This is a genomic window from Acinetobacter sp. CY79 (assembly GCF_059515845.1).
In genome coordinates this window covers 1-57,671 of the sequence record NZ_JCAKMY010000004.1, presented here as the reverse complement: position 1 = coordinate 57,671, position 57,671 = coordinate 1, and the positions used below count along the sequence as shown (strand labels likewise).

Sequence of the window (57,671 nt, the reverse complement as noted above, 5' to 3'; positions counted from 1 at the left end):
TAGGCACATTTATGCCTTATTGGAGTCTTTATCTCCAAGATCAAGGTTTTAGTTATTCTGAAATAGGAATATTAAGTTCAATCGCCGTATTAACTCGATTTGTTGCACCCTTTATATGGGGCTGGATCGCAGATAAGACGGGTAAGCGCATGCTACTTGTACGTATCGGGACATGGATGGAGGCTTCAGTTTGGTTCGCTATTTTTGTGATACCTAATGATTTTCAGTCTATCGCTTTATTGATGTTGATTTTTAGTTTTTTTCAGAATGCAATCTTGGCTCAATTTGAGGGTGTGACGCTATTTTGGCTAGGAGATCAGCGCGAAGCCCTATACGGTAAAGTGCGTAAATGGGGATCCATTGGTTTTATTGCAGGTGTATTTTCGATAGGGGCACTTCTTGACATTATTCATATTTCATTCTTACCTATTTTGTTGTTGAGTATCGCATTTTTAACTTTCATTTGGTCGTTCAGTATTAAAGAGCCATGTAATGCTCCTCAGGCACAAAAGAATTTGGAGTCAATATTTTCAGTCCTCAAACAACCAATTGTTTATTCGTTATTCTTAATTGAATTCATCATGCTTTTTGCTCAAGCTCCGTTTTATAGTTTTTATAGTAATTATTTACAGATGGCGGGTTTCAGCACGACAATGATTGGCTTTTTATGGGCAAGTGGTGTGATTGCAGAAATTATTATGTTTGCCTATGCCAATACATTGTTGATGAGGTACAGCTGGCGTACTTTAATCATGACGTGTTTAGTGATGACTGGACTGCGATTCATTTTTGTTGGATTATTCGCGAGTTCATTTTGGATGCAATTGTTTTCTCAAAGCCTGCATGCATTTAGTTTTGGCTTATTTCATTTGATCGCGATGCGTATTATTTTTAATCACTTTAGTATTGGACAGCAAGGTAGAGCACAAGCGTTGTACAGCACCATGTGGGGGCTTGGGGTCGCGAGTGGAAGCATCTTAGCTGGCTATTATTGGGATAGGTTTACACCTGAATTGGTATTTATCATTGCGGGGAGCTCAACCTTTTTTGGATTCCTGTTTGTAAAGGGAATTCCTTCAACAAAACAATAGTCGTAATTTGATGCTAAATTTTGATGTTCAATATAAGGAACTCATCTTTAATTAAACATAGTCCAATTTATTTTTTAAATCAGGCTCAATACATAAACGATTTCTACCTTTTTGTTTTGCTTCATAAAGTGCATGATCTGCACGATTAATTAATTGCTGGAAAGGGACACAGAAAGGCAAACTTTGATGACTTAAACCAATGCTGACACTGACATTCAGCTTTGTGCCATCATTTAAAAGAATCGGTGTTTGAGCAACCACATCACAGATTCTTCGTGCGATTTCAATACTGTGTTGCAAGCTGACATCTTTAAGTAAGATTGCAAATTCCTCGCCACCAATACGACCAAATAAATCAGAAGATCGGATTTGAGATCGAACCATACGAGTGAAATCTTGTAAAACTTTATCACCCGCAGCATGTCCGTAGTTATCATTAATTTTTTTGAAATAATCTAAATCAAGCAAAAGAATTGAAACTGTTTTTGCTGTATTTTTTGAAACTTGATGTTGAACTGTACGCTCACTTTCTTCATAAAAGTAACGACGATTCATCGCTGTCGTGAGTCCATCATGATTGGCAAGATAAAGAATCTGATGGTAGAGTTTTTGACGATTTAAACTGATAATTGCCAATGTTAAGGGGCCTAGTGCCAACATAAACAAGCCAATACGCACCGATAATGTTGTCGCAATATAAGCATCTGGTGACTCGGCTAAATAATAAACGCTGATACTGTTATACATAAACATAGCGACAAAACAATTGATGATCGCTACAAAAAATAAATTGTAGGTTAATGCTGCCCAAATCAAAGCGCCGATTGGGAACATAATTGCGCCTGGACCGATAAAAAAGTGTGTCAACGTCACAGACATGATGACCGCGAGAAGGGGAAAGCTATTTTGAAGATTAAGGCTCTGATTTTTTTTGTCAACCAAATAACCTTGAATATCCTGCTTACGTGGAATTGCTAAAATAATAGGAAGGAACGCGACAAAATTTAAAATTTCACCTGTCCACCACATGCCAAAGTCGATCCAAATACGATCCATCGCCATAAATGTATTTGGAATATGTGGAATGGTGAGTACGGCAAAAATTGAGCTAATTAAACAGCCACCAAATGAGCTAATAAGGAATAAAAACAAGAAGGTTAAACCCTTATTGTATTCTTTGTAATTTAATTTGAATAAGCGAATAAATAGTAGGGTAACTAATGGATTGATTAAATTTGCGATGGTTAAAAATAGCGTTAATATAAAATAATTGCCTGTTAATAAATCGGCGAGCATAAATCCAGAAAATGCACCAAACCAACCACCCATATTATTTAGATGAGGAAATCTTAACAATATTCCCAATAAAATGGCATTTGCTGGCCAAAAAATGGAAAGAAATGCGAGAGGGCGTCCAAAAATTCCTGCAAGACAGCACAGCATGACAATTGTGCCTATAATTAAAAAGGCTTTAGTGTTTTGCTGTACGAATTGATGTGAGGAATCAGTAAATATGGTCAATGCATTTACCTGTTATTTTTCTATCGAGATTGATCATAAGAAATGGTTAGATCATAGCTGTAGCATAGCTTGATAATTTTTATAATCAATAGTTTAGCTAATGCAGTAAGTATATTATTTTATCAGCTTTGTGTCATGTCTCATCCTTTCAATCTAAAAGTTGAATGGCGTCAAAGCAAATTCTTCACGTTGAACTATTAGCCGGTTATTCAGTAGAGAGTATTTATGTATGAACCGTAGTAAAGCGCAATGAATTTTTGTTTATATCGCGTTAAATGCTTAATAAAAATATAGTTAATTATGTTACTTTTAACAAAAGAATTTTTTAACAGATGTCGTATGAAAAAGTCAGGTATTCTGATTACATTATTTTTAGGTTTTGTCGCTGTTACACATGCAGATTTACCTGTTCCAACACCGCAAAAAAATGTTGAAGCTCAAAAGGAAAATTTAATTGGCGTATATACACGTCCTGAAATCTTAGGATTATGGGGAATGAATATTCCTCAGAATAAGAAGTGCGTTGAATATTATAACTTTAGGAAAGGGAATGAAGTTGTAGTTAATAGCGCTCAAGAGTGGTCGATCGGTCAGTTCGATTATCAACCTTCTCCAGATAATACGCTCACTAAACTTCCAACGTTATTGATCCAAGTGAATTATGAAAATAATGCGATAGATTGTTCTGGGAATAGAGTGGATCAGGCTGGTGAGCTGTCACAGTACTTTGTTAAATGGAATACGCCTAATCAGATTGATTTTTGTGCAACAGAACAAGGTAAGGATTGTTTTGCGACATTAAAGCGAGTTTTGCCTTAAGATTGACTTGGACCATAGTGTGTAAAAATATTTTTTCAAAGTTTTAAATAAAAAAAGCCTCTAATTTATAGAGGCTTTTTTATAGATTATGTAATGAGTCTAAGCTTCATCTTGTCCTTGAAGTTTCTTCAGTAGATGATTTTCAAGATAGTGAATATCCATTGCTTGTTTAGCAAAGTTTTTATCTTCAAGAATTAAATCTTTATGAAGCGGAATATTGGTTTTAATTCCGGTCAAAATGATTTCATCTAATGCTTGCTTCATTCGCGCTAACGCTGTTTCACGATCTTTGCCATGTGAGATGAGCTTGGCAATCATGGAATCGTAATACGGAGGAATGCTATAACCTGGGTAAATATGAGAATCTAAACGAATACCCGCACCACCTGGTGTATAAAACTGTTCAATTTTACCCGGTGATGGTAGGAATGTAGTTGGATCTTCAGCATTGATACGGCACTCAATCGCATGACCTTGAATTCGAATATCTTCCTGTTGAAGATTTAAGCCTAGTCCACCTGCAACACGAAGCTGTTGTTCAATAATATCAACACCAGTGACCATTTCAGTGACAGGATGTTCTACTTGAACACGTGTATTCATCTCAATAAAGAAAAATTCACCATCTTCAAATAAGAACTCAAATGTTCCCGCCCCACGGTATTGCATCAATTCACAAGCTTTAACACAGGCTTGTAAAATTTCAGCACGTGCATCTTCAGGTAGGTTAGGTGCTGGAGCTTCTTCCAATACTTTTTGATGACGGCGTTGAAGTGAACAATCACGGTCATATAAATGTATCGCATGTCCATTACCATCACCGATGACTTGTACTTCTACATGGCGTGGCTTTTGTAAAAAGCGTTCCATATAAACTGTGTCATCGCCAAACCACATTTCAGCATCACGCTGTGCAGCTTGAACCGATTCGAGTAGCGTATCTACGCGTTCAACAATACGCATACCACGACCACCACCACCAGCAGCAGCCTTAACGATCAGTGGAAAACCAATTTCTTTCGCTTCAGCCAATGCATTATTTGGTGTGACCGCATGAGCAGATCCAGGTACAGTTGGTACACCTGCTTTACGCATAGCGTTAATCGCTGAAACTTTATTACCCATGAGGCGAATATGTTCAGGACGTGGCCCGATAAAAATGAAACCTGAATTTTCTACAATTTCTGCAAATTCAGCATTTTCGGACAGAAAGCCATAACCTGGATGGATTGCATCAGCGCCTGTAATTTCTGCAGCAGTAATAATCGCAGGAATATTGAGGTAACTTTCGCTACTTGCGCCAGGGCCAATACACACAGCTTCATCTACGAAACGTAAATGCATCAAATCTTTGTCAGCATCTGAATAGATACCAACGGTTTTAATACCGAGGGTTTTACAAGCGCGAGTGATGCGCAGGGCAATCTCACCGCGGTTTGCAATTAATACTTTTTGCAACATGTCGTCCCCCAAGTATTACGCGCGGTAGCGGAATAGCGGTTGACCGAATTGGATTACATCACCATTTTTCACTAAAATTTCTTCAACCACACCGCTTTGAGTTGCCTCAATTGGGTTCATGATTTTCATTGCTTCAATGATACCCAGCGTTTCACCCGCTGAAATCGTTTGACCAACATTTACAAATGGTGCTTCGCCTGGGCTTGGCGCTGCATAGAACACACCCACCATTGGAGAGGTTTCAACAGCACCGCGAGAAGCAGCTTTAATCACTGGAGCTTCAGGTGCAGCAGCTTGAAGAGGAGCTACGCCAGCTGCAGCAATTGGATTACGACGGGCTAAAGCAATAGATTGATCACCTTCTTTAACTTCGATTGACTGTAAATCAGATTCAATCATTAAGTCGATGAGCTTTTTGATTTTGCGAATATCCATGGATTCGTATTCCTAAGATTTTGTAGAAGTTGAAGATTGAATTTTTTGAGTGGCATGACTCAGCGCAAAAGAATAGCCTTGTGCACCTAAGCCGCAGATTACGCCAACCGCTTTATCTGATAAATATGAGTGATGTCTAAATGCTTCACGTGCATGCACATTGGACAGGTGTACTTCTATAAAAGGAATAGCAACACCTAAAAGTGCATCTCGAACCGCCACAGAGGTATGTGTCAATGCAGCAGGATTGATAATGATGAACTGAACGCCGTCGGTCTGTGCCTGATGGATACGATCTACAATTGCACCTTCCCAATTGCTTTGGAAAGTTTCAAGCTGAATTGATAGTTCTTGCGCTTGTACGCTTAACTGTTGATTGATATCTTCAAGAGTCAAATAGCCATAAACTTCTGGCTCACGCTTTCCTAGCAAGTTTAAATTCGGTCCATGTATGACCAAAATGGTCGAGCTCATGAAGACTGCTCCAAAATGTATGTTATGCAAATATTTTGCAAGATGCTTGCAAAGTTTGCCTATTATGGCATGTTTTTTCGCTTAAATTTGCTAAATCATTCAAAGCAGGCAAAAAGACATATCAATTTTTCGTAGGGTATTTTGCAAACTTTGTAAGGATTGCTCAATGCTAAAATATGACATTTTTATTATTTTTTCGTATGAGTGCTAGGTCAGCGAGACTGACAAAATCTATTGTTTCTATCCTTTTATTTATAGCTGATTACTCAAAATTTTTATTTGATTCATATTTATATGAGTATGGAGAAGCAAGGTGAGGGGAAGCTCTATCCGTATTTCCCAATAGAGTCACTATCAATTGCACATAAAAGATGAATTAGGATGAAAACTTTAATTCAGACTTGTAAATACCTAGAGAATGTATTTAGGTAGAAACAGAACAGCATTGGACGTGATTAATACTGGTTAATGAAAGCTGTATTGTTAGGAATTAAAATTATTTAAATAAATATAAATCAATAGCTTGAGTTGCTTATATTTTATTTATTTATTTTTAAGATTAGATCTAAAGCTTGAAATTTAAAGTTACTCTGATCGTATAAAAGATAAGGATTAAAAAATCATCTTGATTCAAATTTATTATGTTTAAGGCTCTACTGGGTTTGAAAGGTTTGCTTTAGATTTCATCAATGAAATTAATCTTAGTATGCAAGCCGATTAAAAATATTAAGGCTTACTAGTAGAATCATTTAACGAATCTATTCGACTGGCTGATTCTTTCATATTTCTGTATAGAAATTGCAAATATAGGAAATATTCATTGAAAAGGTAATTGGCAAAAATGCAGTTTATATTTGATTTGGAGTTGCTCAGACAACGAAATTTCTAGATTTAAAAGGAGATTCTCGCTTTTAGTTTGTTTTGATCTTGGAAAAGTAAATCTTACTCATCCTAAGAATTCAACAATCGTCTTTGATTCAGTTGTACGCTATCCGGCAACAGCATAGAATGAGCAGAAATTTATGATGAAAACGGGATCATCTATGTTGCAAGATTTTATTGAAGAGCAGAAATTGGTTTGTGAAGAATTTGATTCTGCATATATTAAAGTCAAAGAAGATGATGTCGTGGCGGTCGCCAAACATACATTGGACAAAGAGCCGATAGTTGGTTTACGTAAAAAGCCTGAAACGGATGAAAATGTATGTTGGTTTATATATGGTGGAGAGTTAGAAGAGGGTGAAGACTTCTTTGAAACCATGACTGTCAAAGCTTTAGAAGAAATACTGCCTGAAGCTATTCCATATTTGGCCTTAGAGACAGGTTTCCGTTTCATGATCGATCGTGATGATTATGAAGATGTATGGAAAGCAGAACCTGATTTGTCTTAATTTCCAATGAAATATTATGATCTAAAAAAATTGTGCAATATTGTAGATATTCTTCGATATTGCCTAACGGTCAGTGGATTGTCTTTAGCAACCACTTTGTACGCCGTTGAGTATTCTTCTGAAAAATATTCCTTAGTGGAATATACTCGGCACATTGATCAGCAGATCGCAATTGTGAATCAGACCAAGTTAGTATTGGATGATCCTGAAGCAAAGCCCTCTGTACTAGATCAAAAGAATGCTTTATGCCAAAGAATCGAAGCATATAAGAACATCCAAGAACTGAGTCAAAAGCATTTGGATTATGAAAATGCTTTTGGCTTGAAAATGGTTGCAGAGCTATTTCTTGATCAGCAGCAACAAAGCTTTGCACGAGCTGGTATGAATGAAACCGCATTTTGTGGCAATACTAAAAAATGATTTGTCTGAAATTGACATAAAAATGGCTGAAATTGATAAATCTAATGTATCTATACTGCTTGGATTAAAGTGAAGCACATCTATTTATTTCCCTGATCCGATGTGCTTCATTTTAATTTTCTCTCTTTATTTCTTATTATTCTCGTTTTCATCTTTATGTCTTATTTGCCTTGCCTATAGGCAATTCGCAGGCTTTGGCACACCCGCTAATCGACTTAAATGACGCGCGACTAAGCCTGTATTAAACTTTTCTTGTAACACAGCATTATTAATTTCAGGACTCAGCACTTTCATTAAAAATTTAATCAGTGGGCGGGTTGCTGGCGAATGTCCAAATTGTGCATAAAACTGGCGAACAGCTTCGAGTACTTCAAAATGCCATTCGGTCAATTCTAAATCTAAAGTTTGAGCTAAAGTCTGAGCGACCTCATGGTTCCAAATCGTGTAATCAATCAAATGACCATCTTGATCTAAGGCTAAATTGATATTTTCACTCATTTAAAGCATCCATAATGATAAAAGCTAAATCAAATTATTTTAAGGTGACACATCGCTTAAAATTTAAAACTAAATCAGAAAACTGATCATAATCAATGATTTTAATAACAGATGAATCTAGGTTTGGAAGATTTTCAGCGTCATTTTCAAGGACATACAGATTTGAATACAATTCAATATCTTTAGATTGACTCAAAAATACGGCATCACCCATCAATACAATAGAATCATCGCTTTGAATCATTTGATTGAGTTTATTCAAAACTGTTTGAGTATTGGCATAATTGGCTTGAATTAAATACAGCGTGTGATTAGACATATCCATTACCAATATAAAACGTGATCAAAAGACTGAATGAATTGAGCATCAAGTTGGATGAACGCTATGTCTTGTTCAGAATGGACAACAAAAGCATCATCCTGATTTTTATGCTCGATTAAAATAGGCGTTAAATCATAAAACTCAAAGCTATCCACCATATTTGATGCGAGTTTAAAGGCATGTTTAAACTGATCAAAACTCAGATCAGATTTGAGTAAACTGAGCGCGCCATCTTGTAACAATACTTTAACTTCACAACCGAAAGTCGCTAAAACCATGGTCGCTGATAAGCTTTCATGTATTTGTAATGTATTAAGATTTGATTGAGTTAATATAACCAATACAGTTTTCAAACAATTTACCTTTCAATTGCAACAGTCAAATAAAAATAACAACTTAGAATTGGATTAAGCGTTCAGTAGATTGAACGGCATCTGCCAGTTCACCTAATCCGACCAGCTCAAATTGCGACGCGAGATTATGGGTAGAAATTTGATGGCGTTGTGCATTTTCTTCGTCTGTAATGCCTCGTGCTAATGCAGCGCTGACACATACAGGTAGTTTAATATCTAATTTTTGCCATTCCTTCATCAAATTACGTTGATCATCAGGAACCCATTGTAAGTTATTCGCAACAGCAACGCCGTCTTGATAGAAGAACACTCGAAAGGGTTGATGTTTGGATTTTAAGGCTTGTGCAAGTCCCAAAGCATGCCATGCATGAATTGAACTCGGCGCAGAGGTAATTAGCAATAATGTACTCATTGGAACTTCACATTGAGGAATGTACACAAATGAAATGCAACATTCTGACTTCATAACAAAAGGGTAGTATACAATGATTTTAGTGACTGGTGGTTTAGGCTTTATAGGCTCTCATGTCGTTTTAAGCTTGTTGGCTCAAGGTCAAGAGGTTGTCATTGTTGATAATTTAGCCAACTCAAGTTTACAAGTATTAGAAAGACTCGAATATATTTCAGGAATGTATGTACCTTTTGTTAAATTAGATGTTCGTAACACACCTGCGTTAAATAAAGTATTTGAACAATATTCAATTGATGCAGTCATTCATACTGCGGCCTTTAAATCTATAGAAGAATCTCGTCTCAAGCCGCTTGAATATTATAATGACAATATCAGTTGCATCATGAGCTTATTAAGATCGATGCAAAGAACAGGTGTACGAAATTTGGTGCATTTGTCGAGTCTTGCCGTGTATGGTCAATCCAGTTTAGAACTCAATGAAACGACACCATTTAATTTTAATAATTCAAATCCCTATATTAAGTCTCAACAAATGATTGAGGAAATTATTCGGGATACAGTGAAAACTGACAACGAGTGGAAGGTCGCTATTCTTCGTATAGGAAATGTCGTAGGTGCATTTGAACAATCGATATTGGGTGAATACGTGCAACCTTTACCTAAAAATATTGTTTCATTAGCTTTACAAGTGGCGACTTTACAAAGAGATTATATCGAGCTTCAACAAAGTGCTCTGACTCATGATCAAACTGCAGAGCGAAGTTTTGTACATGTACTGGATGTCTGTGATGCGATATTTGCGAGTTTATTTTGGTTTAATCATCAACAAAATGTCTGTGAATCTTTCGATATCGGTGCACATCACCTATCAATACAACAGATTTTGGCGGAAATTGAAAAAGTAACAGGACAGCAGATCAAAACCATCGAGGCGCGTTATTCATTTGATGAACTCGATCAGATTGGCTCGAATAGTACCAAAGCGATGCAAGTTTTAGGTTGGAAAGCCAAAAGATCCGTAGAGCAAATGATTCAAGATCAGTGGAGATTCTACCAAAGTATTTTAAATCCGAGTTTATAAAGAATTGATGGTGCTTGTGCTTCGACAGACGAATGATCGATTTAATGCACAGATATTAAAATACTGATCACGTACAGATCATTAAACATTCATAGCGAATCTCGATATAAAATAAGAATAGTAAATGAGAATTATTTGCAATAATGTAAATTAGGACTATGATCAAGACAAGACTCGAAACAATATCGTTTAAAGCGAAAATTAAGCTCAAATTGAAAAACGAGTTAATAAACCATTAAAAGACACGTTAATTGATAACAGAAATAGAGGTGAATCATGCAAACACGTATTGAACATGACACGATGGGCGAAGTAGAAGTACCAAGTGAAGCGATGTGGGGTGCTCAGACTCAGCGTAGTTTGCAAAACTTTAAAATTGGTGGTGAGCGTCTACCTCGTGCAATGATTCGAGGTATGGGCTTAGTCAAAAAAGCGGCTGCAATCACCAATGCAGAATTGAATCAGATTCCTCAAGAGCTCTCGCATTATATTGTTGGGGCTGCAGAAGAAGTCATTGATGGGAAATGGGACAGCCAATTTCCATTGGTGGTTTGGCAGACAGGTTCAGGTACGCAAAGTAATATGAACTGTAATGAAGTGATCGCCAATGTTGCCAATCAAAAGTTAGGGAATCCTTTAGGCGCGCAAAAGCCTGTTCATCCCAACGATCATGTCAATCGAGCACAATCAACCAATGATTCGTTTCCAACTGCGATTCATGTGGCATCGAGTCTATTGATCAATGAATTATTGATTCCTGCCGTTAAAGCTTTACGTGAAACACTGAATCAAAAATCTGAAGCATTTTCAGGGATTGTAAAGATTGGTCGTACACATCTTCAAGATGCAACGCCGTTAACATTAGGGCAAGAGTTTAGCGCTTATGTATCGCAGTTGGATCATGGTTTAAAACGTTTAAATCAAGCCTTAGAGGGATTATATGAATTACCCCTCGGTGGAACGGCTGTGGGTACAGGTTTAAATGCACATCCTGATTATGCTATAAAAGCTGCTGAACAATTGGCGACATTAACTGGATTACCTTTTGTGACTGCGCCGAATAAGTTCGAGGCACTGGCAGGGCGCGATGCTGCTGTATTTGCTTCAGGGGCATTAAAAACTTTGGCTGTAAGCTTAAATAAAATTGCCAATGATGTACGTTGGTTAGCCAGTGGTCCGCGCTGTGGTTTAGGTGAGTTACGTATTCCTGAAAATGAACCTGGTTCTAGTATTATGCCGGGCAAAGTAAATCCGACGCAGAGTGAAGCAATGACCATGGTCGTGGCTCAAGTATTGGGTAATGACACGACCATTAACGTTGCCGGGGCATCAGGAAACTTTGAGTTAAACGTGTTCATGCCAGTGATTGCATATAACTTAATTCAATCGATTCAGCTCTTGGGCGATGCTTGTAATAGTTTTAATGAGCATTGCGCCGTGGGGATTGAACCAAACCTAGAGAAAATAGATCACTTCTTAAATGATTCTCTTATGTTAGTGACTGCGCTGAATCCCGTGATTGGTTATGAAAATGCCGCTAAAGTGGCTAAGACGGCTTATAAGGAAGGCAAGACTTTAAAACAAGTCGCTGTAGAGCTTGGTTTAGTAACACCTGAACAGTTTGATGAAGTTGTTGTTCCTGCAAATATGGTTTCACCTAATGCAAAATAAGATCAGTTTCAGAATAGATTTAATTTGAATCAAAATGCAATAAACCCTCTATTTGGAGGGTTTATTATTTAGAAACAATAAATTTTTTGCAAAATTGCTTTCTGCCAGATTCACTGTCGATGAGTTTGTAGATAAAGCGATCATAAATATTTCGATGTTTAAGATCGTTAAAATTCTGTTTGAAATCAGCTTCTAGAACAATTCGCTTGAAATACAAATTTCGTTTAACTTCAAAATCATTTAATTCATTTTTCATCTCAGCCTCTATAGGGGTTGTGTAAATGATCTCTAAGAACCCAAACCTCATTGTTTAAAATAATCTTATTCCCTTCATGGAGAGTTAAAATTTCACCATAGAATCCTGTCATGTGGGTAAAAATACCTTTTTCATTATAGTTCGCCCAAGCGCATCTGCACTCACTATGATTCGATTCTTTAAAGAACGTTAAGAGGATCTGAGGGTATTGTGAATTCATATAATTATTGAATTTTGTGAAAAAACTCATAATCATTTTCTACAAAATATACATCACCTGTGGATGCAAGTTTCCATTGTAATGTGCCTCTGATTCGAGTGAGTTCTTGATTTAGATTATTAAATAACTTAATCATTAAATTACTGTCATTAAATTGTCCAGAATACTGGATGATGGGAAGTGTATGAAAATCCTCATACATTTTATGAACGATTACTTTTTTAGTTTTCATATTGATTCCTAACCATTTAAGAGGCCTTCACCTCTTAAATGGATTGAGTAAAAATCTAGAGAAAATTATTATTTTTTCACTGGATTTTCAGTATGTTCTTTAGGGTTGTTTATATTAGATCTATCCTCAGCATTTTTTTGCTGTTCCTGATTCTTTTGCTGCTGAGCCTTGTCGTCATTAGGAGTAGATTGTTGCTGCTGCTGGCTATTAGAATCATTTTGATTGTTGATATTTGACATGATCATTTATCCTTGGGTTGCCGATAATATTAACGGCGAATTCAGCATGTACCTTAAATTGATTAATAGATATCTGTAATATGTATCAAGGTTTATGATTAAAGAAATATTGATTATGAGTTACTGATATTAATAAAATTAAATTAAAAATTTATGATAGTAAATAATTTTATTTATCTGCACCCAATATTTTCATATCGTTTGTTAAAACATACAATAAACATTACGATGATCTAAAAATTATTGAATCTTCTCAATATTATAGCTGGATTTAAATTTTAAGCTACATTTCTTTCAGGCCTAAATCGAGTGCTTCTTCTATTGTTTTGTCTAACCGGACAGCGATACTTTTAACTTTGGATTTGAGCACTGACCATGCTTTTTCAATTGGATTTAAGTCTGGACTGTAAGCAGGCAAGTACATGATTCTACAGTTAAAGTCTGCGGCTAGTTTTTTGATATCTCCGTTCTTATGAATCGAAGCATTATCTAGAATCAGCAAATGCCTTTTGCTCTTATCCTGATTATTTTTAGTCAAGTTTTCAAGTAGATATCTCAGCCATCCTGTGAACATCGCTCGATCGCATGTACCTTGAAAAACCAAAGGGCAAAGGAACTGATACGCTGAATTAGACCTCACGGCACTAATGATACTTAATCTTTTTCCATGACCACCTGATTTCACTGCAAGACAACGACTGCCTAGTCTAGACCAACCATATTGAGCTGTATCTATAGTATTTATTCCAGATTCATCAATATAGATCATCTGATCTTCCCCAAACTCTTCTTTCCATTGCGGAAGAAACCACTTAAATACCGCCCTTGTTATTTTGTCTGCTTGCTTGTAGAGAAAACTCTTTTTTTACGTGTGCAACCAAGCCTATGAATGGCTTTTAATAGGGTTGAGTAAAGGATTGGATAACCAAATTTTTGTTCAAATAAAGGAATAAGATCTTTCACTTGAGAAAATTCAGTCGTTTCAACAAAGTGTTTGAAAGCATCCATATCCTTGATTTTAGTGGGTCGGCCTGCATTGATTTTAGGCTGTTTCAATTCTCCAGTGGAGTTTTGAAGAAGAATCCAATCATCCAAAGTAGTCCTAGATATTTTAAAAGTTTTACATGTATATGATTTGTGATTGTTTTCTTTATAAAACTGCATGACTTTTTCACGTAAATCTACTGAATATATTTTAGGCATAATCTTGATCAAATGAATTTTTAACCATTGTATCCTAAAATAAGATTGCAGCTATATCTTTAAATATTACCACTTAAGTTTGAGTATCTATATGCGAGAAATAATCATAAGATGATTTATCAGTATTTAGATAAGTATTTGCCATTTTTCTTTAAATATTTTACAGAACTGAACCTTCAAAACGTGATTAGCATTGATTAAAGTGTCATAATTGCAAAAATCTAAAACTTTTATAAATGTTGTTTTGCATGATTTTTGCAAGTCAATTTTTATTATTGTAATTCAATTGTTTATGTTCGGGAATTTTCAATGTTCTATATTTATTTAACAGATGTTCAGAAAAATGTTCAATTTAAAGATTACCCTGGTGAACATCCTGTTAAATTTATTCTCAATTTCAAAAAAATATTTCCAAGCGTCATGGAATTGTTGCTTCCCGTGTTGCCTTCAGATGAAAACTTAGAAGAAATGACATGGGAATCTACCGCGCAAGATTTTGAAATGTTTAAACTGCTGTTAAGTGGTTGGGGAGTGATTGAATTACGTTTAAACGTCATTGCCCAATACAAAACTCGAAGCTTTGCCGACCAATTGGTGAAACAAGCACAGCAAAAACGTAAAACCTATTCGAAAGATCAGCCTAAACTCAGTATGGTTGAACTAGACTACTTATTCGTTCATGAAGTACATGCATTGATTGATGCTGAATTGGTCGATCTAGGCGAGAAGTTCTATTTACCAACGTTACGTGATTTCTGGACAAACCACATGAAAGCCAATGTACTCGAAGCGAAGTTCTAATTCGCCTTTCCGTAATAAAGTTCAGTAATACAAACCATCCTCCAAATCATTAGGGGATTTTTTATTGAGTTTTTTGCTGGCTTCTTCTGAACAACGGATCAAAGCAAGTGAGATTGAAAAACGAACATTTAGGTCATGGTTATTTCGTAGATCGAGATTAAAGCCAATTGGGGATAGAGCATGCTTGATATTTCAAAATAGAATAATGTCCTTCGTTTGATATTCAATCACTTTAAATACTTATTAAGTAAATCTAATTAATAAAAAGCAAAGTATCAAAATTCCCCGGGGATATATCCAAGGATTTAGCCAAATTTTGAATCATTTTTTAGATTTAATTCATAAACGCCGTGCCATTTATGCAATCGGCAAAGATGTAAAGCACATAGTACTTAACTGATTTGATTCAAAATGCAATAAAGCAGAGCCTGTCATCTTTTAACTGACAGTCATCAGGTGCGGTGATTTTGTTTAATCAGAAACGTGAAAAGTTTTGGGGGCTTTGTGAATGAGAAATGAAAGTCTTATGCAAAGGATGAAGCAGCAGTGAAAATCTCAGCAAAATGGATAGCTTGGCTGCGGGCTTCAGCTACAGTTTTATTTTTTGAAGTACTGGATAGAGTTGCTGAACTTGGACAGAAGTTTCCACCTTATGCTGAAAACTTCCTGATCTGGGCTGAACATTCTATAGCTTAGGGTATCAGTTTGCTGTTTGGAGGATATTACATAGATGGTATTGGGGCTTCATTACAATATTACAATATTACAATATTACAATCCAATCGTAGATACAGAAGTTCACCAAGAGTGGAATACCTGATAAAGATCAATATCAGACTTATATGTAGTTAAGATTTTAACAGGAGTGCTGAACACACCTTTTCCCTGATAGAAGGTGTGTTTACTGCAAATTAAGCTCTAGTTTCAACTTTGTTGGCCATACGACCGTGGAGTACGTAATAAATCAATAAACACACACATGCAGCAACTGCACTATATAAATAGAGTGACGTATAAGAAATATAATCTAAAGCGATGCCGATGAAATAAGGACCAAAGCCAAGTCCTGCATCAAGGAAAATAAAATAGGTTGATGTAGCAAAGCCCATGCGTTCTAAGGTTGCGCTTTTTACAGCAAGTGTTTGGCAGACCGATTGGATATTGCCATAGCCTAAACCCAATAATCCCGCACTGAATAAAAGCATCCATGAAGTATTGGCTTGGCTTAAAAGAAATAAACCAAACGCCATAATGATAAATGCAGGATACATGATGATGTTTTCACCTTTACGGTCTAATAAAGGACCTGTAAATGGACGTGAAAACAAGATTGCGATGGCGTACATGAGAAAGAAAACAGTAGTAGCTTCAACTAAGTTAATTTCTTTGGCGTAGAAATTAATAAAAGATAAAACACCTGAATAACAGATTGAAGCGATTAAGATCACAATAGAGATAGGAACGGCTTTGGGCTCAATAAAATTTGAAATCCAGGAAGGTTTAGCCTTTGGTACATCTTGTTCAAATGCTAATGTCGAGGTAGATGCCTTCGAAACGATATTTTTCGGCATGTTGATCATGAGTCCAATACATACACAACTCAGCGCAATAACACTGGAAACAATAAAGATTACATCATAATCAAATCGAAGCATCATCCAAATGGCAAGGAAAGGTCCAATCGCCGTACCTAATGTACTACTTAAACTGTAATAACCAATGCCTTCGCCTCGACGTTGCGCAGGAATGATTTGAGCAATTGCGGTTCCTAAGACCGTTGAAGCCACACCCATCATGAAACCATGCATAAAGCGTACAATGAGCAATATGCCGATATCCAAATGGATAAAGTAAAAAGCAGAGAAAATCAGAAAACCGACTAAACCGACAATCAACGTGATTTTTTGACCAAATTTCTCTAAAAATTTACCCACTAAAAACCGACCAACAAGCGTACCAATGATAAATAATCCTGAGATTAAACCTGCTTGAGCGGTCGTTGCACCCAGTTCAGCTACAGAAAATCCAACAATTACGATCACTAAAAGATAAAAAGTCAGCACCAGTTGAAAATTGATCGAGCTAATCAGAATGAAGTTACGCGTCCATAGCGCAGAGAAATGATCTTGCTTCGCACTCATTTGTCTGCTCCACGCTTATTACTTTCCAACTTGTGCAATATTTTTTCTAAAGTTTCAAAAGTCTTTTGCAACTCCTCTGTTTCAAAATTAGTCAAAAATTCTTGTTCCACAACATCGATCATTGTTGAGCAGAGGCTATAAACGCGATATCCATGAGCCGTTAAAACTAACTTTTTTTCACGTTTATCAGAAGATACAAGTTGTTGAATGATATTCAGTTGAAGTAAAACCTGAATTCTTTTTGCAATAGACGGTTTTGAAACTTTAAGTATTTTTGAAATATCAATGGAAGTCATACATTCATTTTCGTGAATGAGGTAGATGACTTGCCAAAGCGAATAATTTAATTGGTCAGCTTCTAAAACCTCATTGATCATTTCACTCATCAGTCGTGCACTACGCAATAACACCGTCCTGATTTTAGGAGAGTTTTGAGAATGATTAGGAGAGAGAATCATAGTAGTTAACCAGGGTAACTAAATTAATGGCAATTTACGCCGTTCGAGGCGAAGAATCAAGTGGTTAATCATTCACCATAAAAAAAGACCAATATAAAATTGACCTTTAATCCTAAAAAATTTTGTTGTACTGCGTTATTTTTTATTTTTTCGATAATCACTAGGGCGAATAGGACGAGTGGTGCGCCAGAGGCCTTTTTTATTTTTACGCGCATTGGCTTGTAAAGCAAGCATATGTTTGCGTTGTTTTGGGTCCTTAATATATTCCTCATACACCCATGCAGCACCACGCTTGACCATTTCTTCATTCATATTTTTGCGGTAACGATGAATCACACCGACACATCGACCATAACGGTCAATATCGGTAATGGTGACACGTACAATTTTTTTATAAACCATTTTTTTGATGAGCCGATGGGATTCTGCACCATAAGTTTGAGAGGACTCCGGGGCATCGACATAGGCAAATCTTAACTTGGTTTCAGAGCGTCTTAAATTGAGTCGATAGCAGGTGAGGGTATCACCATCACTAATTGCTGAAACACGGCACCAGTATGTTTTTCCCTTTTTATAAGGCTTAAACAGCGCTGTGAGAAATATACGTACACGACGAATAAGGAAAATTAATAATAGGCAAAAAATCATGCCTATAGCAATGAGCCAGCTTGCAGGAAGATCAGACAACATAGGAAAGTGGCTTTAAAGCCAAAACAGCAAAATATCGATCTCATTTTACGGTTAATTTTAATCAATAGACGTTTAAATACCAACCAAATAGCGCTGTAATGCTTGAATACTAAGCATTTGAAGGATATGAATCCCTATAATCAAAATAGCCTAAGCAAAATGAATCTCTATAAATAGCCTAAGTAAAATTTATAATAATTTCTTCTTTCAAAAATTGATAGCACTTATTTTTATTTAGATTTGAATACCAAAAAGGCCTATATTCATTTTCGGCAGCGAAATCGGTAACTCCAAAATATGAATCGATTTGGGTACCGCTAGATTCCTCAAAATACTCTGTGGAATCGTCAATAATGTATCTGGCTGATGCGCTAATATCTATATTGCTGTTGAATAATGCTGACATCGCAAGCTGATATTTCTCGTCAAATTCAACCTTTTTAGATAAACATCCTCAATCAATGTCCCCGTTTTTCGTGATGAAACTCCAATATGAGGCGAGGACATATATTTGTCCTGATCAATCGTATTGTGCTGAGTACAGAGTACAAACCGATCTTGAACTAAATATTGAAACTCAATGTAATCGCCATAGTGTTGTTCAATATCTATCACAAAATCGATTTGCTGAGCGGCTAAGTGATCTTTCATTTTAAGACGATCTAACTTGATACTGAACAGTTGAATATCGAGTTTAAGTGCATGAAAATGTTGAATCAGTCGAGGAAAAATCAGGGGTTCAATTTCATCATGGATCGCAATTTTAAGATTTTGAATACTACTCTGATCAAATGTATGATTTTGGACTGTAATCGATTGAATCGAAATCAAAGCATGCTTGATGTTCGGGTAAATTTGCTCTGCAAAAGGTGTAGGCAACATTTGATTTCCATTGCGTACAAAAAGTTCACCCTTAAGTTGAACTCTGAGACGTTGCAAGGCATGACTTACCGTGGATTGGCTCAGATATAGACTTTGTGCTGACTTAGTGATGTTTTTTAGTTCAAAAATAGCAATAAAAAGTGGGTAAAGGTTGATATCAATCCGATTAAATATTGAAACATCCAAAACAAACTGATGATGAATAGGATTTATATCTTATTATTTAGTTAAATCATTTCATTCATAATAGTTTTCAAGTTAATGTGTTGTAAAGCAAGTGTCATATAAATAATTCAAAGGACGAAAAATGTTTGAACTGTCACCTAAAGCACAAGATTTTTTAAACCGAACCAAAAGCTTTATTGAGCAGGAAATTGAGCCGATTGAAGCACAATTTTGGCACCAAGTTCATGCACTAAATTTGGGTGGTGATTGGACAAGATGGCAATGGCCAGCACAACTTGAAACCTTAAAACAAAAAGCCAAAGCAGCGGGTCTTTGGAATATGTTTCTACCTGACGAAACCTTAGGTCAAGGTTTATCTGTTCAAGAATATGCTCGCATTGCAGAGCTGACAGGTCGAAGCTTACTCGCACCGACCATTTTTAACTGTAATGCACCTGACAGTGGCAACATGGAATTGCTTTGGCGTTATGGCACAGAACAACAAAAACAAGATTGGTTGATGCCATTATTAGATGGAAAAATTCGCTCGGTATTTTGTATGACTGAACCTGAAGTCGCTTCAAGTGATGCAACCAATATGCAGGCAACCGCTATCATAAAGGATGATGAAATTGTACTCAATGGACGTAAGTGGTGGTCTTCAGGTTTAGGCGATCCAAATGCAAAAATAATTATTTTTATGGCGCATACACCAGATGTAAATAAAGATCGTCATCATCAACACTCAATGGTACTCGTACCAATTGATACTGTAGGTGTAAAAATTGAGCGTATGTTACCTGTATTTGGCGATTATGATGCGCCTCATGGGCACGGCGAAGTCAGCTTTAAAAATGTGAGAGTTCCATTATCTAATTTCATCGGTGGAGCAGGTCAAGGCTTTGAAATTGCGCAGGGTCGTTTAGGACCAGGTCGAATTCATCACTGTATGCGTTGTATTGGTGCTGCTGAAAAATCATTGGAATTGATGATTGATCGTGGAATGAGTCGAACTGCTTTTGGTAAAGAAATTTTAAAGTTGGGTGGTAACTTAGAACGTGTGGCTGAAGCGCGTGTGGCGATTGATCAAGCTCGTCTTTTAACCTTGTATGCCGCTTATAAAATGGATATTTTAGGTAATATGGCTGCGCTTACAGAGATTTCAGCCATTAAAGTTGTTGCTCCAAGTGTTTTAGAAAAAGTGGTGGATATGTCGATACAAATTCACGGCGGTGCAGGTGTATCGAGAGATACGCCACTCACTGGTTTTTTTGCACAAGCACGAGCACTACGTTTAGCGGATGGCCCTGATGAAGTTCACAAAGGCATGATCGCCAAATTAGAACTAGCGAAAAGAGGCTATGGCTCTAAACGAAAAGCATAGATTTTTATAGCTTTTAATTAAGATGCATCGCAGGTAATTGTGATGTAATACATTATTAAGCATTTGATTTAAGATGAAATTAGGGAAGTATAATGTCAATAATTGATGTGGGTGGACAGGTTCGAAAGGGTGAAGAACTTGATATTCAAGCGGTCACACAATGGCTACTTGAAAATGGCGTTAATGTTCAAGGTTCAGTAGACGTTACTCAATACTCTGGCGGAGTTTCAAATTGGACGTACCGTTTAAAATATGACAATGCAGACCTGATTCTACGTCGTCCTCCTAAAGGTACCAAAGCTAAATCTGCACATGATATGGCACGTGAATTTAAGGTTCAAAAAGCGCTAGCGCCTTACTATCCAGTTTTACCTGAAATGCTGGCGCTGTGTCAGGATGAAAGTGTTATTGGCAGCGATTTTTATGTGATGCGTCGCATAGAAGGTATTATCCCGCGAGCGAAATTACCGCCTGAGTTAAAGTTTGGTGAAACTGAAGTTCGAGAATTATGTACCAATGTGATTAATAAACTGATTGAACTTCATCAAGTCCCGTATCAAGGTACAGATCTTGAACAACTGGGTAAGGGGGATGGTTATTGTCGTCGCCAAGTCGAAGGTTGGGATAGTCGTTTTGATAAAGCACATACCATCAATGTTCCATCTTTTAAATACGTTCGTAAATGGTTGCTTGAACATATTCCTGAAGACTCGAAAACCTGTGTAATCCATAATGATTGGCGTTTTGATAACGTGATTTTAGATCCAAAAAATCCAACGCAAGTGATTGGTGTATTAGACTGGGAAATGGCGACACTGGGTGATCCCTTAATGGATTTAGGTTCGGCTTTGGCCTATTGGGTTGAAGATACAGACAACCAAATATTTAAATCTACACGTCGCCAGCCTACACATTTAAAAGGCATGTTTACTCGTAAAGAAGTGGTTGAATATTATTTGGCTAAAACAGGTCTGGAAACTTCGAATTGGACGTTTTATGAAGTGTTTGGAATATTTCGTCTAGCAGTCATCGCACAGCAAATTTATTACCGTTACTACCATAAACAAACCAATAATCCTGCCTTTAAAGATTTTTGGATCGTGATTCATGCGCTACACATTCGTGCGCTTAAATTGATTGGTCTACAAAAAATTGAAGCCAATGATTTAGCACAAAAATATATCAATAAATTTAAAGAGTTAATGCCTAAATAATGACGACGATCTATTTTGTCCGTCACGGACAAGCCTCCTTTGGTGCAGCAAGTTACGATAAACTTTCACCCAATGGTGAATTACAATCAGCATTACTTGGGCGGTATTTATCAAAAATACTCAAAGAAGCACCTTATGTGGTTGCTGGATCTATGCAGAGACATCAACAAACTGCTCACTTTGCTTTGGAAGAAAGTTTCTCTGAAGTTAATGTAGAGACAAATAGCCAATGGAACGAGTTTAATCATCAACAAGTGTTTGCATTGCATGATCCTCTTTTTAATCAGCCTGAAGCGTTGAAAACAGAAGTAGCAAAAGCAGAAAGTCCAAGAGCCTATCTATCACAAATTTTTGAAGGTGCGATTCAGCGTTGGACAGGTGGTGATTTTCATCATGAATACGACGAATCATGGCCTGATTTTCAAAAACGTGTTGAAACAGCCTTAGCAACTTTGTGCAATCAACTGGCTGAATCAAAACCACGATATGCAGTAGTATTTACATCAGGTGGCGTGATTTCGGTGATTGCGGGAAAATTACTTGAGCTCAGTGTCGATAAAACATTTGCCTTAAATTGGGCAATCACCAATACCAGCTTAACCACAGTGAGACTCGTCGGTCATCAGCCTCAGCTTTTAAGTTTAAATGAGCATCATTTTATTAAAGCTGATCATCCAGAATTATTGACTTGGATCTAGCTACACTTGTTGAGGGATTTAATTTAAAAATGTAATTTAAAATTTAAAAAACTGTTCGTCTTTCTATTCAGGCGCACAACTCAAATAAAAATGCAAAAAAAAGGATTTGAATATGGCAAAAACAATTTTAATTACAGGTGCAAGCTCTGGGATCGGTGCGGGTATGGCGCGTGAATTTGCCAAAAAAGGCTATAACTTAGCCATCTGTGCCAGACGTATGGAACGCTTAGAAGAATTGAAAAAAGAATTGACCTCCCAATATGCAATTGAGGTCAGTGCAAGACTATTAGATGTGACCCACTATGATCAGGTGTTTGAAGTATTTAAAGCTTTTAAAGAAGATTTTGGAACCATTGATCGTGTTATCGTCAATGCGGGTGTTGGACAAGGACGACGTATAGGCAAGGGGAATTTTGAAATCAACCGTGCAACTGTTGAAACCAATTTTATATCCGCACTTGCACAATGCGAAGCTGCCGTAGAAATTTTTAGGGCACAAAATTCAGGGCATTTGGTGATGATTTCTTCCATGAGTGCAATGCGTGGTATGCCAAAACATTTAACGGCTTATGGCGCAAGTAAGGCTGGCGTGGCTTTTTTAGCAGAAGGCATTCGAGCAGAATTAATCGATACACCCATTAAAGTCACCACGATTTTCCCGGGTTATATACGAACTGAAATTAATGAAGGTGCTGCGAAGTTACCTTTTGAAATCGATGAAAAAACAGGTTCTCGACTTTTAGCCGAAGAAATTGAAAAAGCACCGATCAAAGCTTATGTACCCAAATGGCCTTGGTTACCACTCGGATTTGCAATGAAAGTTCTTCCTTTAAGATGGGTCAATAAATTGGGTTAAGCAACAATCTAATTTCTATTTAGCCATTGCTAATAAATATAAAAGAGAATTTCATTTCGCTTAAAAACTATATTCTTGCTAAGAGACTGTAGTTTTTAAATTTGATTAACGATTAAGCTGATCGAAAAATTCATAAGTTGTAAATATTAAAATCTGATATATTAGTACTTTAGCAGAATAAAATTTCAGCATTTAGGTTTTTCAGCATGAATCCAGAATTAATAGAATTGCTCACCCAGCAGTGGAAAGACATTTGCGCAAAATATTCGACTTCAGAGCTGAATGATACTTTTGAATTTGTTAAGGCTAATTCCTCGGATCTCGTCAGTGAGTTTTATACTCAAATGATGAAAGAGGAACATGCGCTTGAGTTTTTATCAGTGGGGATTGTCCATTCAAAATTACAGCAGACGCTTGATCAATGGATTTTAGATAGTTTTGAAGTGCCACTCAAAGATACCTTTGAGCTCATGGTGAAAAAGCACAATACCGTTGGTAATGTGCATGCACGCGTGGGAATTCCATCATGGCTAATCATGCGTGGTATTCGTGAAATTATTAAGAAAATTTTTCAACTCGTTGAAAATGAAGCGCCAAATCGTGCTTATGTCATCTTAACGTATATGGTTCAGGTTTTAAGTTTTTCATCTGAAATCATGTGTCGTTCTTACGAGGAAAATCTCGAAGTGAAGAACGACATGAAGCATACTTACCGTTTATTTTCTGCGATGCAAGATGTTTCAACCCAGAAGGAAAAACAGCGCGGTTCATTATTGGATTGGGAAAATGAACTGATGTTCAAAGTGTTTTCTCAAAATCCAGCATTCAATCACTCAGCATTATCGAAATCTGAATTCGGATTGTGGTTTATTCACAAAGCTGCTTACGCATTTTCAAGCTCTAATCAAGTTGAAGTCATTATTAGAGCCATTCATCATGTCGATGCGTTAAATGATGAGATTATGAAGAGTGGTGATACCGAGCATTCACTGCATTTGATTCAACAACTTCGTGAAAAAAATCGTGAAATTTTGCATTTGATTGAACAGTTATTCCAAGTCTCTGAATATATTGGTTCAGGAAATGATTCACTCACTCAACTTCTGAATCGTCGTTATTTAAACACCATTCTTGGGCGTGAAATCAATTTTTCACGTAAGAACAATACTTCACTAACGCTACTTGCCATCGATGCAGATTATTTCAAAAAAATTAACGATCAATACGGACACAGTACAGGGGATTTAGCCCTACAATTTTTAGCTGAAGTTCTTTTAGATTTGGCGCGTGGCAGTGACTATGCATTCCGTGTCGGTGGAGAAGAATTCTTACTTTTACAAGTCGACAATAGCCTTGAAAATGCTTTGGATACTGCAGAGCAAATTCGTAAGCGTGTAGCAGGTACAATGATACACGCCAATGACGGTAGAAGTTTTAATTTCACAGTCAGTATTGGTGTCGTAAAATACAATGGTCACCCAGACTATCAGCGCTTTTTAGATGCAGCGGATGCGGCATTGTATCAAGCAAAAAATAGTGGTCGAAATACAGTCGTTGTTGGTGAAATCTAAGCAAAGCGATTTGAAAGCTGTACCTGTTATTCACAAATAAAATGAATAGCAGGTGTTTTTAAATATTGAATAAAAATAAGCTTAAAGCAAACGACACAACATATGAATAATCTTAGCTTATTGCCTATGGATTTAAAATTTTCTTTTCTGAACTCGAATAACATAGAAATAGGAATGATTGAATCCAGCATGGATGATTCATATATCAATGAAATTGAGTAAATACTGATTTACAATCAAGTTGAATTTCTCTGGCCAAACTGTTTATGCGACTCAAACTAGCAACACTTGCACTTCTACCTGCATTGGTCATTCAAGGCTATAAAGTCAAAAAAAATACGCTACGTCTGTCCGAGCCTTTGGGAGATCGTCGAGGTGTACAAGGTCAAGGTAAGCCTCTATCATTATTGATCATTGGAGATTCTGCGGCTGCTGGCGTTGGAGTCGATCATCAAGAGGATGCACTCATCGGTTCGATTTTAAAAGAACTCAATTCTGATTTCCAAATGACTTGGCAACTTGAGGCAAAAACAGGGCATACCACGGATCAAGTGATTCAAGCCATTGAGAAATTAGATCATCAACACTTCGATGTAGTCATCAGCTCAGTGGGCGTCAATGATGTGACTAAATTGACCAGTGCAAATCAGTGGATCAAAAAACAGCAAACTTTATATTCATTAATAGAAGAAAAATTTTCACCGCAGTTGATTATCGCAACGGGTGTACCTCCTATGGATATGTTTCCTGCTTTACCCAATCCCTTGGGCTGGCTATTTGGACAATATGCACAAGCCATGAATCAAAAATTGGCGATCTTGGTCGATCAACACCCAAAAATGGATTGGATTGAATATGACATTCAACAATACCGTGATTTAAAATTGGATATGGCTATAGACGGCTTTCATCCAAGCAAAGACGTGTACCAACTCTGGGCAAAACAAGTTGCCGATAAAGTTCGATTATATTTTCAAGATTAAAATCAAAACGAAATCACCAACTCATTTTGTACCAAATGATAGTGGTGATGGTTATGGAAAATAAGGGATTGGTCTAATCCAAGTACATGAAGATTTTAAAAATACTTATACAGGTTAAATAAAACTAATGATTGAAACACATCCTTTAGCGCCATTTTTACCCAAAAATGGAAAATTATTGATGCTCGGAAGTTTTCCACCACCTCAAACACGTTGGAAGATGAAATTTTATTATCCGAATTATCAAAATGATATGTGGCGGATATTTGGATTATGCTTTTTTAAAGATAAAGATTATTTTTTAGATTTACCGGATAAAACTTTTCATTTAGACAAAATTATAGATTTTTTAAATGAAACAGGAATCGGTATTTATGACACAGCCTATCAAGTGACTCGTTTAACAGGAAATGCTTCAGACAAATTCTTAAAAATCGAGAAAGCCACAGATATCATGATGTTGCTTACTGAAATGCCCGAGTGTCGCAACATTGTGACAACAGGTGATAAAGCGACAGATACACTGATGCTTTCTATGCCAAACGATGCGATAAAACCGACCATTGGAGAATCTTCAACAGTAAATTTTGCACATCGAAAGCTCAATTTATATCGTATGCCATCTTCATCACGAGCTTATCCTTTATCTTTAGAGAAAAAGGCAGAAGCCTATATGACATTATTTAAGAACGTTTCACTGCTTTAATCTGAAAATTGGACATAGTCCCAAAGATTGAGGCGTGACTTGATTTCACGTCGAATATTGGGTAACAAAGGTAACAATGTACCTTCAATCCATAAGCTTAAGGCATGGGTAGAAATAGGGTCTTTTTGATCATCAATGATTTTCGTACCCTTGATACATAATAAAGTCTGTTGATTGACTTCAGTTTCAATGCCTTTGAATAGCACCTGTAAATCATGGCCAGAATCAAAAATCGTCCATTCCAATTCAATTTGAACACTTTGATCGGACTGAATAATTGCTTGTCCTTCAATACTGTCGTTGTCATAGATGCAGTCATGATCTACACGAATTTTAGCTAAAAACCAATTTTGTCGAGACAAATCATTTAAATTGAATGAAGGAATTAGTAAGTCATTCAAATTAAATTGACGACTTAAATCAAAAAATTGCATGAGAAATCACAGTGGGAGTAGATGAGAGCAAAATGCTCAAAACAGAATGTTAAGACAGTTTTCTTTCAGAGTGAAATAGCATATGCAAATCAAGTGAGATGAAAATTCTATGAGGAAAAACTTTTAAAATATAGATGGACTCTGGAGTTAAAATACCTGCAGTTTTAAAAATAGTTTATCTATTGGATGTCATTACATCATCCATTCAATAGGTAGATATGACACAGCGTACATTACGAATCGTTGAAATTTTGTCGTTTCAGGATCTACCTTATATTCTTGAACGGTTCCATCTTTTTTGTGATCTAACCAAATAATCTCGTTATTCTCATTCAACTTCAGCTGATAAGCCATATGTGGAAGATATTGATCTAAAGACTGAGAAATTTCATTTTGTAATTCATCAGACTCAACCACTAAACCAACTTCGGTATTCAAATGCGCTGAACGCGGATCAAAGTTAAATGAACCAATGAACACCATACCATCTATATCAAAGTATTTTGCATGTAAACGTGATGTGTTTTTTCCTTTAGCAGGAATGACATTGCCAGTGACAACTTCATACCAGGTTCTTCGGTCACGCTCAATATAAGGTTTAAATTCATACAGTTTTACGCCATTTTCTAATAGCGGTTTTCGATATTTTTGATAAAAAGCATGAACCAAAGGAACATCATTGGCTAAAAATGAATTGGTGAGCACTCGAACTTTAATATCCTGCTGAGCCAGTCCGACCAAATAATCTTCACCAGTTTTTGTTGGAACAAAATAGGCTGATACCAATTCCATATGGTTTTTGGGTCGCCCCATGATATTCATGATTTGATTAAATAAAAGTTCTTGATCGTCTATGGTGCCACGAACTTTGTCGGGCGAATCTGCAATAAAATGAGCCTTTGCCCATTTTACAGGGCGGTCTTTTAAATTTTGCTTGATCTTATCTTGAGCTTGAATCATACGAGACCCACTGCCCATGTTTTGAAAACTAGGGAGTTCTGTATATTTTTTTCTGATTATTTTAAGCGGATCATCTGAATTTATTTTAACTTTTGGCTGAACGAGATCTTTGATTGAATAACTGAGGTCATCATTCCAATATTTGAGAAAGGAATTATTTGCGTCATGAACGGTTTGCCCCCCAAAGAAAATATCCATGTCAGCAAATTGGAAATTGTTACTCGCATCAAAGTATTCACTACTGATATTACGCCCACCGGTCACGGCGACAGCTCCATCAGCAATAATTAATTTATTGTGCATGCGATGATTGATCTGATTAAACCTAAAAATATAATCAAAAATCCTAAAATTACGGTATTTATACGGGTTAAATAATTTTACTTGAAAGTTAGGATGTTGTGCGAGTTGGAGGAGTGTTTCATCCAGCTTTGTCCCATTTTGATCATCAATGAGCAGTCTAACTTTGACCCCTCGATCTGCTGCTTTTAATAATTCAGAAAGTAGATGATGACCAATCACATCATCTTGCCAAATGTAATATTGTAAATCTAAATTTTGCTTCGCTTCTTTGATGAGATATAGGCGGGTTGCCATACTCATAAAAGGATCTTGTAAGGGTAAATATGCACTAAGACCAGCATCAATGTTTTTTTGAGTTTCGTCGCTATTGCTAATCCAACTCCCAATACGGGTTTCAATAGGTTTTTCATCTATACTTTTATTCATGGGTAGCGAACATCCAGATAGATTGAGAAGAATAGTCATGATCAATAAGATAGAGAATCTTTTCTGAGATATCGTTATTTTCATAAAATTTTGATGCTTTGATCGGACATTTTATTGTCATCCTTGATATTGAATCTTCTTATAAAAAGCGGTTACTGTAAAGCATCTGTTTAAGACCCTATTTTAAAGGAAGATCTTTATATGAAATCACGTGCAGCCGTCGCATTTGGTCCGGGACAACCCTTACAAATCGTTGAATTAGATGTAGCACCACCTAAGGCTGGTGAGGTTCTCGTTAAGATCACACATACAGGTGTTTGTCATACCGATGCCTTTACGCTTTCTGGCGATGATCCTGAAGGTGTTTTCCCTGCAGTATTGGGGCATGAAGGAGCAGGTATTGTTGTAGAAGTTGGTGAAGGTGTAACCAGTGTTGTACCAGGTGATCACGTTATTCCATTATATACGGCAGAATGTGGAGAGTGTTTATTCTGTAAATCTGGAAAAACTAACCTGTGTGTTTCTGTACGTGCAACACAAGGTAAAGGCGTAATGCCTGATGGCACAACACGTTTCTCTTATCATGGTGAACCTGTGTATCATTACATGGGGTGTTCAACGTTCAGCGAATATACAGTTGTTGCTGAAGTGTCATTGGCTAAAGTGAACCCAAATGCCAATCCAGAGCATGTTTGCCTATTGGGCTGTGGAGTGACTACAGGGCTTGGCGCAGTTAAAAATACAGCCAAAGTTCAAGAGGGCGATACGGTTGCGGTCTTTGGTCTGGGTGGAATTGGCTTAGCTGTCGTTCAAGGTGCAAAACGTGCCAAAGCGAGTCGTATTATCGCTGTAGACACTAATCCAGATAAATTCAAATTGGCTGAACAGTTTGGTGCAACAGAGTTTTTAAATCCAAAAGATTATGATCGTCCCATTCAAGAAGTGATTGTTGAAAAAACTGGATGGGGTGTAGATCATTCATTTGAATGTATTGGCAATACTAACGTCATGCGTTCTGCGCTTGAATGTGCACACCGTGGTTGGGGACAATCGATCATTATTGGTGTGGCGGGTGCTGGTCAGGAAATTTCAACGCGTCCATTCCAATTGGTGACAGGTCGTAGCTGGAAAGGAACGGCTTTTGGCGGTGTCAAAGGTCGCTCTGAACTCCCTGGTATGGTTGAAGAGTCGATGAAAGGTGATATCCAACTTGAACCGTTTGTCACACATACGATGGGTTTAGATAAGATCAATGAAGCATTTGATTTGATGCATGAAGGTAAATCCATTCGTTCAGTGATTCATTTCTAAGAATAATGATCTTAGGGTGTCACTTTCAATCGTACCTAAAAAAAAGCCCAAATCAATTTGGGCTTTTTATATTGTTATTCTGAATGCTATTCAAGGCATAAGAATAAGTTTTATGCTGTCGCTTTTAATACTTCAGCAAATGCTTTTGCAACGACATCAATGTTATTTAGGTTTAGACCCGCAGCACACATACGGCCACTACGCACTAAATAAATACCATATTTATCTTTTAAGATATCCACTTGTTCAGCCGTTAAGCCGGTATAGCTAAACATCCCTTGTTGTTTGACTAAGTAGCTAAAATCACGGTCAGGAAGTTCAGCATTGAGTTTTTGTTGAAGCAATTGACGCATTTGAATAATACGCTCACGCATTTCTTTCAACTCAGCTTCCCACTCAGCGGTCAAAGCTGCATCGTTCAATACATTATTCACCAATAATGCACCAGTGGTTGCTGGACTAGAATAAATACGGCGCACAGTTGCTTTCAACTGACCTAATACTTTTTGAGCAGTTTCTTTATCATCACAAACGAAAGTTAATCCACCCACACGTTCGCCATATAAAGAGAAGATTTTAGAGAATGAATTACTCACAATAAAGTTCATGCCAGATTTATCAAGAGCACGGATCAGGTAAGCATCTTCTTCAAGACCTTGACCAAAGCCTTGATACGCAATATCCAAAAATGGAAGTAAATCTTGTTTTCTCAATACTTCAATCACTTGATCCCACTCAGCAGGCGTTAGGTCAGCACCTGTTGGGTTATGGCAGCAAGGGTGAAGCAGTACAACACTTTTCGCAGGCAACGTCGCCAAGGTCTCAAGCATTGCAGGAACATTGACACCATTGGTTTCAGCATCGTAATACGGGTAGAAATGAGAAGCGATGCCCGCACCATTAAATATAGCAATATGGTTATCCCAAGTCGGTTGACTAACCCAAATATCTGACTGAGGGAAGTATTTCTTAATAAAGTCACCACCGACTTTAAGCGCACCTGAACCACCCAAAGTTTGAATGGTAACAGCACGACCATCTTTACGTGCTTGGCTGTCTTTACCTAATACCAGTGCCTGTGTTGCATCGTTATAAGACTTTAAGCCATCCATAGGGAGATAAAGTTTTACTTTTTCATTGCTTGGTTCAATATTTTTGTAGGCTTTTTTTACAGCTTCTAATTGAGGAACAATGCTTTCTTCGTTGTAGTAAAGCCCAATACTTAAATTAACTTTTTCAGTGCGTTCATCCTTACCAAACTCTTCCATAAGAGATAAGATCGGGTCACCAGCATAAGGATCTACATGTTGAAACATGGACTTTTTCCTAAAATTAACAAAGAAATGAATATTTAGATAATATATATAATTTAAAGTTTCTCTCAACTATTAAAAACAAGACTATTTCTTATAAGTGTTGAAACTTTTCATTATAACGGCGAAAGACTGATTGACTTTTTACTATTTTTTTAATTCAATTTTTTCGAGTTGACTCCTTCTATGAATGTTATATTTAAGAAAAGAGATATCTCAAATCACTTAATCACGCGTCCGAATCTAATCCCTATTTCGAAGGAAATACCATGCTACTCAATTATGAATATCAACAAGCTAAAAAAGAGACGAGTAAGGGAACTCTTGTTTTTATTCACGGACTGTTTGGTAGTCTGAGTAATTTAGGTATGTTGGTTCGTGCATTTGAAAATGAATACACTATTGTCCAATTGGATTTGAGAAATCACGGTGAGTCTGCACATGATCAACAAGTAACTTATGAGCTGATGGCACAAGATGTCATGCAAACCTTAAGACATTTAAATATTCAAAACTTTTCAGTCATTGGGCACTCTATGGGCGGGAAAGTAGCGATGAAATTGACTGAAATTGCAGGAGACCAATTAGAGCGCATTGTGGTTTTAGACATCGCTCCCTTTGCATATCAACAGCGACATCATGATCAAATCTTTGAATCACTTAAGTCCGTTCAGCAATCTCACATTTCAACACGTAAAGAAGCGACTGAGATGATGCAAACCCATATTAAGGAACTAGGCGTGATTCAATTTTTATTGAAATCGTTCCAACAAGGTGAATGGAAATTCAATGTAAGGGCGTTGCAAAATAATTATGAAAATATCATTTCGTGGCAAGAAATTGCCCCATGGTTAAAACCTACTTTATTTTTAAAAGGTGAACATTCAGACTATATTTCTCAAGATGAACATTATGAATCTATTGAAAAACAGTTTCCATTTGCACAACTCAGTGTTATTCAAAGTGCAGGTCATTGGTTACATGCTGAACAAACAATAGAAGTTACTGATCAGATTAAAAGATTTTTCCAATAATTAAAATTAAAAAATATTTACTTATAAAAGAGGGTGATATTTAAACCATGTTTTATTTTTAATCAGATTTTAGAATAACCCGAATCCTGCTTAAGAAAATAAGACCATTCATCTTGAGGCTTATCCATCATTTTGATCATAAAAAAGTCTGTTCCTTGATCTGATAGCGCTAAAAATCAATCATAAAATTATATTTATATTATGATTTTAAAGAAGAATCCTTATCCGCGATTCGGGTTAGAATATTTATATTTTACCTACAGGTGTGTTTAATAAAATTGAATAATATGTAAAGTAGATTTAAAAATTACAATTTCAATATTATTAGCGACTTATATGGAAAATACTTAGCCTAATTATTACGCTTTTTGAAATATTGGTGTATTATCATACAAATGGGGATGCATTTAATTTATATAAATAAGTGTTATAATAAACATTAAATTGCATTAAGTGTGCTAGCCGTCACAATATTTAATTAAAATGATATAAGTCTGAATATATTCTAACCTGAATAATTGAAATCACTGGTTTAAATATATACAAATTTATTTCGCATAGTTATATTGAGTGTAGCCGTCAAAATTTTTAACAGGTTGTTTTATGAGTATTCTTGATTTGTATAATGATTCAACATTAAATCAGGTTGAAGGATCCAAAAAAAAGCAAACACCTACTAAAGCTCAATTAAGCGATGACTTTAAGCGCGCACTTGAGCAAATTCCACAGATGGTTTGGCTGACTAAATCTGGAATTGGCTATGCAAATTCAATTCTTAAAAATTACATTGGCGCAGACAGCCAAGATTTACATCATAGAGACTGGATTAAATATCTTCATTCTGAAGATGCAGAACACTTTTATAATATTTGGATGCACGCTCAAAAATCAGGTCAATCTTTCGAAAAAGAATGTCGTATAAAAAATAATCATGGAGACTATTTTTGGTTTTTAGTTAGTGCAAAAAGCAACTTAAACTTTGATCAATTATTTGATTGGACTATCACATTTACTAATATTCATGAACGTGCAGTTCAATTAAGAGAAACTGCAGATATATTACGTGCCAATACAGATATGCTTGATGTGAGTGTGGACTGTATTAAGATTATTACACCGACCGGTCAAGTGTCACACATGAATAAGTCAGGTTGTAGAGCACTGTTAGGCAAAGAGCGCGTACGTAAATTTGGCATGGAATGGTTAAGTTTGCTACCACCTGAAGTAAGAGATCAGGGGAGTCAAGCCATAAAGGTTGCTGCCAAAGGTAAAAATTCTCGTTTTGCAGGAAAAAGTATCTCTGGCAATGTCACGATGTATTGGGATAATATTTTAACGCCAGTGATCAATGAAAATGGCGATACGACCAGTATTTTATGTGTTTCGCGTGATATTACTTTACAACGAGTGGCTGAACATAAATTAAAAATTTCTAGTGAGTATGATGAGTTAACTGGACTTATGAACCGTAGAAGTTTTAAAGCCAAGTTAAAACAATCAATCACTCATGCAAAAAGAACCAAAACAAAAGTCGGCATGATGTTCATTGACTTGGATCATTTTAAAAACATTAATGACACGTTGGGGCATTCTGCCGGCGACCATTTACTGCGAGTTTTATCTAAGCGTTTTGCAAAATGTTTAAATGAAAATGCTTATGTCGCTCGTTTAGGCGGAGATGAATTTGCTGTTATTGTAACGAACCTCAGAGATGTCGAGCATCTTGAACAAGTCTCTAAGCAGTTACTGAAGAAAAATGAGTCTCCTGTTACGTTCTCTGGTAAGTTAATCAATGGTGGAATGAGTATTGGCGGTGCTATTTTCCCACAAGATGCAACAGATGGCATTGAGTTAATGAAATGCGCGGACACCGCTTTAAATGACTTAAAAGAACGTGGTCGAGGTGGTTTTAGACTTTATAACACCGAAATGATGGAAGTTGCGAAACAGAAGACTCAGCAATTAGAAACTGCCCGTTACATTATTCGTGAGCAATTGATTGAACCGTTCTATCAACCGAAAGTGCGTTTGGATAACCGTGAAATTATTGGTTTTGAAGCCTTACTTCGATGGAAAGACTGTGATGGAGTGGTCAATTTCCCCGCAACGATTGTAGAAGCTTTTAATGATTATGAATTAGCGACCAAAATCAGTTTGATTATGCATGACCGTATTTTTAAGGATATGTCGAATTGGATCAATCTAGGCCTATGCGTGGTGCCGATTTCAATTAATGCTTCACCTGTTGAATTTATGCGCGACAACTATGCTGAACTATTAATCAAACGTTTAGAACAATATCAAATTCCACCACATTTGATTGAAATCGAAATTACTGAACACATTCTTTCGGAACGTGGTTCTGAGTTTGTGATTAGAGCATTGAAAAAATTAAAGGAATACGGTATTCGTATTTCCTTAGATGATTTTGGCACAGGTCATTCTTCAATGACACATTTACGCGATTATCCTGTAGATTGCCTGAAAATTGATTATGCATTTGTAAATCGCATGAATGAAGAAAAATCAATTAGCTCTATTGTCGAGGGCATTGCGAAGCTAGGTCCAATTCTAAGTCTTGATGTTATTGCTGAGGGAATTGAAACCATTGAACAACTGGACAGTCTTCAACTAGTCGGCTGTGAATTTGGTCAAGGATTTTTATTTAGTCGTGCAATCTGTGCAAGTGAAGCAAAAATGATGCTAATGACTAAAGTGATAGAATAAATTTTTTGATTTTAGTTTTTGGCAACCCTCATCAGGTTGCCTTTTTTTATTTTGGTTTCAAATGCTTATAATGATTAATAGGAAAAATAAAGTTATAGAATTAAAATTATTTTTTCATGAAAAACGCTTGTAAAGTTATTCTATTATGCGTATTGTGGTTTCAAGATTAATTTTTACTATGTTCTAAAGACATGCATAATCAACTTTTGACAAATAACGCTTATTATTATTTTTGGCAATTTAACAACTAGTTGCCTAGATGCGTTCGGGCAACTTTAAGGTTGCCCATCAAAGTTTATACCTGATCGGCAACCCCGCTCAGGTTTTTTTATGCATATTTTTTAGACGTCTGGAGTTTAACATGAACAATTTTAATACTTTTTATTTTAGCGATTCTGATTGGTACTACTTTAGCTCTTTATTGAATCAACACAAAACGTCCCATAGAACACATAAGCTCAAATAAAAGATCGGACTGTAAACAGCAGTCCAAAGGAACAGTTATGAATGCTTTAAATACTTGTTTAGAAACATTAAACTCAAATAAATCTCAAGACCAAGAAAAACAATTGATATTGCCTATGCATTTGAAGGCACAATTTCCTTTAAGTATTAAATTACAAGAACAAATTGATCAACATCGCCAAGCGATTGAAAATATTTTAAATGGTACAGATGATCGCTTAATGATCATCACAGGGCCATGTTCAATTCATGATCCAAAAGCTGTACTTGAATATGCTGAAAAATTAGTAGAATTGCAAAAAAGTGTCGCAGATAAAATTCTATTTGTTATGCGTGCTTACATTGAAAAGCCGAGAACCACTGTAGGTTGGAAGGGGTTTCTTTATGATCCTAAGCTAAATGGATCTGCTGATATGCAGCTCGGTTTAGAGCGTTCACGTCAACTGTATTTAGATATTATTGGGTTAGGTCTACCTATTTCATCTGAGATATTAAGCCCAATGGCCACCGCATATTTCGATGATTTATTGAGTTGGGGTGCTGTAGGTGCGCGTACCAGTGAATCTCAAATACATCGTGAAATCTCAAGCCAAATGCCATATAGCATTGGATTCAAAAATGGTACCGATGGCTCGATTCAAATTGCGTTAGATGCGATTCAATCATCCAGTCATGCACATCATTTCTTGGGTATGAGTCAATCTGGTTTACCTGCAATACTTGAATCTAAAGGTAATCCCAATGCACATTTAATTTTGCGTGGATCGAATACAGGTACCAATTATCAATTCAGTGAAATTGAAAAAATTCGTGAAAACAATAAAGGGTATTTGCCACCTTTGGTAATCGATTGCAGTCATGGGAATAGTGCTAAAAACCCATTAAATCAACCTGATGTTCTGAAGCAAATTATTGCTGAAAGAAATGAAACGAGCGTCTGTGGCGTCATGCTTGAAAGTTTCTTAGTCGATGGCAATCAAAAAATAAGTGATCATATGACTTATGGACAATCTGTGACTGACGGTTGTTTAGGTTGGGAGAAAACAGAAAAGCTTTATTTAGACGTGGCTGATCAATTACGATTAATAGCTTTGAAACATAGTGCTTAATATTCATGTGTATAATATTTCTATGTATATAGAAGCCCCAAGTTTAGGGGCTTTTTTTTAAAAATGCTGAAATCAATGTGGTTATAAGCTGATTTAAGTGTAGTGATCTAATTGTTCAAATTTGATTCTTAAATAATTTGATCCAATAGGCATTTTGAATAGAATTGAACAAGGCGTTCTGGTTTTAATATTTGAGCCTTTGAATAAAAATGTGCAATATTACAAACATAAATAAGTGCTTGATCATTAAAAAATTAAGTTATTTTTGAATGTATTTTGCACGATTAAAAGTCAGTTACTAAATTTCGATGGGGTGATCAATGTATTCGTCTGAGTTAATCAATGAAGCGCGTAGTTTCATGTTCCGCTTGCTCAAAAATGTTTTTGACAATGGTGGTTCAGATTTATTCATATCAGCAGATTTTCCTCCGAGTATGAAACATCAGGGCTTGATGAAGCCACTCAGCTCACAAGAGCTGACTGCAGATAAAACAAAACTATTTGCACACAGCTTGATGAATGACAAACAGCGTGCAGAGTTTGAACAAGAATTAGAATGCAACTTTGCCATTAGCATTCCAGATGTATCACGTTTTCGTGTTAATGTTTTTCAGCAACAAATGAATGTGGGGATGGTCATTCGTACCATCACATCAGAAATTCCGAACTTCACTAAATTAAAACTTCCACCATCTTTGAAAGATGTAATTATGGAAAAACGTGGTTTAATTTTAGTGGTCGGTGGAACGGGATCTGGTAAATCAACCTCACTTGCTGCGATGATTGACCATCGTAATGAAAACTCAGCAGGGCATATCATTACAGTTGAAGATCCAGTTGAATATGTGCATAAGCACAAAAAATCGATGATTACCCATCGTGAAGTGGGCGTAGACTGCCACTCATGGCATAACGCACTGAAAAATACTTTACGTCAAGCACCTGATGTAATCTTGATCGGTGAGATTCGCGATACGGAAACGATGGAACATGCAATAGCCTTTGCTGAAACTGGACATTTGTGTCTGGGGACACTACATGCAAACAATGCGAACCAAACCCTAGATCGTATTATCAACTTTTTCCCAGAAGAGCGTCGTAATCAATTATTGATGGATTTATCCTCTAACATGAAAGCGATTATTTCTCAGCGTCTGATTCGAACTGAAGATGGTAAAGGCCGTCGTGCAGCTGTAGAAATCATGTTAAATACACCTTTGGTTTCCGATGTGATTCTGAAAGGTAATTTCCATGAACTCAAAGAGATTATGACGAAATCTCGAGAGTTAGGTATGCAAACTTTCGATCAGGCATTATTTGATTTATATGATGAAGGTTCAATTAGTTATGATGAAGCCATTCGAAATGCGGATTCTATGAATGAAATTCGTTTAAAAATCAAATTGAACAGTAAACGTAAAGTTGAAGGCGCTGATCGTGCAGTTAGTTCATTTAAAATGTTTGATGATGGCGTAGGACAGGAATAAAGGTAGGCTATACATTCTTAAATCAAAAAATCAGCCTTTAGGCTGATTTTTTATGGTCATTCAGATTTTCTCGTTACATTCACAGACCAGCTTCGTATTGCTCACTTGACAATAGTTCTTCTATATCTGCCATATCATTTGGTTTGATTTTATAAATCCAACCTTTACCATACGGATCATCATTGACAAAATCTGGATCTTCTTCAAGAAGTTCATTAATTTCAACAACAACACCTGAAATCGGGGCATGAATATCAGAGGCTGTTTTTACAGATTCTACAACACCTGTTTGTTGACCTGCAGTCACTTCTGTACCAACTTCTGGAGCTTCGACATAAACTAGGTCGCCCAAAGCATCTTGCGCATGATCAGAAATACCAGTCACCACAAGCTCACCTTCGATTCTAACCCATTCATGTGTACTTGCATATTTCAACTCAGATGGATGATTCATAATGATTCCTTGGTTCTAACAGAACAACAAAATAAAAATTTTTCAGTGTTATACATGGTTTTGAACGAAAGCGAAAGTTCAAAAAATTCTATAGATAGGGATCTTTACGCCAACTGCTTGGGCTTCGACCACTCCAACGCTTAAAAGCGCGACTAAAGTTGGCAACATCTGAATAACCCAATTCATCTGCAATCTGTTCTAGGGTGTAATCTGTACGCGATAGTAACGATGTAGCATGTCGATAACGCACTTCATCCACAATGGTCGAAAAAGACGTACCTTCAGCGGCAAGTTGTCTTTTTAATGTGCGATCAGACATATGTAAACGATCAGCAACATTTTCAATGCTGAGGTAATGCTGCTCTGAATGGGTAAGAATATCACGGACACGCATTGAAACACGGCGTCGCTCTCCGAGTTCTGAAAGTTCAGCTTCACACTGATTAATTGCAATCTGGCTGGAAATTGGATCAGCATTGACCATTTTTAAACCTAAGTATTTCTTATCGAAGCTTGCCACAAAGTGGGTTTGATCAAAATGCACAATTTGCTGAGGGGCCATACGGGAAATATAGCGATCGAAGCCTTCAGGTTTTGGAAAATCGAAATTGATCTCACCATGCAAGTCATCAATGCCAGTTAAAGCTTTCGCCATCGTAATGACGCCAAAGGTCAATGACATCACAATCTCAGTTCTCAACGGTTCAAGATCAATATCACATTGAAGCTGTAACGATACTTGCTCTGTAAATGTTGAAAAATGAAATTGCAAAAAGGGCATGCGTAACTGAATAAAACGATTAGCAAGGATTAACGCATCCATAATTTCATTGGAGGTCATGATCGCATAACCAATAAAGCCATGGATCGAAATTCGCATCTGATTACCTAGATGATAACCGAGTGAACTTTCGCCCGTCATTTTACGTGCCAGAATGATCATCTCATTTGCAATGGGTAAGGGAATACGAAATTCAGGATCAGCAAGCTGTTCAGGCGTATAATTGAATGGTGCAAAAAGTGATTCTGCACTGTATCCCCAGCGAGAAACCACATCGAGTAATAATAACCCGTATACACCTGGAATGCCTAAATCTTGGCGAACTGAGACTGTTTTCATTTGCGATCCATAGCTTGTCACAATTATTTTAATACTTATTTCTACAATTTTATATTGTCATAAATTCAGACGAATAATCGATAAAATTGTTGGACAAAGATTAGCTTTGTCCTAACATCGCCTCGCGACTAAAGACAATAATTTTAGTGGTAGAAATCAATAAAACATCACTATCTTGATTACGAGTCTGATTTACATAAGATACAATAGCACGATCTGCTTTGGTCTTAGAGGGTGTAATGGATACAATTTCAACTTCTACATGTAAACGATCACCTGCACGTGCGGGGCGTGGCCATCTTAAGCTGGATTCAGAGCCGATTAAACCATAAGCAACTGGAAAGCATTCGGTCCATAAACGCATAGTGACTGCCGAAGTATGCCATCCACTGGCTGCAAGCCCTTTAAAAATAGGATGTTCAGCCGCTTTTTCTTCATCTAAATGAAAAACTTGAGGGTCATACTGACTGGCGAATTGCTTAATTTCATCTAAAGTCATTTCATATTCACGACTTTTAAAGCGATCACCAATTTTTATATCTTCCAGATACAACATTTAATCTTCTTCCTGTGCTAGGACGGTTTGTTCTACTAAAAAGCCACCCGTTTGACGTTGCCATAACTGAGCGTAAATTCCATTTTGAGCAATGAGCTGTTCATGAGTCCCTTGCTCCACGATAGTCCCTTGATCTAAAACAATTAATCGATCCATTTGAGCAATTGTAGATAAACGATGCGCAATTGCAATGACTGTTTTACCTTCCATTAAATCATCTAGACTCGATTGAATGGCTGCTTCCACTTCAGAATCAAGCGCACTCGTTGCTTCATCTAATACCAAAATAGGGGCATCTTTTAAGAACACACGTGCAATCGCGATCCTTTGACGTTGTCCGCCTGATAATTTAACACCACGCTCTCCAACGTATGCATCATATCCAGTTTGACCCCGTAGGTCGGTGAGTTGAGGAATGAATTCTTCAGCTTTGGCTTTTCGTACAGCCTCAAACATTTCCTCATCGGTTGCATCAGGACGACCATATTTAATGTTTTCAGCCACGGTTCGGTGTAATAAGGAGGTATCTTGCGTGACCAGTGCAATATTTTTTCTTAAGCTATCTTGAGAGACATCTTGAATATTTTGACCATCGATGCAAATGCGACCTTGGTTTAATCTGTAGAAGTTTAAAAGTAGTTGAATTAACGTTGATTTTCCTGCACCAGAACGTCCAACGATGCCAATTTTTTCACCCGGTTTAATTTCAAGATTAAGCTGATCAATCACATTTTTATCATTATAGGCAAAGGTCACCTGATCAAAGGTAATGCCACCTTTTTCAATATTTAAAGGCAGGGCATTGGGTGAGTCTTGGATATGAATTGGTTTGCCTAGGGTTTTCATCCCATCTTGAATGGTACCAATATTTTCAAATAAGGCTGAAGTTTGCCACATCATAAATGCAGCCATACTGTTGAGTTTTAAAATCATGGCAGTCGTTGCGGCAATCACGCCAATTTGTGCTTGCCCCTGTAACCATAGCCAAACAGCTGTACCTAAAACGCCAAAAAACAACACGGCAGTCAATAGATTAATACTGATTTCGTATTTTGTACCTAAACGCATTTGTTGAAATACAGTCACCATGAACTCTTGCATAGACTCTTTGGCATATTGACTTTCTCGACCTGCATGCGCAAAAAGCTTCACCGTTTGAATATTGGTATAAGCATCTGTGACACGACCCGTCATCACTGCACGGGCATCGGCTTGTTTCTTCGAAACGTGTCCTAGCTTTGGAATAAAATACAATGCAGCGCCAACAAATAAAATGAGCCAAATGAACAGGGGGATCAGTAAAATAGGGGAAACTTGTCCAAGTACAACACTGATGGTAATAAAGTAAATCACCACATAAGTGACCATGTCGCCTAAGATCACCCAGAACTCACGAACCGCCAAAGACGTCTGCATGACTTTTGCCGAAAGACGACCTGCAAAGTCGTTGTGGAAAAACTCTAGACCTTGACGTAACAATAGATTGTGAAATCTCCAACGCAAACGCATGGGGAAACTACTGTACAAAATCTGATGTCGAATGATCGACTGTAAGCTTGAAAAGAAGATATTGGCAAATAAAATTGTACTTAAAATAATAATATTTTGTTGATGATTTCTAAGGAATGATTCAGGTTTCGATTGGGTTAACCAATCTACTAAATGACCAATTTGAGAGAAAAATAAAGCCTCAAAACTTGCCGTTGCAGCCGTAAATAAAATCAGGCAGATGAGATATTTTTTTACACCAGTCGCAGCTTGCCAAACAAAGGAGAAGAACGTCGTAGGTAAAGGTTCATTTAAACCTTCCGTTGGATAGGGATCTACGCGTTTTTCAAACCACTTAAGCATTACTGAAACTCTTACAAACTTGTTTTAGATGGAGTTTACTTTAAAAAGGATGTAATTAGTATTGAAGTTAAAATGTGAAATCGTGTTCTTCTTAGATTATCAAAAAATTAAAGTATGACTCCAATTAAAGAAAGACAAGCAAGGCTTGTCTTTTCAATAGGGTCTGGCTTTAAAAATAAGAACGACAAGTAGTCTTAAACTTATTCCATTGAGTGTTCAATGAATTAGCCTAAATTAATGTTTTACCACATTAAGTCATCTGGAATGACGTAAGCTGCATACGGATCTTCTTCATCAGTGACTTCGGCAGTATTTTCACTATTATTTACCAAGATAAAACCAGTCAATTTTTCATTAATACGTTCAGCAAGGGCTTTAGGTAAAAAAGCATAACGATCATGATCTTTTGCAACCACTAAGCTACCTGAAACTAGGGCATTATAGATTTGCTGATTGATATAAACTTTCTTAATTTTACTGTCATCAATAAATTGATAAGTTACGTCGCCATCGGTGTCTTTAATTTTGTGATGGCTAATCATTTGAATCACAGATGCACGTAGCGTCTTTTCTTCCAAAGCCAGTTTTTTCTCTAAGCTCAGCGCTTGATCTTTTGCAAGTTTCTCTTGCTGGTCTTTTTCAATTTTAGCTTTCAGTTCAGCTTCATTACTTTGACCTGTACGCTGTTCATGTACGGCTTGTTTAGAGAGTTTCTTCGCCTTTTTATTGTCTACCAAGCCTGCTTTAAGCAACTGTGCTTGCAATGCATTTTTAACCATTTAAATACCAACCATAATTAAAGACGAGAATGTCGCAAATATATCATCCAATACACCAAACAGATCAAAAGACTTAAACCTGCAGGCAATAAGAACGCATTCAATTGTAAATAGGGATAACTGATTGCTGCAATTATACTTCCAATGATAAATCCAATTAAGATCAATAAATGCAGAATTATTTTTTTAGCGTCATTTTTCAGTCCACGAACAAAATAACCCAGAGCCAAACCTAAATCGGTTAATACACCTGAAAGATGCGTGGTTCGGATAATGGCACCTTGATAATGGCTCACCATTGCATTTTGAATGCCCATTGATGCACATGCCCAAAGTAAGGCATAACGTGGATAATCCGCTATAAAGAACCAACACATCAAAATAAATATCATGACTAAAGTTAAAGGCAAACCGTAGCGTCGACCCAGTTCAAAATGACTATTCCCGAGGATAAAGCCACTATAACTTGATCCGAGTACATAGCTCGTCACAACCAAGATCAGAAAAATGACAGATGCATAATCTTGATCGGCAAGACTGAGCGCAATCAGACTGGCATTTCCTGTCATGTGAGAAACAGATTGATGCAGAAGAGAAATGAGTCCTAAAACGTTAATCATGCCCGCATTCATTGCGAGCATGAAAGCTCCGAACTGAACCCATTTGGGAAGGTGTTGAAATGGCATGACTTTATATCGGAAAAATCGACCATTTCAATATATTATTTTGTTGGAGCGCGATCAACAGCTACAGTAAATAATACGTCTGTAGATGAGTTAAGTGCCGTTTCAGTTGAGTCTTGTAAAACACTGATCACCATACCAATAGCGACCACTTGCATAGCAATATCAGAAGAAATATTGAAAAGACCACACGCCACTGGAATCAAGAGTAATGAACCACCAGCTACGCCAGAAGCACCACATGCAGAAACGGTAGCAACGACAGAAAGGATGATCATGGTTGTGATATCAACTGGAATCCCTAAAGTATGTACCGTTGCTAAAGTCAATACAGTGATTGTCACTGAAGCACCCGCCATATTGATGGCAGCACCCAGTGGGATCGCAACACTAGCAGTGGTTTCTGGAACACCTAAACGTTTCGCCAAATCCAAGTTCACAGGAATATTCGCAGCTGAACTCCGTGTGAAAAATGCAGTAATACCACTTTCACGCAGACATTTAAAAACTAAAGGATATGGGTTAGACCGTGTAACGATTGCCACCATAATCGGATTAATGACCAATGCAACGAAGAACATGGTGCCGATTAAAACCGCCAATAAATGGGCATAACTGGTGAGTGTTTTAATCCCAGATTCAGCAAAGGTAACAGCAACTAAGCCAAAAATACCAATCGGGGCAAAGTTAATCACTAAACGAATCACACGATTCACAGCATTCGCAGCGTCTGTCAAAAAGACTTTTGAGGTATCACTGGCATGACGGAACGCAAGACCTAGCACTACAGCCCACGCCAAAATACCAATGAAGTTTGCTTCAGAAATCGCAGTAACGGGGTTTGCAACAAAACTTAATAATAAATTTTTAAAAATTTCAGCCAAGCTTCCAGGCGCTTGTAGCTCTGAATTTGCAGGAATATCTAAAAATAGTGTACTTGGAAAAATGTTACTTGCGGTCACTGCTGTGACTGCAGACAAGAACATCCCAATCGCGTACATCACCATGATGGGTTTAATCTTGGCATTGGCACCATTTCCCACAGTGAAATTGGCGATCGAGGCTAAAACAAGTACAAACACTAAAATAGGGGCAACTGACTTTAATGCCTTAATGAATAAGTCACCAAGAATGCTTAAATACGGCGCAACTTGAGGAACAAAGACAGCAACAGCTACGCCTAAAATAATGGCGATAATAATTTTGGTAACTAAACTCAAACGTGCTAGAGCAGCGAACATAACTGAACCTAAAATGCCTAGACTGGCTTAAAATCAAAGAAATAAGCTCGGTATTCTATACTGAAACTCAGATGTTAAATAAAACAATTTATTAAGAAAAAATAACCCTTTAAATTACATGAGTTTTTTGATATTTAAATTATAAAATAATATCCAACTTGAACCTAAGCTTAATCAATTACTTAAGAAAAGGTCTGTGCATCCAATTCATGCATTGCTTGGTAGTGGGTGAGATAAACTTTTCCAGAAAGTTGTTTTAGGAAAGCAGAATCGTTTAAATGATCCATGACAGGTCCCTTGATTTCTGTCAGATGTAATTTGATATTCAACTTTTGCAATTCGCTATTCATTTCAGTTAAGGCATCCAATGCACTAAAGTCAATATTACTGATACTCGAACAGTTGACCACCACGTGCTTTAAGTTGGCATGCTGACTCACTTCTAAAATCACAAATTCTTTTAAAGTATTTGCGTTCAAAAAGCTTAGGTTTTCATCGACGCGTAAAGACACGATTTCAGCACTGGTCACCACATCATGGCGTGAAATATTACGGAAATGTTGAGTCCCTTGAACCAAACCAATGACCGCAATATGGGGGCGGCTGATTCTCCACAACAACAATATAAAAGTCACAGCAATACCAATCATTAGACCACTGGTGATGTCGATGCAAAGTACACCGAGGAAAGTAACAAGCATTGCAAAACCATCTGCCTTAGAATATTTCCAAGTATCAACGAAAGGTTTGACACTGATGAGTTTCCAAATAGAAACGATGATCGTCGCAGCAAGAATTGAAAGAGGAAGCAATGCAAACAAGCTGGTAAAGTAAAGACTCACAATAACGATGAGAATAGAAGAAATTACACCGGCCATTGGTGTTTTAGCGCCAGCATCTGCATTCACTACAGTTCGAGATAAACTACCAGAAACTGGAAAAGCAGAACTTATGCCTGCACCTAGATTGGCTAAACCCAGCGCAACAAGCTCCTGATTACTATTTAGCTCACTTCGTTTTTGGAAAGCCGTTGCCTGAGCAATAGAAATTGATTCTACAAAGCTCACCATGGCAATCATAAATGCACCAGGCAACAATGTTTTAACCAATTCCCATGTCCAAAACGGCATAGAGAGAGGAGGAAAACCCATAGGGATTTCACCCACTGTTTTAATCCCAAGTTGATCGATACGAATGAAATAAACTAATGTGATTGAAAGCAAAACCAAAATAAGCGGCACAGCCCGATTCAGAAATTGACTATCACCAATAACTGTTTCTATCTTTTTGCTTTTTAAGAGTTTGGGGATATAAATTAAAAATAAAATAGCACTAATGCCAAAACCTAAAGTCGCAATATGACCGAGTCCAAGATATTCCCAAAGACTTTGGCTAAATTGAATAATGTTGCTAGATTGGAGCGGAAGATCCAGTAAAAATTTAACTTGGCTCAGTACGATAAGTAGTGCTGATGCAATAATAAAACTTTGAATGACTGGATGACTGATCAATCGGATTAAAAATCCAAATCTGAATAATCCCAATAAAAAAGAAATAACACCGACCATGACAGCAAGTAAGCACGCCGCTTGGACATAAACAGGTGAGCCGACCTCATATAAAGGCTCTAAAGTTGCAAAAGTCATCATGGAAATTAAGGCAACAGGACCAATTGACAAGGTTAAACTACTACCTGACATTGCATAGATCATCATGGGAATAACACTGGCATATAAACCCATAATCGGGGGTAAACCAGCAATCATGGCATATGCCATGCCTTGAGGGACGAGCATAGCGACCACGATCAATGCTGCCATTAGATCATCTTTGAAAATAGGATTCTTATAGCGCTTTAACCATTTCCACGCAGGAAAAATGCTATCTAAGGTAAACTTCGGGCGCGCCATAATAAATTCTAAATCACAAATTATGATATATTATGCTTAAAAAGTGATAACAAATCATCACTTAAATAACTTCGATTATGAGATGTTTAATCAGGATTTGATAAAAGAAGAAATTATTAATCGCAATTAAATAATATGTGATTGAAATCACAATATTTTTTTATTATAATCACTTTAGAAAATAAAATATCTAATATAAATTAATAATATAGTGGAATCGTGATGCAATATACTAAAAAATTAGAGCAATTGATTTCTTCAGTTCAGCAACAAAACCGTATGCTGAAACTCACGTTTCCAAATAACGATGTCGCTCAAGCACCACAAATGGTCGCTAACTTTTTAAATGCTAAAGAAAAGTTTAATCAAGACTTTGAGTTTAATATTGAAGTTTTGTCTGAGAACTCTGAAATTCCTTTAGACGATTTGATTGGTAAAATGGCATGTATTGAATGCATGCGTCATGATGGAACATCACGCTTCTTCAATGGTTATATCTTCAGTTTTCGTTTCCTTAAAAACGATGGCGGATTTAGCCGCTATGAAATGATTTTAAAACCTTGGTTGGCTTTTCTTCAGTACCGTCAAGACTGTCAGGTCTTCCAAGAACTTCCACTAAAAGACCGCAGTACCCAATTATTTAAAAACTGTATTTACAGTGATGTACTGTGGGATCTTAGAAACCCTGATCCAGAAACAACTTTCTCGGTTCAGTTCAACGAAACAGATTACAACTACTTACAGCGCCAATGGGAGCGGGCGGGATGGATCTATTGGTATGAACATCGTGCTAATGGACATACCCTGCATATTATTGATCAAACTCAGACTTGTTCGCCCATTCAAGCTCAAAATAATGAACTGATTTGGCGTGGTAATGAAGCTCACAATACGGGTGTTGGGATTATTGCTTTCGCGAATCGCTCTCAGCTTAATTTTAACGCGTACACAGCATCAAGTTTTGATTTTAAAGCACCAGACCAGTTGCAATCAGAGTTTACACCTTCCAAAGTCCTTGCGGGCATATTGAAACTGGAAAGCTATGCCTATAGTGGTGCATATGGTTTTAAAGATACCGATCAAGGAAATAATGATTTAAAACTTATTAGCGATGCCAATACGGCTGCAGATCAAACGAAATACCTAAGTTGCAATGATGCTTATGCTGAAATTGGTCGATGGTTCAAGCTTGCTCGTTTCAATACTTCTGGTGATGCTAATAATGAATTTTTGATTATTGGTATAAAACATACCGCAGGTAATAACTACTTATTTGAAACAGATAAGGATACGGCTCAATACCATGCCGAATTAGAATGTATTAGTCGAGATATACCATGGTTGCCTTTGCTGAACGCCAACAGTCAGGAAACTCGGATTTATGGGATGCAAACGGCGAAAGTGGTGGGTCCAGCAGGCGAGGAAATTTATACCGATAAATATGGTCGTGTCAAAGTCCAATTCCATTGGGATCGTTTAGGTCAGCAAAATGAAAATTCATCCGCATGGGTCCGCGTTGCGACGGCTTGGGCAGGCAGTAACTTTGGGATGGTGTCGATTCCTCGAATTGGGCAAGAGGTTATTGTTCAGTTCTTAGATGGGAATCCTGACCGACCTGTAATTACTGGAAGTGTGTATAACGAAGATAATTTACCGCCTTGGGACTTGCCAACCAATGCGACACAATCGGGAATTTTATCTCGATCAACCGTTGGTGCAACTCCTGAAAATGCCAATGCGATTCGCTTTGAAGACAAGAAAGGCTCGGAAGAAGTCTGGATTCAGGCTGAAAAAGACCAGAACATTAATGTCAAAAATAATGAATCTCATACCATTGGTGTAGATCGAACTAAATCTGTTGGAAGTAATGAGACTGTCAGTATCGGTGCAGACCGTACAGAAACAGTTGGTAATAATGAAACGATTACTGTTCAAAAAGATCGAACTGAAACTGTTGGTCAAAATGAAACCATTAGTATTGGTGCGAATCGAACTGAAACCGTGACAGGAAATGAATCGATCACCATTCAACAAAACCGTACAAAAACAGTGGTGGGCAATGAAACCGATAGTATTTCAAAAAATCAAAAAATCAGCGTTTCTCAAAATCAATCTACATCAGTCGGTCAAAATCAAACAGTATCAGTAGGTCTGAATAAAGTGGAGTCAGTTGCGATTGCGAAAGCACTTAATGTGGGTGCCGCTTATGCTGTGACTGTAGGAGCAGGTCATGCTGTTACAGTGGGAGGTGCAATGAATACCGCTGTAGGTCTGGCACAGTTTGAACAAGTGGGATTGAACAAAGTTGTCAACATAGGAGCAAATTACGTTATTGAAGTTGCTGATCGTTTTGAGGTCAGAGTGGGTTCGTCAAGTCTCATTTTAAATTCAGACGGAACAATTGTGCTTTCAGGGACAAGCATTCTCATTGAAGGAAATGGACCAGTTCAGATTAATGGTCAAGATGTAGACATCAACTGATAATAAGAGCATTCATCTCAATGACATTACAAAATCAAACTCCTTTTCCAGCGCTTATGTTTTCATCTGCTGATCCGAATAAACAAGAACATAAAATTGTTGTCATGAAGGTGAGTTACCGCATTGTACGGCAAGGTGTTGACCAATGGGGATTGCAACTTATAACTGACGGGTCTGTGCCTTTATGTTTAGCCGATGAATATTGGGGAGAAATTGGGGAGAGTAGTGTCAAGATTGAAAGTGACTTAGCGCCTTATAAGCCCAAGTGTGATGTCATCCTAAATGGTTCAGCATACACGCCTGACGCTAAAGAAATGACCGCAATTGCTGTACGTTTAAAAATGAGTTATCCGGAACCTTTAAAAGAACTTAAAAAACCTCAGGAGCCAAAACCGTTAAATCCAACTATGCCACTCACCGAATCTCAAAAAAAACAATGGATAAATGATTTAGCTAATTATGATAAAAAATTAAAAGAGCAACAATCTAAAACAAAGTTCACAGTCCTTTTAGAAAAAACTTTAAGTGTTTTAGGAGAAAGTACTTTTAAACCTAATACGCTTTTGCCAGGTTGGAAGCGAACATCTTTAAAACCTTTTACCATGTTGCCTATACGTTGGGATTATGCTTTTGGTGGTCATCAAGTTGTTTATAAATTTGTAGATCAGAGTGGCCAGCCGATCTTTAATGAGATGTGTTATTCCAATCCTCTGGGCACGGGTTGGGTTGAGGATGTTTATTTTGAAGCTTGTGAGAAAGTCAATAAAGACAGAAAAAGTGAAGATAAAATAAAAAACTATAAGGACATTGATGCACCTCGTATTGAATTTCACATGCAGCGTCAACCTAAACCTGCCATCGTTAAACATCCTAAAGCGACTGAACTAAATGCAAAAGTAATGGATAAGATCAGTCAAAAATATCCTTATCAACCAGCAGGTTTTGGTTTTGTCGGACGACCATGGACTCCGCGTATTGCTTTAGCAGGAACATACGACGATCAATGGGTCGAAAAGCAGCACCCTTATCCACCACAAGATATGGATTATGGCTATTGGAATGGCGCACCTAAAGACCAACAAATTGAATTTTTTTACCCCAATGCACGTATTGAATTGTGGAATCTAACACCGCTCGAATATTCAAATAAAGGTTACATCAGATTCGACTTTTTGGGTCATCGCCCATTTATCAAAGTTTTTTTTAAGTCTGGAGAAATGCTTCCTTTTCCCATGATCACGGACACTGTATTGATCGATACCGATAATATGATCGTGAGCTTGACACATAAGTCGTGGATTCGCTCAGATACTGCTCCATTTGATCGAGTTGAAACACATTTAAGTGTTGAAGCAGAAGGCCCACTATTTGATTTACCTGAACAATTAGAAAAAAAATTAAAGGAAATGAGTCATGGCTGAGAATAACCAACTGAGGAAAGAAAGTAACTGGCTCATTTTATGTATTGCACCAGACGTGTGTAAAACCCCACCGGGAATACCTGTACCTTATCCAGCTGTCGCATTTCTAGAAGATTCTGATCAAGTTCAAAATAATGTGAAAGCGAATCGTCATGAATTTGTTTTACACGACCAAAGTTTAGTGACACGTACTTGGGGCGATCAATTAGGAATATTGAAAGGAGTTAAGAGCCAAACAGTTGGTGCCCAATGTTACCCTAAAGATAAAAGCTCTAGTTTTAATGTCAATAAGAAGGGCGTGGTGAGGGCTGAAGATCAATTTTGGATGAATGGTAATACTATAGATAATGGTAATACCCTAGGTCGTGTTATCAAAATTCCGCCTCTCAAAGAAATGATGAGTAAGGCTCTTGATGTTTTACAAGTTGGTCTAGATTTAGTCGGACTCATTCCTGGTTTAGGGGAAATCGCTGATTTAGCCAATGGATTAATATCACTTGCTCGCGGTGATTATGTAGGCGCTGCACTTTCGTTTGCGGCGATGATTCCATTTGCGGGTTGGGCTGCAACGGGAGCCAAAGGTGCACGCAAAATTGCCAAAGCCAGTGATGAAGTTGTTGATGCTGCCAATACAGCAAAGAAAACGCCAACACCGCCAGCTAAACAACCAGGGTCTACTATTGAAGGCAATGCTGGTAAAGGTGATACTCCAAGTAGTTGTCCATTTCCACAAGTCAGTAAACCTGTAAGTCCAACACAAGGGGCTAAAATCTTGATGGGGGATATGGATACTGATTTCTCACTTCATTCTGCATTTCCACTGATTTGGCAAAGATTTTATGCGAGTAATAGTGCTGTTGGCACTAAAAAGTATCCAAATAGTTGGTATGGTCAAGGTTGGAGTCATTCTTACAGTATTCAAATCAAAGTATTACCTGCACATCAGAAAATTGAAGTCGTACTTCCGTTAGGACGGGTCGCGACATTTCCTTATTTAGAACCTAATGATCAGTTTTATTCGATTTATGAAAATTTCACCTTAATACGTGAATCTGTAGAAAGTGGCAAAGAACACCGTGATTTCAAGTTTAGAATTGCGTTTGGTGAACTTGAATCCGCCAATACTTTTTATGAATTTTACCATCAGGTTGAGAGTGAAAGAACGAAGGCTGAACAGCTTATCCTGTGTACTGGGGTCAATGATGTTTTAGGTAATCGCATAGGTTTGGAGTATTTATACAAGGATGAAGTACGAAAAAACTATCCTAGTCATATATATGACAATTTAGATCGCGTATTGGCTTTAGATTTTATTGAAATTAATCAGCAAATCCGCTTAAAAGAGGTTAAGCACTTACAGAAACTTCAAAGCAGGTTAAATGCTGATCATACCTCTCAGCAATTAGCATTAAGTATAGAACAACGTCTTTTCGATGCGACACAAGACGCTCATCATGCGTTGATGGATTTAGATGAGTATTTAAATACAAAAATACTCGCGCGTTACAACTATTCGAGTCAAGCTGACTTAATTGAAGTCTATATTGATGACAGTCCTGTAGATGCGCAATCATTTGAACAATTCAAACTACGATTGACTCGTAAATTTGAATGGAAAAATCATATGATGACTGCTCATCATCAGGTCGGAGGAATCAGTAGTTATTACGAATATGATGATTATCAGCCCGAAGGTCGGGTGATTTCAAACCAAGTCAATACCGACGAATCATATCTTTTTAAATATTTTGATGGCTATACTCAAGTTATCTATGCCCCGAATGAATCTGTTGAAAAGTCCGAGATTTATTATTTTAATGGCAAGAAAAAGTTAACCAAATTTGTAAATGCATTGGGGGCAGAAGAACACTATGAATATGACTCATATCATCGTTTATTGAAAAAAACCGATGCAGATGGTGGCATCACAGAATATCAATATAGTGGAACACAACTCACTAAAATCCGTAGTCTCATCCAGTATGATTCCACGACCCATTTACCTATTTGGCGAGAAATATCTTTAACTTGGACAGAGGGTCGGCTCACCCAAGTGACTGATCCTTTAGGCAACAGTGAAACTACAGCCTATGATTTTGCAGGGCAACCCTTAGTTGTCACTAATGCATTAGGTCATCAGACTCAAATTAAATATACGCCCACAGGTATGGCTTATCAGGTGACCGATGCCAAAGGCGCTCATAAACGTATACTCTGGGACAAGTTTGGAAATCTACAAAGATATCAAGACTGTAGCGGAAAAATTACACAATATCAGTATGATGCTTATGGTCGGCTAACCTCAGTTCAGAATGCCTTAGGACTAGAAACCAGTTTTAAATATTATGCGCATCAAGAGCAACCAAACGAAATTCATTATCCTGATGGGGGTATAGAACAGTTTAAATATGATGCTTTGGAACGTTTAATTGAGTATCGAGATGCCTTAGGACGAACGACGACCTATGAGTATAGTGTTGATAATTTACCGATTCAACGTACTGATCCTGCCAATGGAACAGTGACCTATCATTATGATCAGTTACGTCGTTTTGTGGGAATCACCAATGAAAATGGACAGACGTGGACACTTGAATATGATGCCAATGATCAAGTGATTGCGGAAACCACCTTTGATGGTGTTCGTACTGAATATGAATATAGTCCAGCAGGACAACTAATCAAACATCGACAGTTTACTGAGAACAAAGAAATCCGTTATAGCACCGTCTTCAAACGTGATTTACTGGGGCAGTTACTCGAGCAATATATTGTTGATCATCGTGATCTGACTGAGAAAAAAAGAACACGCTATGACTATGATTTAGCAGGGCAACTGATACAAGCGCGAAATACAGAGAGTCATGTCAAGCTCAGTTACGATCCTATAGGTCAACTCAATAAAGAACAATTAATTGCCCATTGGTTTAATGAGGCAACTCAAGAACATACACAGCGTACCCATACGTTGACGCATTTGTATGACGAATTGGGTAATCGGATTGAAACGACACTGCCCGATGGGCGTAAGCTCAAGACCATGTATTATGGATCTGGTCATGCTTGGCATTATGCCTTAGAGGATAGCGAAGGCATCCATGAGATCAGTAGTCTAAAACGCGACGATTTGCATCAGGAAATTGAGCGGACTCAAGGGCAACTACATAGCCAATTTAAACTTGATAGAATGGGGCGTTTAACTGAACAACGTGTGGCATGGGAACAGGATCCAACTCAAAAGCTTTTAGAGCGCTTATATGACTATGATCAGGCAGGTCAGCTTAAAGAAATTTTAGACAAAAGATACTTATATTCACAACCGCATACCCAACAAGGAAATGGCTTTGTAGGTGGACATGTAGCTTCATGGCAACGCAAACAGAGCTATCAATATGATGTGTTGTCACGGTTAACAGGAAGTGAACTGTCTACTCAAGGTCAAAGTGAGAATTTTATTCAAATTCGAGAGCAATTTGCTTTTGACCCTGCGAGTAACATCTTACCAATAGCCTCTACAGCGGAAAATAATCAATCTAAAATTCTAGATAACCGTGTGAAGCATCTTGAGCAAGCACATCAAACTGTGGACTATGAGTATGATGACTTAGGTCGTGTGACACAAAAGCGTATTCACATCAAAGATAAGAATGCGTTTGGGCATATCCACCAACAACTCAGTGGTAATCACTTACTCAATCAATTTACGACACGTCAAATAGATCTGGAGTGGGATGAGCAGAATCAGCTCAAAGCCTCAACATCGACTAAGCCTGATGGGCGTGGTGGGCAAGAGATCATTCAAACCCAATATTGCTATGATCCATTTGGTCGACGAATAGCGAAACAGAGTCAAACCTATAAAAAAGAAATCATTACACAGCAAATTCAAGCAAAAATACAGCACGAAAAAGCTAACTCACAAAACCCAGCACATACAGTGAACCATCAACTGGGTTCATCGATGAACTTAAGTTTGGGGGGATCTACACAATTAGCTGGATCATCAAACTTAAATACCAGTCGATCTAAGATTATTCGACCGGCTAAAATGATTCAAAATGAATCCACTCATTTGGTTCAAAAACAAGCAGTGTGGAATGTGTGGGATGGTAATCGAATACTGCAAGACCATAATGGTAAGCATGTATTCACCACAGTGTATGAAGCGGATAGTTTTATACCTTTAGCACGTTTGGTATGGCTAGAAGATAAACTGACGCAAGCGGCGAATGATGAATCAACTTCCAAAAAAAATATAGAAAAACTGAATCAGCTTAAACAAATTGCACTGCAAAATATCGGTGAGCTTGAAGGATTAGATGAAGAGCAGACTTTACCACCAGTTGCGAATGATGAGCCACCGAAACATGCAAAACATCAAGTGTATTGGTATCAAAATGATCACTTGGGAACTCCAAGAGAACTCACTGAAAGAACAGGTGAGATTGCATGGGAAGCGGTGTATCAGGCATGGGGGAATACAGTCACAGTTGAATGGCAAGAGGTTGCAAAAGATCAAGAGCTAAATCCAATTCAGTTGAATGCTACTGAGCAAAGTTATTTACTGCAACCGCATCGTTTTCAGGGTCAGATTTATGATGTGGAGACAGGTTTACATTATAATGGTTTTAGATATTACGATGGTGATTCAGGCCGTTTTATTTCTCATGATCCCATCAAGTTATTAGGAGGTTTTAATAACTATTTATATGCACCAAATCCTGTATTATGGATTGACCCATGGGGGTTAGCTCGATCTAAAAAAACTCCTACAAGAAAATTGCAACAAAATTGGGAGGAATATACAGGACAAAGACATACAAATCCTGATTTACATCATGGCTTTCCTGAGGAATTTGCAAGTAGATTCATGGATGTTGCAGGGATAGATATTAATAATCCAAAATATTACTATAACCTACCTAAGAAGAAACATACGAAAAAACCAGGTATACATACTAATTCATCTAGGACAGGTAAAAATTGGAATAAAACATGGAAAGGAATTTTAGATAGGGTTGAAAGTTTAGGGCTTTGTAAAGATGATGCGAAGTACTTGTTAGAAAATATACTAAGAAATCTTGCTCGTAAGGAAAGAATTTCTAAACATAATAGTGATGCAGTAATTGGAGGTAAGAAGTGAACAAATTGATTGATGATCTAGTAGTAGGTGTTTTTAATAAACGTGATAAACCTATTAAGATAAAAAAGGATAAAGATTTTCCTAATGACGATAATTATCTTTATCTGCTTGAAAATTATTTGTGTGAAGAAATTTATCCTGATGTTAATTTGTTTTCATATGATATTTATGTTAAAGAAAATAAAGAATTGAAAGTTGAATTTGAGAAAGTTTCGGAACTTTTTTTCATTATTGGTGATAATGGGCAAGGAGATACCTGGTTTTTGTCAAGAAAAGGTATAATTTTCTTTTATGATCACAATGAGGGTGAATATGAATTGGAAAATTTTCAAAATTTAAATATTGATTTTTTAAATTTTCTAAAAATATGTATAATCATAAAAAAATATGAAGAAAATCTAGATAATAAAACTCAGCAAATGAAATTCATTAATGAGTTGAATTCAATCAAAGAAGGAATATATGACATATTTCCTTATGCTTATTTTTAATTATTAAGATTTTCAATTAAGTACAGATTTATGATGTTGAAACAGGTTTACACTATAACCGTTTTAGGTATTACGATCCCGATGTTGGACGGTTTATCTCACATGATCCGATAGGTTTATTGGGGGTGGGGATAATCAGTTTCAGTATGCGCCGAATCCTGTTCATTGGATTGATCCTTGGGGCTTAGCGAAAAAAATTAAAAAATCACCGCAGATTCCTAAAAAAACTAAACAAGCTTTTAATGATGCATTAAATAATATAAAAAATGGAAAAGGTACACCTAGACGTGACACTAATGGTAGTCCTAAAGGGCTTTGTTGCACAAAGGTTTGAAAGGCAGAGCTACCCTAATTGAGTTAAATTTAAGAGACAACTTGGGTATGAGGGCGACCTAATTCTGTGAATTTATTCAAGACCGCTATGCGTGCATGAATCTCATTCACCTGACTAGGGAAACTTCTTGATGTTAATTTATCGCCTAATAATTTGATGCAATGCATCTTGGTTTCCACCAAACTTCGACAATGATAACCAGACCACTTTTTCCAAAGCGATCTTCCTAGCCGTTTGACTGTTTTCAATAACTCATTGCGTTCTATAGACCTCGCTTGTTGATCTTTCCAAGGTTTTGCATTCTTTCTCGGTGGAATGACCGCATATGCATCTCGATCTAAAATGAGTTGTCGGCAGTGCTTTGTGTCATAAGCACCATCTGTATAAACAGAATCAATTTGTTCATCCAAGGGAATTTGAGCAAGTAAATCTTCAAATACTTGAGAATCACTGACATCATTTGTGGTGAGTTGTACTGCACGTATTTGCAGGGTTTTAGCATCTATAGCAATGTGAAGCTTACGCCATTGGCGACGATATTCAGACCCATGTTTCTTGCATTTCCATTCACCTTCACCAAGAAACTTCAAGCCAGTAGAATCTACAAGTAGATGCAGCCCATTACTACTTTTTTGATAGCTAATCGCAATATCAATATGCTTCTGTCTACGACAAAGGGTGGAATAATCCGGAGCTGTCCAATCTAATCCACAAAGCTTAATCAGGCTTTGAACAAAACCTGTAACCATGCGTAAAGAGAGTCGAAATAGAGATTTGATCATTAAGCAGCATTGAATCGCTGTATCGGAATAGGTTTGATTTCGACCTTGCTTGCCTTGTGATTGTGCATACCACTGAGTCTTTGGATCAAACCAAATGGAAATATTGCCTCGATTAATTAAGGCTCGATTATAGGATGACCAATTGGTTGTATGGTAGATTTTAGCTGCAGGTTTATTCATTTTGAAATTATATTGCTGAATAAGCCTT

At 37.1% G+C, this 57,671-nt stretch carries 50 protein-coding genes and 3 pseudogenes (1 of these 53 running past the window's edge); 25 read left to right on the top strand and 28 right to left on the bottom strand.

What is annotated here, in order from left to right; all coding sequences use genetic code 11:
• Window positions 1-1,091, top strand: partial view of an MFS transporter gene (locus AC5YCE_RS02635; protein WP_496170929.1) — the 3' portion only. It extends 61 nt beyond the left edge of the window; only the last 1,091 of its 1,152 coding nucleotides appear in the window; its start codon lies beyond the left edge, outside the window; its stop codon occupies window positions 1,089-1,091.
• 51 nt (window positions 1,092-1,142) lie between these two features.
• Here AC5YCE_RS02635 and AC5YCE_RS02630 read toward each other — a convergent pair whose 3' ends face one another.
• Entirely contained in the window at window positions 1,143-2,534 is a 1,392-nt protein-coding gene (locus AC5YCE_RS02630) for a GGDEF domain-containing protein (protein ID WP_496170927.1), read from the bottom strand.
• A 417-nt stretch (window positions 2,535-2,951) separates the two neighbouring features.
• On the opposite strand from AC5YCE_RS02630, the gene AC5YCE_RS02625 reads away from it, so the two are divergent.
• Window positions 2,952-3,431 carry a hypothetical protein gene (locus AC5YCE_RS02625; protein WP_496125278.1) on the top strand — a complete coding sequence of 160 codons (480 nt, stop codon included), beginning with the start codon at window positions 2,952-2,954 and terminating at the stop codon, window positions 3,429-3,431.
• Window positions 3,432-3,530: 99 nt separating this feature from the next.
• Here the strand turns inward: AC5YCE_RS02625 and accC are convergent, their stop codons facing one another.
• The 3 genes from accC to aroQ are packed head-to-tail and all read right to left on the bottom strand — an operon-like array spanning window position 3,531 to window position 5,801.
• Window positions 3,531-4,892, bottom strand: coding sequence for an acetyl-CoA carboxylase biotin carboxylase subunit (accC, locus tag AC5YCE_RS02620; RefSeq protein WP_496170924.1), 1,362 nt, complete (start codon window positions 4,890-4,892; stop codon window positions 3,531-3,533).
• Between the two features lie 15 nt (window positions 4,893-4,907).
• Window positions 4,908-5,327 (bottom strand): acetyl-CoA carboxylase biotin carboxyl carrier protein, encoded by a 420-nt coding sequence (locus AC5YCE_RS02615; RefSeq protein WP_496170922.1) that lies wholly within the window; start codon window positions 5,325-5,327, stop codon window positions 4,908-4,910.
• Between the two features lie 12 nt (window positions 5,328-5,339).
• Window positions 5,340-5,801: a type II 3-dehydroquinate dehydratase gene (gene aroQ / locus AC5YCE_RS02610; RefSeq protein ID WP_496125281.1), complete on the bottom strand. Its 462-nt coding sequence runs from the start codon at window positions 5,799-5,801 to the stop codon at window positions 5,340-5,342.
• Window positions 5,802-6,844: 1,043 nt separating this feature from the next.
• On the opposite strand from aroQ, the gene AC5YCE_RS02605 reads away from it, so the two are divergent.
• Together AC5YCE_RS02605 and AC5YCE_RS02600 are read left to right on the top strand one after the other, a co-directional pair.
• Window positions 6,845-7,192 carry an immunity protein Imm33 domain-containing protein gene (locus AC5YCE_RS02605; protein ID WP_496171022.1) on the top strand — a complete coding sequence of 116 codons (348 nt, stop codon included), beginning with the start codon at window positions 6,845-6,847 and terminating at the stop codon, window positions 7,190-7,192.
• A gap of 30 nt (window positions 7,193-7,222) precedes the next feature.
• The gene (locus AC5YCE_RS02600) at window positions 7,223-7,612 is read left to right on the top strand and encodes a hypothetical protein (protein ID WP_496170920.1); all 390 of its coding nucleotides are present in this window, start codon (window positions 7,223-7,225) and stop codon (window positions 7,610-7,612) included.
• 174 nt (window positions 7,613-7,786) lie between these two features.
• Here AC5YCE_RS02600 and AC5YCE_RS02595 read toward each other — a convergent pair whose 3' ends face one another.
• The 4 genes from AC5YCE_RS02595 to tusD are packed head-to-tail and all read right to left on the bottom strand — an operon-like array spanning window position 7,787 to window position 9,197.
• Window positions 7,787-8,098 (bottom strand): TusE/DsrC/DsvC family sulfur relay protein, encoded by a 312-nt coding sequence (locus AC5YCE_RS02595; protein WP_496125310.1) that lies wholly within the window; start codon window positions 8,096-8,098, stop codon window positions 7,787-7,789.
• 46 nt (window positions 8,099-8,144) lie between these two features.
• On the bottom strand, window positions 8,145-8,429 hold the full coding sequence (locus AC5YCE_RS02590; protein WP_496125283.1) for a DsrH/TusB family sulfur metabolism protein: 285 nt from the start codon (window positions 8,427-8,429) through the stop codon (window positions 8,145-8,147).
• A 5-nt stretch (window positions 8,430-8,434) separates the two neighbouring features.
• The gene (locus AC5YCE_RS02585; protein WP_496170917.1) at window positions 8,435-8,785 is read right to left on the bottom strand and encodes a hypothetical protein; all 351 of its coding nucleotides are present in this window, start codon (window positions 8,783-8,785) and stop codon (window positions 8,435-8,437) included.
• 43 nt (window positions 8,786-8,828) lie between these two features.
• Window positions 8,829-9,197: a sulfurtransferase complex subunit TusD gene (gene tusD / locus AC5YCE_RS02580; RefSeq protein WP_496125285.1), complete on the bottom strand. Its 369-nt coding sequence runs from the start codon at window positions 9,195-9,197 to the stop codon at window positions 8,829-8,831.
• Between the two features lie 73 nt (window positions 9,198-9,270).
• On the opposite strand from tusD, the gene AC5YCE_RS02575 reads away from it, so the two are divergent.
• Entirely contained in the window at window positions 9,271-10,278 is a 1,008-nt protein-coding gene (locus AC5YCE_RS02575; protein WP_496170914.1) for an SDR family NAD(P)-dependent oxidoreductase, read from the top strand.
• A gap of 276 nt (window positions 10,279-10,554) precedes the next feature.
• Window positions 10,555-11,949: a class II fumarate hydratase gene (gene fumC / locus AC5YCE_RS02570; protein ID WP_496125287.1), complete on the top strand. Its 1,395-nt coding sequence runs from the start codon at window positions 10,555-10,557 to the stop codon at window positions 11,947-11,949.
• 480 nt (window positions 11,950-12,429) lie between these two features.
• On the opposite strand, the gene AC5YCE_RS02565 is transcribed toward fumC, so the two are convergent.
• The 4 genes from AC5YCE_RS02565 to AC5YCE_RS02550 all read right to left on the bottom strand — a co-directional run bounded on the left by AC5YCE_RS02565 (window position 12,430) and on the right by AC5YCE_RS02550 (window position 14,099).
• A complete protein-coding gene (locus AC5YCE_RS02565) occupies window positions 12,430-12,657 on the bottom strand; it encodes a hypothetical protein (RefSeq protein ID WP_496125288.1) in 228 nt (75 codons plus the stop codon).
• Between the two features lie 68 nt (window positions 12,658-12,725).
• A complete protein-coding gene (locus AC5YCE_RS02560) occupies window positions 12,726-12,896 on the bottom strand; it encodes a hypothetical protein (protein WP_496125289.1) in 171 nt (56 codons plus the stop codon).
• A 283-nt stretch (window positions 12,897-13,179) separates the two neighbouring features.
• Window positions 13,180-13,728 carry an IS630 family transposase gene (locus AC5YCE_RS02555; RefSeq protein WP_496171021.1) on the bottom strand — a complete coding sequence of 183 codons (549 nt, stop codon included), beginning with the start codon at window positions 13,726-13,728 and terminating at the stop codon, window positions 13,180-13,182.
• The gene (locus AC5YCE_RS02550) at window positions 13,725-14,099 is read right to left on the bottom strand and encodes an IS630 transposase-related protein (protein ID WP_496170910.1); all 375 of its coding nucleotides are present in this window, start codon (window positions 14,097-14,099) and stop codon (window positions 13,725-13,727) included. Before AC5YCE_RS02550 ends, AC5YCE_RS02555 begins: the two co-directional genes overlap by 4 nt.
• Before the next feature lie 309 nt (window positions 14,100-14,408).
• Here AC5YCE_RS02550 and AC5YCE_RS02545 point away from each other — a divergent pair, with 309 nt between their 5' ends.
• Window positions 14,409-14,900 (top strand): hypothetical protein, encoded by a 492-nt coding sequence (locus AC5YCE_RS02545; RefSeq protein WP_496125291.1) that lies wholly within the window; start codon window positions 14,409-14,411, stop codon window positions 14,898-14,900.
• A 313-nt stretch (window positions 14,901-15,213) separates the two neighbouring features.
• A pseudogene (locus tag AC5YCE_RS02540) lies at window positions 15,214-15,714 on the top strand (nitroreductase family protein); the annotation flags it as partial.
• Window positions 15,715-15,811: 97 nt separating this feature from the next.
• Here AC5YCE_RS02540 and AC5YCE_RS02535 read toward each other — a convergent pair.
• The 4 genes and pseudogenes from AC5YCE_RS02535 to AC5YCE_RS02520 form a co-directional block, all read right to left on the bottom strand.
• A complete protein-coding gene (locus tag AC5YCE_RS02535) occupies window positions 15,812-17,041 on the bottom strand; it encodes an MFS transporter (protein ID WP_496125292.1) in 1,230 nt (409 codons plus the stop codon).
• Entirely contained in the window at window positions 17,038-17,427 is a 390-nt protein-coding gene (locus AC5YCE_RS02530) for a MarR family winged helix-turn-helix transcriptional regulator (RefSeq protein ID WP_496125293.1), read from the bottom strand. Before AC5YCE_RS02530 ends, AC5YCE_RS02535 begins: the two co-directional genes overlap by 4 nt.
• Before the next feature lie 207 nt (window positions 17,428-17,634).
• Entirely contained in the window at window positions 17,635-18,189 is a 555-nt protein-coding gene (locus AC5YCE_RS02525; RefSeq protein WP_496125294.1) for a thermonuclease family protein, read from the bottom strand.
• A 178-nt stretch (window positions 18,190-18,367) separates the two neighbouring features.
• Window positions 18,368-19,284: pseudogene (locus AC5YCE_RS02520) on the bottom strand (LysR family transcriptional regulator).
• Window positions 19,285-19,378: 94 nt separating this feature from the next.
• Here AC5YCE_RS02520 and AC5YCE_RS02515 point away from each other — a divergent pair.
• The 7 genes from AC5YCE_RS02515 (at window position 19,379) to AC5YCE_RS02485 (ending at window position 26,648) form a co-directional block, all read left to right on the top strand.
• Window positions 19,379-20,620: an acyl-CoA dehydrogenase family protein gene (locus AC5YCE_RS02515; protein ID WP_496170907.1), complete on the top strand. Its 1,242-nt coding sequence runs from the start codon at window positions 19,379-19,381 to the stop codon at window positions 20,618-20,620.
• 92 nt (window positions 20,621-20,712) lie between these two features.
• Window positions 20,713-21,834 (top strand): phosphotransferase family protein, encoded by a 1,122-nt coding sequence (locus tag AC5YCE_RS02510; RefSeq protein ID WP_496125296.1) that lies wholly within the window; start codon window positions 20,713-20,715, stop codon window positions 21,832-21,834.
• Window positions 21,834-22,532: a histidine phosphatase family protein gene (locus AC5YCE_RS02505; protein ID WP_496125297.1), complete on the top strand. Its 699-nt coding sequence runs from the start codon at window positions 21,834-21,836 to the stop codon at window positions 22,530-22,532. Before AC5YCE_RS02510 ends, AC5YCE_RS02505 begins: the two co-directional genes overlap by 1 nt.
• Before the next feature lie 112 nt (window positions 22,533-22,644).
• Window positions 22,645-23,388: an SDR family oxidoreductase gene (locus tag AC5YCE_RS02500; RefSeq protein ID WP_496170905.1), complete on the top strand. Its 744-nt coding sequence runs from the start codon at window positions 22,645-22,647 to the stop codon at window positions 23,386-23,388.
• 206 nt (window positions 23,389-23,594) lie between these two features.
• Window positions 23,595-24,959, top strand: coding sequence for a GGDEF domain-containing protein (locus AC5YCE_RS02495; RefSeq protein WP_496125299.1), 1,365 nt, complete (start codon window positions 23,595-23,597; stop codon window positions 24,957-24,959).
• Between the two features lie 266 nt (window positions 24,960-25,225).
• Window positions 25,226-25,942 carry an SGNH/GDSL hydrolase family protein gene (locus AC5YCE_RS02490; protein ID WP_496170903.1) on the top strand — a complete coding sequence of 239 codons (717 nt, stop codon included), beginning with the start codon at window positions 25,226-25,228 and terminating at the stop codon, window positions 25,940-25,942.
• 127 nt (window positions 25,943-26,069) lie between these two features.
• Window positions 26,070-26,648: a uracil-DNA glycosylase family protein gene (locus AC5YCE_RS02485; protein WP_496125302.1), complete on the top strand. Its 579-nt coding sequence runs from the start codon at window positions 26,070-26,072 to the stop codon at window positions 26,646-26,648.
• Here the strand turns inward: AC5YCE_RS02485 and AC5YCE_RS02480 are convergent.
• A complete protein-coding gene (locus AC5YCE_RS02480) occupies window positions 26,645-27,082 on the bottom strand; it encodes a hypothetical protein (RefSeq protein WP_496170901.1) in 438 nt (145 codons plus the stop codon). The genes AC5YCE_RS02485 and AC5YCE_RS02480 overlap by 4 nt on opposite strands.
• A gap of 192 nt (window positions 27,083-27,274) precedes the next feature.
• Window positions 27,275-28,771: a phospholipase D family protein gene (locus AC5YCE_RS02475; RefSeq protein WP_496170899.1), complete on the bottom strand. Its 1,497-nt coding sequence runs from the start codon at window positions 28,769-28,771 to the stop codon at window positions 27,275-27,277.
• A 201-nt stretch (window positions 28,772-28,972) separates the two neighbouring features.
• Between AC5YCE_RS02475 and AC5YCE_RS02470 the strand changes: the two genes are divergently transcribed.
• Complete coding sequence (locus AC5YCE_RS02470; protein ID WP_496170897.1) at window positions 28,973-30,082, top strand: S-(hydroxymethyl)glutathione dehydrogenase/class III alcohol dehydrogenase; 1,110 nt, start codon at window positions 28,973-28,975, stop codon at window positions 30,080-30,082.
• Between the two features lie 110 nt (window positions 30,083-30,192).
• Here AC5YCE_RS02470 and AC5YCE_RS02465 read toward each other — a convergent pair whose 3' ends face one another.
• The gene (locus AC5YCE_RS02465) at window positions 30,193-31,398 is read right to left on the bottom strand and encodes an amino acid aminotransferase (RefSeq protein ID WP_496170896.1); all 1,206 of its coding nucleotides are present in this window, start codon (window positions 31,396-31,398) and stop codon (window positions 30,193-30,195) included.
• 266 nt (window positions 31,399-31,664) lie between these two features.
• On the opposite strand from AC5YCE_RS02465, the gene AC5YCE_RS02460 reads away from it, so the two are divergent.
• From AC5YCE_RS02460 to AC5YCE_RS02445, 4 genes are all read left to right on the top strand, one after another.
• Complete coding sequence (locus AC5YCE_RS02460; RefSeq protein ID WP_496170894.1) at window positions 31,665-32,429, top strand: alpha/beta fold hydrolase; 765 nt, start codon at window positions 31,665-31,667, stop codon at window positions 32,427-32,429.
• A gap of 603 nt (window positions 32,430-33,032) precedes the next feature.
• Window positions 33,033-35,156 (top strand): bifunctional diguanylate cyclase/phosphodiesterase, encoded by a 2,124-nt coding sequence (locus AC5YCE_RS02455; protein WP_496170892.1) that lies wholly within the window; start codon window positions 33,033-33,035, stop codon window positions 35,154-35,156.
• Between the two features lie 503 nt (window positions 35,157-35,659).
• The gene (locus AC5YCE_RS02450) at window positions 35,660-36,730 is read left to right on the top strand and encodes a 3-deoxy-7-phosphoheptulonate synthase (protein ID WP_496170890.1); all 1,071 of its coding nucleotides are present in this window, start codon (window positions 35,660-35,662) and stop codon (window positions 36,728-36,730) included.
• A 320-nt stretch (window positions 36,731-37,050) separates the two neighbouring features.
• Complete coding sequence (locus tag AC5YCE_RS02445) at window positions 37,051-38,217, top strand: PilT/PilU family type 4a pilus ATPase (RefSeq protein WP_496127049.1); 1,167 nt, start codon at window positions 37,051-37,053, stop codon at window positions 38,215-38,217.
• Window positions 38,218-38,296: 79 nt separating this feature from the next.
• Here AC5YCE_RS02445 and gcvH read toward each other — a convergent pair whose 3' ends face one another.
• From gcvH to AC5YCE_RS02405, 8 genes are all read right to left on the bottom strand, one after another.
• On the bottom strand, window positions 38,297-38,671 hold the full coding sequence (gene gcvH / locus AC5YCE_RS02440) for a glycine cleavage system protein GcvH (protein WP_496170888.1): 375 nt from the start codon (window positions 38,669-38,671) through the stop codon (window positions 38,297-38,299).
• Window positions 38,672-38,759: 88 nt separating this feature from the next.
• On the bottom strand, window positions 38,760-39,791 hold the full coding sequence (locus AC5YCE_RS02435) for a helix-turn-helix transcriptional regulator (protein ID WP_496127051.1): 1,032 nt from the start codon (window positions 39,789-39,791) through the stop codon (window positions 38,760-38,762).
• 100 nt (window positions 39,792-39,891) lie between these two features.
• Window positions 39,892-40,347, bottom strand: a complete 456-nt coding sequence (locus tag AC5YCE_RS02430) for a MaoC family dehydratase (RefSeq protein WP_496170886.1) — start codon at window positions 40,345-40,347, stop codon at window positions 39,892-39,894.
• Window positions 40,348-42,198, bottom strand: a complete 1,851-nt coding sequence (locus AC5YCE_RS02425; protein WP_496127053.1) for an ABC transporter ATP-binding protein — start codon at window positions 42,196-42,198, stop codon at window positions 40,348-40,350.
• Between the two features lie 242 nt (window positions 42,199-42,440).
• Window positions 42,441-42,977: a DUF2058 domain-containing protein gene (locus AC5YCE_RS02420; protein ID WP_496127054.1), complete on the bottom strand. Its 537-nt coding sequence runs from the start codon at window positions 42,975-42,977 to the stop codon at window positions 42,441-42,443.
• A gap of 17 nt (window positions 42,978-42,994) precedes the next feature.
• Window positions 42,995-43,663, bottom strand: a complete 669-nt coding sequence (locus tag AC5YCE_RS02415; protein WP_496170884.1) for a YoaK family protein — start codon at window positions 43,661-43,663, stop codon at window positions 42,995-42,997.
• A gap of 35 nt (window positions 43,664-43,698) precedes the next feature.
• Window positions 43,699-44,901, bottom strand: a complete 1,203-nt coding sequence (gene sstT / locus AC5YCE_RS02410) for a serine/threonine transporter SstT (protein WP_496127056.1) — start codon at window positions 44,899-44,901, stop codon at window positions 43,699-43,701.
• Between the two features lie 182 nt (window positions 44,902-45,083).
• Window positions 45,084-46,811, bottom strand: a complete 1,728-nt coding sequence (locus tag AC5YCE_RS02405; protein ID WP_496170882.1) for a SulP family inorganic anion transporter — start codon at window positions 46,809-46,811, stop codon at window positions 45,084-45,086.
• 222 nt (window positions 46,812-47,033) lie between these two features.
• Here AC5YCE_RS02405 and AC5YCE_RS02400 point away from each other — a divergent pair, with 222 nt between their 5' ends.
• The 5 genes and pseudogenes from AC5YCE_RS02400 to AC5YCE_RS02380 form a co-directional block, all read left to right on the top strand.
• Window positions 47,034-49,292, top strand: a complete 2,259-nt coding sequence (locus AC5YCE_RS02400) for a type VI secretion system Vgr family protein (RefSeq protein ID WP_496127058.1) — start codon at window positions 47,034-47,036, stop codon at window positions 49,290-49,292.
• A gap of 20 nt (window positions 49,293-49,312) precedes the next feature.
• Window positions 49,313-50,713, top strand: a complete 1,401-nt coding sequence (locus tag AC5YCE_RS02395) for a DUF2169 family type VI secretion system accessory protein (protein WP_496170880.1) — start codon at window positions 49,313-49,315, stop codon at window positions 50,711-50,713.
• The gene (locus AC5YCE_RS02390; RefSeq protein ID WP_496170878.1) at window positions 50,706-55,856 is read left to right on the top strand and encodes a PAAR-like domain-containing protein; all 5,151 of its coding nucleotides are present in this window, start codon (window positions 50,706-50,708) and stop codon (window positions 55,854-55,856) included. Before AC5YCE_RS02395 ends, AC5YCE_RS02390 begins: the two co-directional genes overlap by 8 nt.
• Complete coding sequence (locus AC5YCE_RS02385; RefSeq protein ID WP_496170876.1) at window positions 55,853-56,347, top strand: SMI1/KNR4 family protein; 495 nt, start codon at window positions 55,853-55,855, stop codon at window positions 56,345-56,347. Before AC5YCE_RS02390 ends, AC5YCE_RS02385 begins: the two co-directional genes overlap by 4 nt.
• 23 nt (window positions 56,348-56,370) lie before the next feature.
• Window positions 56,371-56,537, top strand: a pseudogene (locus AC5YCE_RS02380) (RHS repeat-associated core domain-containing protein); the annotation flags it as partial.
• Window positions 56,538-56,710: 173 nt separating this feature from the next.
• Here the strand turns inward: AC5YCE_RS02380 and AC5YCE_RS02375 are convergent.
• Window positions 56,711-57,643: an IS5 family transposase gene (locus AC5YCE_RS02375; RefSeq protein ID WP_496171020.1), complete on the bottom strand. Its 933-nt coding sequence runs from the start codon at window positions 57,641-57,643 to the stop codon at window positions 56,711-56,713.
• Between the last annotated feature and the right edge of the window lie 28 nt (window positions 57,644-57,671).

Coding starts and splice junctions, on each gene's coding strand:
- AC5YCE_RS02630 (WP_496170927.1), bottom strand. CDS start 2,534: ATGCTGTGCTGTCTTGCAGGAATTTTTGGACGCCCTCTCGCATTTCTT.
- AC5YCE_RS02625 (WP_496125278.1), top strand. CDS start 2,952: ATGAAAAAGTCAGGTATTCTGATTACATTATTTTTAGGTTTTGTCGCT.
- accC (WP_496170924.1), bottom strand. CDS start 4,892: ATGTTGCAAAAAGTATTAATTGCAAACCGCGGTGAGATTGCCCTGCGC.
- AC5YCE_RS02615 (WP_496170922.1), bottom strand. CDS start 5,327: ATGGATATTCGCAAAATCAAAAAGCTCATCGACTTAATGATTGAATCT.
- aroQ (WP_496125281.1), bottom strand. CDS start 5,801: ATGAGCTCGACCATTTTGGTCATACATGGACCGAATTTAAACTTGCTA.
- AC5YCE_RS02605 (WP_496171022.1), top strand. CDS start 6,845: ATGTTGCAAGATTTTATTGAAGAGCAGAAATTGGTTTGTGAAGAATTT.
- AC5YCE_RS02590 (WP_496125283.1), bottom strand. CDS start 8,429: ATGTCTAATCACACGCTGTATTTAATTCAAGCCAATTATGCCAATACT.
- tusD (WP_496125285.1), bottom strand. CDS start 9,197: ATGAGTACATTATTGCTAATTACCTCTGCGCCGAGTTCAATTCATGCA.
- AC5YCE_RS02575 (WP_496170914.1), top strand. CDS start 9,271: ATGATTTTAGTGACTGGTGGTTTAGGCTTTATAGGCTCTCATGTCGTT.
- fumC (WP_496125287.1), top strand. CDS start 10,555: ATGCAAACACGTATTGAACATGACACGATGGGCGAAGTAGAAGTACCA.
- AC5YCE_RS02565 (WP_496125288.1), bottom strand. CDS start 12,657: ATGAAAACTAAAAAAGTAATCGTTCATAAAATGTATGAGGATTTTCAT.
- AC5YCE_RS02560 (WP_496125289.1), bottom strand. CDS start 12,896: ATGTCAAATATCAACAATCAAAATGATTCTAATAGCCAGCAGCAGCAA.
- AC5YCE_RS02550 (WP_496170910.1), bottom strand. CDS start 14,099: ATGCCTAAAATATATTCAGTAGATTTACGTGAAAAAGTCATGCAGTTT.
- AC5YCE_RS02545 (WP_496125291.1), top strand. CDS start 14,409: ATGTTCTATATTTATTTAACAGATGTTCAGAAAAATGTTCAATTTAAA.
- AC5YCE_RS02535 (WP_496125292.1), bottom strand. CDS start 17,041: ATGAGTGCGAAGCAAGATCATTTCTCTGCGCTATGGACGCGTAACTTC.
- AC5YCE_RS02530 (WP_496125293.1), bottom strand. CDS start 17,427: ATGAGTGAAATGATCAATGAGGTTTTAGAAGCTGACCAATTAAATTAT.
- AC5YCE_RS02525 (WP_496125294.1), bottom strand. CDS start 18,189: ATGTTGTCTGATCTTCCTGCAAGCTGGCTCATTGCTATAGGCATGATT.
- AC5YCE_RS02515 (WP_496170907.1), top strand. CDS start 19,379: ATGTTTGAACTGTCACCTAAAGCACAAGATTTTTTAAACCGAACCAAA.
- AC5YCE_RS02510 (WP_496125296.1), top strand. CDS start 20,713: ATGTCAATAATTGATGTGGGTGGACAGGTTCGAAAGGGTGAAGAACTT.
- AC5YCE_RS02505 (WP_496125297.1), top strand. CDS start 21,834: ATGACGACGATCTATTTTGTCCGTCACGGACAAGCCTCCTTTGGTGCA.
- AC5YCE_RS02500 (WP_496170905.1), top strand. CDS start 22,645: ATGGCAAAAACAATTTTAATTACAGGTGCAAGCTCTGGGATCGGTGCG.
- AC5YCE_RS02495 (WP_496125299.1), top strand. CDS start 23,595: ATGAATCCAGAATTAATAGAATTGCTCACCCAGCAGTGGAAAGACATT.
- AC5YCE_RS02490 (WP_496170903.1), top strand. CDS start 25,226: ATGCGACTCAAACTAGCAACACTTGCACTTCTACCTGCATTGGTCATT.
- AC5YCE_RS02485 (WP_496125302.1), top strand. CDS start 26,070: ATGATTGAAACACATCCTTTAGCGCCATTTTTACCCAAAAATGGAAAA.
- AC5YCE_RS02480 (WP_496170901.1), bottom strand. CDS start 27,082: ATGCAATTTTTTGATTTAAGTCGTCAATTTAATTTGAATGACTTACTA.
- AC5YCE_RS02475 (WP_496170899.1), bottom strand. CDS start 28,771: ATGAATAAAAGTATAGATGAAAAACCTATTGAAACCCGTATTGGGAGT.
- AC5YCE_RS02470 (WP_496170897.1), top strand. CDS start 28,973: ATGAAATCACGTGCAGCCGTCGCATTTGGTCCGGGACAACCCTTACAA.
- AC5YCE_RS02465 (WP_496170896.1), bottom strand. CDS start 31,398: ATGTTTCAACATGTAGATCCTTATGCTGGTGACCCGATCTTATCTCTT.
- AC5YCE_RS02460 (WP_496170894.1), top strand. CDS start 31,665: ATGCTACTCAATTATGAATATCAACAAGCTAAAAAAGAGACGAGTAAG.
- AC5YCE_RS02455 (WP_496170892.1), top strand. CDS start 33,033: ATGAGTATTCTTGATTTGTATAATGATTCAACATTAAATCAGGTTGAA.
- AC5YCE_RS02450 (WP_496170890.1), top strand. CDS start 35,660: ATGAATGCTTTAAATACTTGTTTAGAAACATTAAACTCAAATAAATCT.
- AC5YCE_RS02445 (WP_496127049.1), top strand. CDS start 37,051: ATGTATTCGTCTGAGTTAATCAATGAAGCGCGTAGTTTCATGTTCCGC.
- gcvH (WP_496170888.1), bottom strand. CDS start 38,671: ATGAATCATCCATCTGAGTTGAAATATGCAAGTACACATGAATGGGTT.
- AC5YCE_RS02435 (WP_496127051.1), bottom strand. CDS start 39,791: ATGAAAACAGTCTCAGTTCGCCAAGATTTAGGCATTCCAGGTGTATAC.
- AC5YCE_RS02430 (WP_496170886.1), bottom strand. CDS start 40,347: ATGTTGTATCTGGAAGATATAAAAATTGGTGATCGCTTTAAAAGTCGT.
- AC5YCE_RS02425 (WP_496127053.1), bottom strand. CDS start 42,198: ATGCTTAAGTGGTTTGAAAAACGCGTAGATCCCTATCCAACGGAAGGT.
- AC5YCE_RS02420 (WP_496127054.1), bottom strand. CDS start 42,977: ATGGTTAAAAATGCATTGCAAGCACAGTTGCTTAAAGCAGGCTTGGTA.
- AC5YCE_RS02415 (WP_496170884.1), bottom strand. CDS start 43,663: ATGCCATTTCAACACCTTCCCAAATGGGTTCAGTTCGGAGCTTTCATG.
- sstT (WP_496127056.1), bottom strand. CDS start 44,901: ATGTTCGCTGCTCTAGCACGTTTGAGTTTAGTTACCAAAATTATTATC.
- AC5YCE_RS02405 (WP_496170882.1), bottom strand. CDS start 46,811: ATGGCGCGCCCGAAGTTTACCTTAGATAGCATTTTTCCTGCGTGGAAA.
- AC5YCE_RS02400 (WP_496127058.1), top strand. CDS start 47,034: ATGCAATATACTAAAAAATTAGAGCAATTGATTTCTTCAGTTCAGCAA.
- AC5YCE_RS02395 (WP_496170880.1), top strand. CDS start 49,313: ATGACATTACAAAATCAAACTCCTTTTCCAGCGCTTATGTTTTCATCT.
- AC5YCE_RS02390 (WP_496170878.1), top strand. CDS start 50,706: ATGGCTGAGAATAACCAACTGAGGAAAGAAAGTAACTGGCTCATTTTA.
- AC5YCE_RS02375 (WP_496171020.1), bottom strand. CDS start 57,643: ATGAATAAACCTGCAGCTAAAATCTACCATACAACCAATTGGTCATCC.